The following is a 57671-nucleotide window of genomic DNA, read 5'->3' as shown; positions in this document are numbered from 1 at the left end:
CAACCTGTTTCTCCTCGTTGACGTCGAGAAAGATGCCGCTGAGATGGCGGGCGGCACCGGCGTCGTCCCGGATGAGACCTGCCCGGGCGCGAATCCAGCGCCCCAGGCCTGAGGCATTGGCAACTCTGAAGGATACGTCGAAGCCGCCGCCGTGGTCGACGACATGCTCGATCGCGCTCTCCAGGCGCGCGCGGTCCGCGGGACCGAGGCGCGAGAGAAGGAGTTCATAGCTCGCCGGTTGATTCCGTTCGATGCCGAGCAGCATTCTCGCGGTTTCCGACCACTCCAGCTCGCGCGTCCTGAGATCGAGATCCCAGGTGCCGACGCCAAAGCCTTCGATCCGGACGCCGAAATGCTCGCCGCGAGCGTCCTCTGGCGGATGCGTTACGCGGCTCAGCGACAAGCTATTGCTCCCATTCTCCCGCGGCGGGGTCCCGTGGCGGCAATTTCGCCCAAGGCCGGACCGGAGGCAAGTTCGGATGTCTGATCGGCGGATTTCTCCCAACTGGGCGCCGAAAATTGATCTACCTCATCCTGCCTTGCGTCGGCGCGGCTAGATTTCCACAGCAACGTACTGCCCGGAGGCTCCCGATGACATATGCGACCGTGGTGGTCAGCCTGGCGCTCGATCAGCCCAACGAGGCACGTCTTCAGGTCGCGGGCGAACTCGCCGAGCGGTTCGAGGCGACCATTGTCGGCGTTGCCGCTGCGCAGTTCGCTCCGCCGCTCTATTTCGCAGATGGCGCCGAGGCCCTAGGGCTGATCGATCGGGAGCAGGCTTCCGTCAGAAACGCCTTGCCGAGCTGGAGGCGCAATTCCGCGCCGCGACGAAGGCGCGCGGCGGACACTCGTAATGGCGCAGCGCCCTGGATTTTCCCAGGCGGTTTGTCCTGGCGCAGGTGCGGTGCGCCGACATCGTCGTCAGCGGCGGATATAGCTCGCTTTCTCCGATGCCTTTTCGCTTGCAAGCCCGAAGGATCTGGTAATGCAGGCTGGCCGGCCGCTCCTGATGGTAACCGACGGAGTCAACTGGCTCGATCTGCGTAGCGTGCTCATAGTCTGGAAGGACACGCCCGAGGCACGGCGGGCGGTTGTCGATGCATTGCCGAGGCTGCGCAACGCGAAGGACATAACCATCATCGAGCTTCCGGAAGACGCTGGCGACGGCTCGGCCGCGATGGGGCGCGTCACGGACGTTGCCGCATGGCTCGCTCGCCACGGCCTCGCTGCGATCGCGCGCATCCCGGAAGCCGCGAGAAACCAAACCGCCGCCGCGCAATTAGAGAAGATCGCCTATAACATCGGCGCCGGCTTGATCGTCGCCGGCGCCTACGGTCATTCGCGCTTCCGCGAGCTGATCCTCGGCGGCGCCACGCATCATCTGATGACGCAATCGGCCCGCTGCGTGTTGCTGTCGCACTGACGGCCGGCGAACCCAGACCAATCGAGGAGGACGCGCCGTGTGCAAGTCTCTTGAACAGACCGTCGGCGGCTACATGACACGCAACGTACGGACGGCTCAGTGCGATCTCGACCTGCTCGAACTCAGCGAGATGTTCGAGCGCGACGATTTCAACTCCTATCCAGTCGAGGATGACGGGCAGGTGGTCGGCATCGTCACCAAATTCGACATCCTGAAGTGTTTCGCCTTCACGCCGAGCCAGATGCTGCCGCGCTATCCCGACCTGATGAGCCGCAAGATCGGCGACGTCATGACGCCCGAGTTCATCTATGTCAGCCCCGACACAAGGCTGACGCGCGTGCTCCAGATCATGGTCGAGCATCGCATCAGGAGCATCATCGTGCTCGACGGCGCACAGAAGCTGGTCGGCATCATCGCCCGCGAGGACGTCATCGCGGCGCTCAAGGCCACCGCGCGGGACTGATCCCGCGATTTCAAGCTCCGTGATTTTCCGGAGGCAATGCAAGGAATTGATACTACTCCCTGATCCGCATCGGTCTCACATCAACGGAAATCCAGCTAGCTTGATTTCAATCAATTCCCCGCGAGGGCGGATGTGGTTTCTGGCGGCGTGTTCTTTCAGAGAGAATCCGCATGAGCCAGCCCGCCCTCTCCAAATCCATGACGTCAGGTGAAAGCGGCCTGGCTGTCGTGTTCGCAGTCACCGCCTTCTTCTGCTTAATCGCCTCGGCCAAGGCGCTCGACGCGCCCTTCGCCTTCCACGCTGGGCTCAGCGCGGCCGCGAGCCTGGCCGCGGTGTTCTGCATCATCAACCGGTACTTCGATCGCGCGGCGGCGCTGCCGCCGGCCGAGATCAACGGCCGCCCCAACTACAACATGGGCCCGATCAAGTTTTCCTCCTTCATGGCGATGTTCTGGGGCATCGCGGGCTTCCTCGTCGGCCTGATCATCGCCTCGCAACTGGCCTGGCCGGCGCTGAACTTCGATCTGCCCTGGACCAGCTTCGGCCGTCTGCGTCCTCTGCACACCTCGGCGGTGATCTTCGCCTTTGGCGGCAACGTGCTGATCGCCACGTCCTTCTACGTCGTCCAGAAGAGCTGCCGCGTGCGCCTGGCCGGCGACCTCGCGCCCTGGTTCGTCGTCGTCGGCTACAATTTCTTCATCCTGATCGCCGGCACCGGCTATCTGCTCGGCGTCACCCAGTCGAAGGAATATGCCGAGCCGGAATGGTACGCCGATCTCTGGCTGACGATCGTGTGGGTAGCCTATCTGCTCGTCTTCCTCGCCACCATCATCAAGCGCAAGGAACCGCACATCTTCGTCGCAAACTGGTTCTATCTCGCCTTCATCGTGACGATCGCGGTCCTGCATCTCGGCAACAATCCGGCCCTCCCGGTCTCGGTGTTCGGCTCAAAATCCTACGTCGCCTGGGGCGGCATCCAGGACGCCATGTTCCAGTGGTGGTACGGCCATAACGCGGTCGGCTTCTTCCTGACCGCCGGCTTCCTCGCCATCATGTACTACTTCATCCCCAAGCGTGCCGAGCGGCCGATCTATTCCTATCGGCTGTCGATCATCCATTTCTGGGCGCTGATCTTCCTCTACATCTGGGCCGGTCCCCATCATCTGCACTATACGGCGCTGCCGGACTGGACGCAGACGCTCGGCATGACCTTCTCGATCATGCTGTGGATGCCCTCCTGGGGCGGCATGATCAACGGCCTGATGACGCTGTCGGGCGCCTGGGACAAGCTGCGCACCGATCCCGTGCTGCGCATGCTCGTCGTCTCCGTCGCCTTCTACGGCATGTCGACCTTCGAAGGCCCGATGATGTCGATCAAGGTGGTCAACTCGCTCAGCCACTACACCGACTGGACCATCGGTCACGTGCATTCCGGCGCGCTCGGCTGGGTCGGCTTCGTCTCCTTCGGCGCGCTCTACTGCCTGGTGCCGTGGGTCTGGAATCGCAAGGGGCTCTACAGCCTGAAGCTCGTCAACTGGCACTTCTGGATCGCAACCCTCGGCATCGTTCTCTACATCTCGGCGATGTGGGTGTCCGGCATCCTCCAGGGCCTGATGTGGCGCGCCTACACCTCGCTCGGCTTCCTCGAATATTCCTTCATTGAGACGGTCGAGGCGATGCATCCCTTCTACATCATCCGCGCCGCCGGCGGCGCCCTGTTCCTGATCGGCGCGCTGATCATGGCCTATAATCTCTGGATGACGGTTCGCGTCGGCGAAGCGGAAGTCCAGAGGCCCGTCGCTCTTCAGCCGGCGGAATGAGGAGTTTTCCATGTCGTTCTGGACACGCCATCAAGTCTTCGAAAAGAACTCGATCATCCTGATCGTCGGCATCCTGCTGGTGATCGCGATCGGCGGTCTCGTCGAGATCACGCCGCTGTTCTACCTCAAGAGCACGATCGAGGCGGTCGACGGGGTGCGGCCCTATACGCCACTGGAGCTCGCAGGCCGCAACGTCTACGTCCGCGAAGGCTGTTATCTCTGCCACTCGCAGATGATCCGCCCCCTGCGCGACGAGGTCGAGCGCTACGGCCACTTCTCGCTCGCCGCCGAGAGCATGTTCGACCACCCGTTCCAGTGGGGCTCGAAGCGCACCGGTCCCGATCTTGCCCGCGTCGGCGCCAAATATTCCGACGACTGGCACGTCAACCATCTGACCAACCCGCGCGCCATCGTGCCGCAGTCGGTAATGCCGGGCTATCCGTTCCTCAGTCAGACCGAGGTCGATCCCGACACGATCGCCGACCACATGCGCACGCTGAGGACCGTCGGGGTGCCCTACAGCGACGATCAGATCGCGAGCGCCGGCGCCGATGTGAAGGCCCAGGCCGATCCGGATAATTCCGGCAGCGATGCCTTCAGCAAGCGCTACGTCAAGGCCGTCGTGCGCAATTTCGACGGCAAGACCGGCACGCCGACCGAAATGGACGCGCTGATCGCATATTTGCAGATGCTCGGCACGCTGGTCGACTTCAAGATCTACAACGAGAAAGCCAATCTTCGCTGAGAAGGCATCAACGATGAAAGCCATCCTGACACTCGACAATCTTGCGTCCGGTCTCGTGACCACGATCTGGACGCCGGTCTTCATCGCGATCTTTCTCGCGATCATCGCCTACGCATTTTGGCCTCGCAACAAGGCCGCTTTCGACGAAGCGGCACACCTGCCGTTGCGGGAGGAGTGAGAGATCATGACCGATCATCATAGCGACATCGATTCCGTCACCGGCAGGTCCACGACCGGGCACGAGTGGGACGGCATCAAGGAGCTCAACACGCCGCTGCCGCGCTGGTGGGTAATCACCTTCTACCTCACCATCGTCTGGGCGATCGGCTACTGGCTCGTCTATCCGGCCTGGCCGCTGATCTCCAGCAACACCACGGGCATGTTCGGATATTCGTCCCGCGCCGACGTCGCAGTCGAGCTCGCAAACCTCGAGAAGATCCGCGGCGACAAGATGGTGGCGCTGGGCGCGGCCTCGCTCGCCGACATCGAAAAGGATCCGGCCTTGCTGGCGCTCGCCCGCGCCAAGGGCAAGACCGTGTTCGGCGACAATTGCGCACCGTGTCACGGCAGTGGCGGCGCCGGCGCGAAAGGCTATCCGAACCTGAACGACGACGATTGGCTGTGGGGCGGCACGCTCGACCAGATCATGCAGACCATCCAGTTCGGCGCGCGTTCCGGTCACGCCAAGGCGCATGAGGGCCAGATGCTCGCCTTCGGCAAGGACGGCGTGCTGAAGGGCGACGAGATCGTCACGGTCGCCAATTACGTGCGGTCGCTATCGGGCTTGCCAACCCGCAAGGGCTACGACGCGGCGAAGGGCGAAAAGATCTTCGCCGAGAATTGCGTCGCCTGCCATGGCGATGGCGGTAAGGGCAACCCCGAGATGGGCGCGCCGAACCTCACCGACAAGATCTGGCTCTATGGCTCGGACGAGGCGAGCCTGATCGAGACCATCAGCCTAGGCCGCGCCGGCGTCATGCCGGCCTGGGAGGGGCGGCTCGATCCGGCCACCATCAAGGCCATGGCGGTCTACGTCCACTCGCTGGGCGGTGGAAAATAGCCCATTGACGGAAGACGGGGCGAACAAAACGCCCCCGTTTGCGCTGGATCAACTGACGCCGCGGCGTCGGGTCTAGGTTTAATCGCACCTTTGCGAGAAGCTTTTGGCGATGAACAAGACCGTGAACCCGAACGACCTCACATCGGACGACGATTACGGGCCGCTCTACGCAGCCCGGAAGAAGGTCTATCCCCAGAGCGTCTCCGGCACCTTCCGCCGGATCAAATGGGGCCTGATGGCGTTCTGCCTCGGTATCTACTACTTGCTGCCCTTCGTGCGCTGGAACCGCGGTCTCGGCGCTCCGAGCCAGGCGGTGCTGATCGATCTGCCCAACAGCCGCTTCTACTTCTTTTTCATCGAGCTGTGGCCGCAGGAGGTCTACTACTTCACGGGCCTATTGATCGTCGCCGCGGTGGCGCTGTTCCTGATGAACTCGGTCGGCGGCCGCATCTGGTGCGGCTATCTCTGTCCCCAGACGGTCTGGACCGACCTGTTCTACGCCGTCGAGCGCCTGATCGAAGGCGACCGGCGCGAGCGGATGAAGAAGGACAAATCGTCCGATCCGATGAGGCTCGAGCGCATCTCGGAGATCGTGCTCAAGCATTCGATCTGGCTCCTGATCGCCTGGTGGACGGGCGGCGCCTGGGTGCTCTATTTCAACGACGCGCCGATGCTGGTGAAGCAGCTCGTCACCTTCCAGGCGCCGATGATCGCCTACGCCTGGATCGGCATTCTCACCGCGACGACCTATGTGCTCGCCGGATTCATGCGCGAGCAGGTCTGCGTCTATATGTGCCCGTGGCCGCGGATCCAGGCGGCGCTTACCGACGAATGGGCGCTCAACGTCACCTACCGCTACGATCGCGGCGAGAAGCGTACCTCGGTCAAGAAGGCCGCCGAGCTGCGCGTGCTCGGTGAGCACGCGGGCGACTGCGTCGACTGCTATCAATGCGTCGCGGTCTGTCCGACCGGCATCGATATCCGCAACGGGCCGCAGCTCGAATGCATCCAGTGCGGCCTCTGCATCGACGCCTGCGGCAACGTGATGACCAAAATCGGCCGTCCGAAGCGGCTGATCGGCTACGACAACGACATCAACATCCATCGCCGCCAGGAAGGCAAGGCGCCGGTCTATCGCATCGTCCGGCCCCGCACCGTCGCCTACAGCGCGATCATCGCGGCCGTCGGTGGCATCATGATCTACACCCTCGCGACCCGCAGCCTGCTCGACGTCAACGTGCTGCACGACCGCAATCCGGTCGCGGTCAGGCTCAGCGACGGCTCGATCCGCAACGCCTATACGGTGCGGCTGCTGAACAAGAGCGGCTATGACCGCGTCATCGCGATCGACGCGAACGGTCCGGCCAACGCGACCATTCACGTCATCGGCGTTGATTCCGTGACGCCGGACCGGCCGATGATCGTGATCCCCCGCGACTCCACCAGCGAGTTGCGGCTGCTCGTCACCGCGCCGGCGGACAGCAATCCAGAGAAGTCTATTCCCGTCCGCTTCCACGTCACCGATATCGGGCTCGGCGAGGCCGCGTTCGCCACCGACAATTTCGTCTCACCGTAAGTCCAGGAGACACCCATGGCATCCAAGCCGCTGACCGGGACCAAGGTGTTCCTGATGCTGGTCGCCTTCTTCGGCGTCGTGATCGGCGTCAACGTGACCATGATGAAGCTTGCGATCGCGACTCTGCCCGGCACCGACGTCGACAGCCTCTATGCCGCAGGCCTCACTTATGACTGCGAGATCTCGGCGGCGCAGGACCAAGCCGCGCGCAAATGGCAGGTTAACGCTCATATCGAGCGGCGCGCCGATGGCAATGCCGTGCTCCAGGTCGAAGCGCGCGACGCTGCCGGGCAGCCGGTGAGCGGGTTGAAGTTCGGCGGCCGCCTGGAGCGGCCGACCGACAAGCGCGCTGATCTCGCGGTCGAGCTCTCGGAGGCGGGCATCGGCATCTATCGCGGCAATGCCGCCTCCGTCGCGCCCGGGCAATGGGACATGGTGATCGAGGGCGAATTGCGTGGCGCGCGCGTCTTCCTGTCACGCAACCGCGTCATCCTGAACTGAAGGATTTCGCCATGCAGGTCACGCGGGACTTCTCGCACTACGTCCGGACCGCGGGCGAAGGCGTCCAGCACATCGATCTCGCCGTCGAAGGCGTTCATTGCGCCGGATGCATGGCCAAGATCGAGCGCGGACTGTCGGCGATTCCCGACGTCACGCTGGCGCGGGTGAACCTCACCGACCGGCGCGTCGCGCTGGAATGGAAGCAGGGCACGCTCGACCCAAGCCGTTTCATCGATCGGCTGGCAGAGCTCGGCTACAAGGCCTATCCTTACGAGACCGAGAGCGCGGAGGCGACGGAAGTTGCCGAATCGCGCTTCCTGCTGCGCTGCCTCGGCGTCGCCGCGTTCGCCACCATGAATGTGATGATGCTGTCGATCCCGGTGTGGTCCGGCAACGTCTCCGACATGTTGCCCGAGCAGCGCGACTTTTTCCACTGGCTGTCGGCGCTGATCGCGCTGCCGGCGGCAGCCTATGCGGGGCAGCCGTTCTTCCGCTCGGCCTGGCGCGCGCTATCGAACAAGACCACCAACATGGACGTGCCGATCTCGATCGGCGTGTGCCTTGCGCTCGGCATGTCCGTGGTGGAGACCATCCACCACGCCGAGCACGCCTATTTCGACGCGGCGATCATGCTGCTCACGTTTCTTTTGGTCGGCCGCTTCCTCGACCAGAACATGCGGCGGCGGACGCGCGCGGTCGCGGGCAATCTCGCCGCACTCAAGGCCGAGACCGCGGCCAAGTTCGTCGGGCCTGACGAGATTTCGCAGGTGCCGGTCGCGGCGATCCATCCCGGCGACATCGTGCTGCTCCGGCCAGGCGAGCGCTGCGCGATCGACGGCACCGTGATCGAGGGACGCTCCGAGATCGACCAGAGCCTGATCACCGGCGAGACGCTCTATGTCACGGCGGAGCAGGGCACGCCGGTCTATGCGGGCTCCATGAACATCTCAGGCACGTTGCGGGTGCGGGTCTCGGCGGCGTCAGAGGCGACGCTGCTCGCCGAGATCACGCGGCTGCTCGACAATGCGCTGCAGGGGCGCTCGCGCTACATGCGGCTCGCCGACAGCGCCTCGCGGCTCTACGCGCCGGTGGTGCATGCGACCGCGCTCTTCACCATCCTCGGCTGGATCATCGCCGGCGCGGGCTGGCATGATGCGATCGTGACAGGCGTTGCCGTCTTGATCATCACCTGTCCCTGCGCGCTCGGCCTTGCGATTCCCACGGTGCAGACTGTCGCTTCCGGCGCCATGTTCAAATCCGGCGTGCTGCTCAATTCCGGCGACGCCATCGAGCGGCTGGCCGAATCCGATTATGTCATCTTCGACAAGACCGGCACGCTCACCCTGCCGCATCTAGAGGTGACGAATGCGGCCGACATCCCCGCGGACATGTTCGACCTCGCCGGTCGACTTGCACTGTCGAGCCATCATCCGGTCGCCGCCGCGGTCGCGCAGGCCGCCGTCGCCAAATCGCCGATCGTGGGTGCAATCGAGGAGACCGGGCAGGGCGTGCGGGCAACGGTCGACGACGTCGAGATTCGTCTCGGCCGTCCGTCGTTCTGCGGCGCCGATGCCTTGGTCGGCGACGGTGCCGATCTAGATCCCGAAGCGTCCAGCGCGGCCTTCAGCAAGGGCAGCGAAAAATTCATCCTTTCGGTGCGTCAGGGCCTCCGCCCGGATGCGCAAGCCGTGATCGCGGCGCTGAAGGCGCGCAACATCGGCGTCGAAATTCTCTCCGGCGATCGCGAGCCGGCGGTGAGGGCGGCGGCCCATGCTCTCGGCGTTCCCGAGTGGCGCGCCGGCGTCACGCCCGCCGACAAGATCGCGCGGATCGAGGAGCTGAAGCGGCGCGGCGCAAAAGTGCTGATGGTCGGCGATGGCATGAACGACGCGCCCTCGCTTGCGGCGGCCCATGTCTCGATGTCGCCGATCTCGGCCGCGCATCTCAGCCAGGCGACCGCCGATCTCATCTTCCTCGGCCGGCCGCTGGCGCCGGTCGTCGCGGCCATCGATTCCGCGCGCAAGGCGCTGCACCTGATGCGGCAAAACCTCCGGCTCGCGATCGCTTATAATGTCCTGGCGGTGCCGATCGCGATCAGCGGCGTCGTGACGCCCCTGATCGCAGCAGCCGCGATGAGCGGCTCGTCGATCCTGGTCATGCTGAATTCGCTGCGGGCACGCAGCGCCTCGCGGGAGATCGTGTGATGGAGATCCTGGTCATTCTGGTCCCGCTGGCGCTGATGCTCGGTCTTGCCGGCCTCGCCGGCTTCCTCTGGTCGCTCCGGAGCGGCCAGTACGACGATCTCGACGGCGCAGCGTGGCGGGCGATTGCCGACGACGAGCCGCCGCAAGAGGCGCCGGCTAAGCGGTAAAGCGGTAGCCTTCCACACGAGGTGCGGCGGACTTCCAGTGAATGGGAGAGCATCCCTGTCGTCGTTGATGGAGGGTTGACCAAGTTTGTTATGACGGCAGGTTGTGTCACTGCATGGGGGCGTTGTTCCCAATCGAAGGCGGCGCAACTGAACGGACCGGCGGCGTGGCGGGAGTCCGACCTCCATGTCCGGCAATGCTGGCGATGGCGCAGCACGATCTGGCGCGCTCCGGAGAAGCCGAGAAGGCCTTAGGCGTGAAGCTCTGACAGGGCTCGCGAGACCGTCTCCAGGATGAGGCCGAGATAGTCGCCGATGTCACGGCGGCACTCGGACGGCCATCAGGCCGGCGGCCGCGGTGCGGGATGTCCGTCTCGGGCAGGAAGGTCGCGATCCTCCATGGCGTTCTTGCGGCCGAGCAGCAGCATGTGGTCCTCCGCGTGCTTCAGTTCGCCGGCCGTCAGGGTCCAGAGCTTGCGCGCGACCTGACAGTCTGTATTGGCCGCCTTGTCCGGGCTCGCCCGGTTTACCAGGCGCACCGTGGTCTCGAGGATCGCTTCGGCCGCGATGCGGTGGGCCCTCGCCGAGATCTCCTCGTCCTTGCCGCTCGCGAATTCGCTGGCCACGAGCGCCGTCTGGCCGACCAGCCGCCGAACGCAGCAGACGGCGAGGGCGCGGAGCGCGTCGTGGAAGGCTGGGTGGTGTAGAGTGCGGGCGGAAGCATCGGCGATCTCCTTGCTTATGGCCGGAGGATCCGAGGGACCGCCACACGGTCAAATTCGGTGTCATCTCTTAGCGGGACTTACGCACGGTAGATCTACGGGCGAGATGCCGCTCGTTCAGGACCGGTGGCCCTCCAGGCTGCTGCCGAGCGCTTGCATCGTTGGAGCGTTGAGGCAGTAGTCTTCGTAATCTCTGGTATCCACCCTGATCTCGACATCGTTGTTGCACTCAACCTTGCGGTCGCATTGGGTGCAGACCCGCTCGTCGCGCAGCACTGCCGACTTCGATCGCGAAGACATCCTCGTGGTCGATGCCGAGAACCTTCAGTAACCGGGGCAATTCGTCAGCCGCAAGCGTCCTTGACCACGCATCGAGGTCTGCAGGCGTGACGCGCAGATCGGCGCGATTTCGTGCCGCAGTAGAGTTGATGCAACTCACGGATTTCACGGCGATGCCTCAGCCGGTTACCGAAAACATCCAGGAGGCCTTCAAGGATGGGATAAGTCTTCTCTGTTGTCTTCATGCCCAATACGCTCCCAATTCTGGTGTGATGCTTTCTTATTGAAGCCGGCCGGGGCCGCCATTGCGCCAGCGCAATGTCCTTTGCTCGCGGACGTAGCTGGTCCGCCGCAATTGCAGTATTTCTCCCCCTCGCGTCCGGCCGTAGAGCGCATCCAACCCAAAATCTCGGCCAGCGCCGTTGCCAGACCTTACCTCGATCCCCTACCCGGAGGCCCATCCTTCCTCTTGATCGGCGACGTACGCAAGCTCCTGCCGCAACGGCCCGCTCGCCCGGCCGCCTCTCGAGGAAGCGAAAGCCGGCAGCCCGAGCACGAAAGACCTGGAGGGCCTTGTCGAACGCTTCGTCGTAGGAATCGATCCCACGACCGTGTGCATGAGTTCGTTCAGCACGTAGGCGCGAACGAGACTCCTCAACGTAGTGAGGGCGTTCTCGGCGGCTTCGCCGAACAGCCCGTAATTCGGCTAGGACGCCGATTATCAGCGTATGCAGGTTTTCACGAGCGTCGCGCCACTCGGAACAATCACGGCCGCGCTCCGGAAAGGCGCGGCGGATAGAGCCGGCCTCTCGAGCGCGTAGGAGCGTATCGCGTGAGCGACCAAGTTCAGGGCGTCTTCGACGATTTTTTACGCGAGCCTTCTGCGGCCGGCAGAAATTCCCGGTAGCCCTTGACGGCAAGGAAGCGGCGCATCTCGGCGAACGTTTCGCGCGGTCGCCCGTGCAGATCTCGATTTCCTGGGCAAGATCTTTCGCCAGCTCCCGGTCCCAGGTGCTCGAGAGCATTTCTTTCACGGAATGGTCGCGAGAGTTTTGTGGCAGTCATCGTCCTCAACCTCCGAATGGTTATGCGTCGTGAACAGCACCACCGCGATGCCGACCACAGCACGGTCGCGGATATCGTCGCGACGATGGACAGGACGCTCATTGCCCTGAGAGCTCCGTTAGGCCCTCCTAGACCAATGGATAAACGCCACTGCAAAAAAGGATACTCCAATTCAAAGTAGACCAGCATTCGGGAGGTTCGTACTCCAACTGGTGGATCCAGTCCGGCCCTGAACCGCCGGGCAGAGCTCGCCATACACATAATTCGACTAGGCGTCGGGCCGCGGTTATGCGAGTCTTGCAGCATTTCGAGGCGTGTCGGACCGGAGGGACCCGATGTGCAGATCGTCTCTTTCGGCGTGGTTGGAATTGGGACGGGTAAAGTCCTGGGACACTCAAAGTGGCATGCGCCAGTGAAAGTACGCTCCACGACTGGACCGTAGGTGAGCGTGTAGTCGTTTGCGAAGCGGCTGGACCGCGTCTGAGCGGCAAGCAAGGAGTCGTTCTCGGGTTCGGTGCTACGCGCAGCAGGCTTCGCGTGTTGCTCGACGGTTCCAGAGGGCCGATCACGTTGCATATCACCTTCGTGGACCCGGTCGTGCAGCACGATCGCGCTTGAGAATGGTGCTGCCACAAGGGGAAAGTCCGCGCGGCGTAGCACAATCGCAGCGCGGATGCGGAAATGCGCGCCATTCTGGAGGCCGCCGTGCGTCCCGAGGGCCGGCTGCGGCTCGGCACCGCCCTTTCGGAGATGAGCCGGAAGATCGGCCTCACCAATGCCGATGTCGAGGCACTTGAACATGGCCGCGACGCGCGTCCCGCTGAGCCGATGCGCTTCGAATGATCCTGCTCGATACGAATGTGGTCTCCGAGGCGATGAAGCCCGAACCGCATCCATCGGTTCGTGACTGGCTCGACGCCCAGGCGGCCGAGACGCTGTTTTTCTCCAGCGTCACCATCGCCGAACTGTTGTTCGGCATCCGCGCGCTGCCGCGCGGGTCGGGAGAAAGAAGGCCCTTGGTCAGCACCTCGACCTTGCAGCCGAGAACGGCCTCCCAACGTCCGTTCTGAGGCTGACAGAGGAATGGCGTGCTGCTGCTGCTGCTGCTGCTGCTGCTGCTGCTGCTGCTGCTGCTGGACATCGGCATGCTGATGCCGCCGAGGATGATGATCGGGATCACGCCGATCGGGATCGGTGCTGGTCAGCTTGATCGCTGATCATCATCATGCTGGTCATCCGATCATGATCGCGCGCGCTCCGAGTTAGCCCACGGGCGCCGGTCACGTTGGCATCTCGCCGTGCGATGGCTCGCAACTTGCGCGCGCGATTTGGTGACACTGGGCTTTTTGCCGGGCCCTAGTCCGGCGCGATCCTCAACCGAGGTCCGCCAGTGCTTGGACTTCTCCCGGAAGGCTCTGCCGGGGCGGAGGCGGCTCACGACGACAACAGTCTGCCAGGAATGCGGCGAAGGGACCGACATCACCTTGTACGCTCGCGCTCTCGAGTGCCCGCATGTATTCGTCGCGTCTGCCGACGGGAATGATTGTCCAAGGCAGCCCTCCCGATGCCATCATGACATTCATGAGGAAGCGGCCCGTTCGGCCGTTGCCGTCTGGAAGAGGGTGTATGAAGGTGAATATGAAGTGTCCGAGCACAGCTCTCACGCGCGGATCCTTCTCCTCCTTCAGGCAATCAAGAAAAGCCTCCATGGCCTCAGGTACCGATTCCCAAGCGACCGGTGTGTGTCCCGAGTTCCTGATGAAAACGAAGTGAGTTCGATAACCGGCGAGGTTTTCGGGCTTGATGATGCCGGCTTGAACTGAGGGCTGAAAGAGGGCCCGGTACCAGTCGAGGTGCTCCCGATCGGCGATCTCGGCGGCGTCCTCACCGTTGAGCACGCGGGCCACCGCGCCACGGACCAGTTGGAACGCATCCCAGTAGCCCTTCGCGGCCATTGCATCCGTTTGTTTGCGATCTCCATCGCTGCCGTTGGGATCCCATTTCCCGGTCTTGACCTTCTCGATCAGTTCCTCCGTGACCGAGTAGCCTTCGATAGAAAGCGAGTGGTACGCGTCCGAGGTGTACCGTTCGTCGATCGCGGCCAGATATTCGTCATGATCGTTGATACGCCGCGGCTCAAGCTTCAAATTTGCTAACACATTTTCGCGAATCTCCGCCCACATGAGACGGATTCGCGTCATGATTGGTGGCGTGGCCCGGCTTGGAAGCTGCATCGGTACCGGCGCCTTGAATGGATCGGCATCTTCCCTGACATCGTGCCCGCCCGCCGTCATCGCGGTGACGATATCGTCGGCGGCCCGCGTGTTACCCAGCAGTCGGTACGCCCCGGCGATGCGTCCCGCCGCGGCCGCATGTCCGCCTTCCAGGAGGACTTTTAGGATTGCGCGGGCATTCCTCTGCGTATGCTGGCGTTCTCAATAAAATTCAGTTGCGTAATTACAATAAATTATTGCACATTTAGGCCGAGAAGCCGGAGCTGGACCTGGCTAGAGCGCCTTCCGGTGGAAGGCCGACGTTAAGGTGCTTGTCTGGCTGAGAATGTGGCCGCCGATCGGCAAGGAACCCGGTTATGCCTACGCTTACCGAGTCCTCCTGAACAACATCGAGGCCCATCGGGCCGGATCCTGACGGGCGCGCCGGCGTTCCGAGCCAGGCGCCATGGCCAGGGCGTTGCGGCGGGCCCGCGCAATTGACCCTTCTCCTCAAGGATTCAAAATCGAGCTGCGTCATGGAAGGCGAGAAGCCGCCGCAGGATCTTATCCAGCGGTGGGATAGGGTCATCGGCGAAGCAGGATGGACGCCGCTCGATGAGACGGTGTTCTTGCGCCTGCACCGCATTGTCATCGGTGATGAGCATTTCGTGAAGCTCGGCTTTCGGAAGGAAGGCGGGTTCGTCGGTGAGCATGACCACGAGACGCAGAGATCCATTCCGGACCATATCAGCGCGCATCACGAAGATATCGCCTCCTCGTCCAGGCCTCGTCAATTAAGCTTGACCCCGTCGTGGCTGCCGCCGTGCTGGCCTTCGGGTTCGTCTACATCCATCCATTCGAGGACGGCAATGGCCGCACCTGGCACGACGGATTCAATCCGCCGGCATCCACTTTCCGGTTTCAGCCGCCATCCTAAGACAAAATCGCCGAATACAAGGACGTATTAGAAAGCTATTCGAATAGATTGCTTCCATGCGTCCAATGGCAGCCTACTCCACAGGGCAACGTCAAGGTCCTGAACGATACGGCTGACGTTTGCCGCTTTTTCGATGCAACGCCGCACGCGGAGTTTCTGTACGAATGCGTGCAGAGGACCATCGAACAGGATCTTCCGAAGGAAATCCGGTTCTTGCGGAGCTTCGATACATTCCGGGCGGGCGTCGAAAACATGATCGACATGCCGGAGCGCACCCTCAACAATCTCTTTGGATTCTTGCAACAGAATGAAGGGCGACTCTCAAAGCGCGCCCGTGACAACGAATTCTCCCAATTAACGCCAGACGAAGTCACGAAGATTGAGGAGCTTTATCAAACGGCCTTCTCGAACGACTCCGGAACAGCGAGCTGAGCCTCTGTCATCTTCATTGGATCATAGCCTGGATGTCGAATCAGAATCCTCTTCAGCGGCCGCCACAAAATATGATCCAAAGGCTCGCCGCGTGCGTGAGTGTTGATCCTAGACGAGACCGACGAGATGGTCGATGCCCTCATTATTTTCCGACTACTCGTCGATCGTGCTCCAGAGCGAAAGCGATGAGTTCGAGAAGCTCTGCGCATTGCCGCCCCCTCACGTTCTATCCGATGAGGTGCAGGCTCAGACAGTCGAAGAAATCGACCGCATCAGGCGCATGGCGGCGGATGGTCCGCGCGTCCCGAACAGATGAAGACCCAGATCGCCGAAACGGAAGCAAGCATTGTGGCCTTTGCTGAACAAGCGAAGTCTGGGGAGACATTCGCGGAGCGCGATGAAGGACGGATTGGTCTCTCACAGGCCAAAGAGCGTTGATCAATGAGCGTGCCGCTCTGAACCGCGAGCTTCCAAGTATCGTCGATCGATCTGTGGAGCAGGGCTGCTCCCATGAGACCAGCCGAGCTGGCGACCGGCATTGAACAGGCCGATGCCGGATGCGCGGTTGCGGTCATTGAGGTTGCTGAAGCGATCAGGGTGATCGACAGGAAAACGAAATGACCGATGCCCCGTACGCAGGAGCATCGGTAGGACACGGATATGGTCGGCGCCGGAGGCGATACGGGAGCTGGTGTCGGTGCTGGTGCGGGTGGGGCCTACTGGGGGCCACCCGTATACTTGTCAACCGTCGACATGAGCGGCTTCGGGGTCGACAGATTGAACATCAGCCCGAACCGACCTTCGGGACCAGTCTTGTCCAGCTCGTCGATCAGCTCGTAGAGATCGATCCACTCGATGAACGAATACTGAGAGAACTTCGCCAGCATCGCATCCAGGTTTGAGTTACAGGCCGACATCGAGGCAGACGTCGAGGTGTTGACGAAGGTTGCGTCGTAGATCTCGGCGCCGTTCATCTCATTGATGGCGACTGGAACGCCGTAGCTCGACAGCTTTGTGAACAGGTTGAAGTTGGGACGAACTCCGCCCCAGTAGTTCGTCGGGTCCACGGCGGCATGCTCGTAATAGTGATAGCCGAGCACATCGACCTTGACGCCATTCGCCTTCATGAAGTCGATGTAGCCGAACATCGTCGATGTGGTGCCGACGATGCGCCGAAGATTTCTGCCGATGTCGCGGCGTACCTGCTCGATCGCGTCCGACATTCCCCGCAAGAGATTGGCGAAGTCGGCCATCGACGGATATGCAGCGAACTCGGCAGAGGTCCATCCCTTGCCGAACAACGGAGAGCCGTTGCCATCACGGACGGTCAGATTGATCTCGTTACCAAGTTCCCAGTCGCCGACTGAAGATGCGAACTGGCGAACGAATGCCAGGGTCCGATTGTAGCCCTGGGAGTAGATCGCAGCAGCGTCGCCGGCAGGATACTTGCCAGCATCGGTCTTGTCGCCCCACGTTAGCGGAAGCGCCAGAACAGGTTCAAGAGTGACGCCATAGTTGGCGGCAAGGCCTACGATCGAGGTGAAGCGCGTCGCTACCCATGGATCAGTGTCAGCCGCCAGAGGAATGGTCAGGCGGTATCGCTTGAGTTTATGTGCGGCGAGCGTCTTGAAGACGTCCTCGTCATTGATCTGGCGGTACGCCCCGGAGGCGAACATGGAGTGGCCATTGACGCCGATTTGAACTGTCAAGTCTTGTTCCTTGATTGCGCGAGGAAAGAAGAGGACGCCCGACGTTTTGCAGCAGATCTGATTTCGGGCGCGGCGGGGTAAAGGAGGAGAAACCCCCGCCGCAGTCGGGCGTTAGCAGTCAGTCGGCGCTCTGTGTCGCCGCTCCCTATTCTGTACTGCGACTATGGTTGTATTTTGGCCTACTCTCCCCTGAGGGAGTGGAGATGCTGCAAAGCGCGCATGCAAGGCTGAAGGCGGGCATCGATGTCGTCATCGGCGTGGTCGAAACCCACGGGCGGGCCGAGACCGAAGCGCTGCTGAAGCGCTGGAAGTGCTGCCGCGCAAGCGGCTGAGCTACAAGGACCAGACGCTGGAGGAAATGGACCTCGACGCACTGATCGCGCGCCGTCCGCAGATCGCCCTGTCGACGAACTCGCTCATACCAACGCGCCGGGCAGCCGTCATCCCAAACGCTATCTCGACGTCGAGGAGTTGCTGTCCCGTGGCATCGACGTCTACACGGCGGTCAACATCCAGCACATCGAAAGCCTCAATGACGTGGTCGCGCAGATCACGCATGTACGGGTGCGCGAAACCGTACCGGACAAGATGTTCGACCGCGCCGACGCGATCGAGCTGATCGATCTCACGCCCGACGATCTGATCCAGCGGCTGAAGGAGGGCAAGGTCTATGTCCCCAAACAAGCCGAGCGCGCGCTGGAGCATTATTTCTCGCCGGGCAATCTGACCGCGCTGCGCGAGCTGGCGTTGCGCCGCACCGCCGAGCGGGTCGACGAGCAGTTGCTCACCCACATGCAGGCCAATGCCATTGCCGGTCCCTGGGCCGCGGGCGAGCGCATTTTGATGTGCCTCAGCGAGGATCCGCGCGCCGCGGGCCTGGTGCGCTACACCAAGCGGCTGGCAGACCGGCTGCATGCGCCCTGGACCGCGGTCACCATCGAGACGCGGCGCAGCCTGCAACTGACCGACGGGCCGCGCGACCGATTGGCCGACACGATGCGGTTGGCCGAATCGCTCGGCGGCGAGTCCATCACCATTCCCGGTGTCGGCCGCCGCATCGCCGATGATGTCGTTCAGTTCGCCCATGCCAATAACGTGACGCAGATCATCATCAGCAAGTCGACGCGCCCATGGTGGTTCGAGCTGATGCGCGGTTCGGTGGTGCATGATCTGGTGCGGCACGCCGGCAATATCAGCGTCAATGTCATTGCCGGCGAGGAACTCGCCGCCGAGCCTGTTCCAAAGAAAACGGTACGCAACGCGGAACGATCCAAACCGTTCGATCCAAAACCGTATTTGATGGCGCTGCTGGTCGTGGCCGTCGGCCTTGCGCCAGCGTCGCGGCCTCGCTGTGCTACAATTTCTTCTTCCTGCCGTCGGTCTACACCTTCACGATCACCGAACCGGCCAACGTCGCCGATACGCGTCGTGCTGCTGCTGCCGGAAGACGGCGTGCTCACGGTAAAATCCGGCTATCCGCCCGAGGATGAACTCGACAGGGCCGACCTTGCAGCGGCGAACTGGACCTGGTCCAACGATCGCCCGGCCGGACGCGGCTCGGATACGCTGCCGGGTGCCAAGCGGCTGTTTTTGCCGATGCGGACCGGCCGCGGGCTGATCGGCGTCATCGGCACCCTCGTCGACTGCGTCGAGCGGCCCGACCTGGCGGCGGGCACCGAAGAACTCTCTAACGCGCTACAGACCGTGCGCGCCCTCGACGTGACCAAGCTCGTCGAGTTGACGACAGCTCGCGAGAACCAGTCGCTCGCTGGTATCCTCGGTTGCTGGCTGGAGAGCCGTCGCGAAGACCTCTTCGTCGACGATGAGATGCTGAAGGATTTGAAACGGTCGGTACCGTCGTCGCCGCGCGCGGTGCTAGGCACGACGTCCCAGGCCGGCGAGGCGCATCCGGAATGGAACGTGGTGCTGCCTAGCGAATTCCTCCATCCTTCGTTCGAAGGTGGCTCTCCGGAGATGGCGCCATGATCTCGGTAGAACGCCTGGAGAAGCTTTCCAATGAACTGTCGTTCGAAGCCGCGACAATCGAACGCGTGGTCCGCCTCATAGACGTGCTCGACCGGCTCACCAAGGACAGGGAGATCGGCCATCTCTTCGCTTTGAAAGGAGGTACGGCGCTCAACCTGTTCTATCTCGGTCTCGATCGTCTGTCGGTGGATATCGACTTGAACTACGTCGGTGCCGAAGATCGGAAAAAACAATGCTCGCCGACAAGGCGCTCATCATGAAGCGTCTGCCGCTCCTTATGGGGAACTACGGCTACGAACTCTTCCGAACCCCGTGCGACGAACACGCCGGCGAAAAGTGGCGCTTCAGGTACGTTTCGGCCCATCGGCGGCCCGGCACGATCGAGGTCGACGTCAACTACATGTACCGCACGCCGTTCTTCGGGACGTCGCTAATGAATTCCGTTTCTCTGGGCGGCTACACCGCGACGAAAATCCACGTCGTGGATCTGCGCGAGATCGCCGCCGGAAAAAGCGTCGCGATGGCCGCGCGCTGCGCATCGCGCGATCTCTACGACGCATGGCGCCTGCCGCACGTCCGCGGGCTGGATTGGAAACAGGTCAAGCTCGCTACGCTCGCGATCGGGGCGGCCACACGGGACCTGAACTGGCGGACGGCCTCGCTGGACGGATATAGCTACCACACCAACGAACTCCGCGGAAAATTGCTGACCGTCGTGAAGAGCGACATGTTCGACAAGGACGGCCGCCCGGAAGCCTGGTGCGAGCTCGTGCTGGCCGAATGGCAAGAACGACTGGCCCCCTTGTTCGAACATGATCGCGGCGAGATGTCGTTCCTTGATGCTCTCTACGAAGAGGGACGGATCGACGTCAGCAGTCTCCAAGGCGATGCCGCCGTCAAGCACGCGATAGAGAACTTCCCCGCGCTGCAATGGAAGGCTCTGAACATCAGGAATCACAACGCCGGTCTTCCGCGCTTGTGGGCAGGCTCCGACGTTACGCCAGAGGGAGAGTAGAATTTCTCCTTATTTGTCACACCAGGACGAAACGGGAGGGCGGGAGAACGGCGGCGGATGCCCGTTTCAGCCGTCAGCGGGTTCGTGCACCGTTAAACCGAGACCGCCTCGCGTGATCGAGCAGATGCTCGACCGACGAGGCCGCCCATTGCCAGCCGCCGCGCGGCGTCCGCTCCCGCATTGTCTCGAGCTGTGCCGCGATCGCCCGCAGACTGAGGTCCGGATCGGCAATGGCAATGCCGGCGACGAGTGTCATCAATCGATCCTCCGGCTGTCGTCGCGGCGCGCGCTGGACAAGTTCAGGCTTCGCGAGGCCTTCCCGCACAGCGATGCATCGGTCGAGCAGCCAGGCGTTGAGTTCCTCCAGGTTTTTGAAGCGGAGCCTCGGCGTGAAGAAGCGCTCGCGCACAGCCCGACCTGGTTCTCGACCTGGCCCTTCTCCCAGCCCGACGCCGGCGTGCAGGCCACCGGCTCGACAAGATAGTGGCCGCGCATCTGCTGGAAGCGGCGGTTGTATTGCCTCTCCTTGCCGATGAAGATCGTCTCCATGAACCAGCGAAAGCCGGCGTATCTTTGCAATCGGCTTCACAACCAACATCCAAAACAAATGCCTCCGATGAAACAGGAAGCAGTGTCACGCCCCTGCGTTAAGGGGGTCCCGTTTGGATGAAAACGACCCCTCAAGCAGGGTCCCTATTCCATGAAAAATCACACTGCGGTCCTATTGAGCGGCGAAACGGCAGGTCATGCCGGATGCCGAGCACCGCGCACAGGGGCTTCAACAACAGGGCCGGGAATTCCCATGTGCCGCTGCGAAAGCGGGAGCGGACGATGCAGGGCTTCCGTTCGCCGGGGAAGCCTGCAGCGCTTCGTCTCGATATTCTCAACCTTCCGTAATCTCTTCGTCCCAGCCAGCTCAAGACGCTCCTCAGATAAGGTGACAGCGCCCGATCGCAGGCCCAGGCGGCCTGACCTGCGGCCTTCGCCGGCCGGTGTAGGCCGCAGCCCGATTCATTAACGCTTGAGCCAGGTCTCGGATTTTCTTTATCGATCCGGGAGAACGCCTTCGTCAGCCAATCGTCAGCCAGGCGGTCTATCTAGGCCTGCCGCGCCTCATCAGCCTGAACCCAATGCAAACGCAGGAGTGCGAATCATCATGTATGGTCGAATTGGTGCCTCGTTCGATGTCCACTACAGTGGCGAAGCTGACGAAGCGAATCAGTCGGGAGCCACCGGGCAAACGGATGTAGGAAGCCAAAGATTCGCGAACATGTTTGCCCGGATGCATTTAGCCGGAGTGGTTCTACCGGCAATTCATCTTCGCGCAGGTGGACGAAGAACGGTCCCGGTGAATGGCAGCGCGCAATCAAACCTCCACTCTGTCTCTGAAAAACTGAGGATAGCGAGTGCGGCGTGATGCGATCGCGTGCCAGTCTCGGCCGATCTTGGGCTGCTGGCGTGTACTTTGGCCAGGATGTAGGCCACGCCGTCTTGGGTCCGGGCTGACCATGACGGTTGACGAAAACATGCCGCAGGTTCCTCAGACCTCATGCCATGCGCCATCTGGGCGATTGCAGTTATGGGCCAAAGCCTTGATACACCATGGCTGAGCGACATCAGCCCGCAACATCATAAGCAGTGATTCTCGCCTTTATCAGAGATGGAATATGACGGGCATTGGCCGATCTGGCAGATCGCGCATTGGGGATGCTGGAGCCGGATCGAGCAGTTCACGCTCGCACTCAAGTCTAGCCCCTGGGGAAGGCAGTCAATCGTTCGATTCCGTCGTGGAGCGGATGCGCTCTGGGCCTCAAGATAGAGGGACGCCCTCCGCTAGCATGGCGCGCGGTGCCGACGATGCCCTTGGCGACAGGTCTTCCGGTCCCTCCGTTGGCCCAGATCGAATCCTAGGCGCTGCGCCACGTGCAGCCGCTGCGCCACGTGCAGCCGCTGCGCCACGTGCAGTCACTGCGCGGCGGCGCGGCTTTCCTTCAGTGTCGGAGGGTGGAGACACGGCGCCGGTCACCAGCCAGCCGCCAACTTCGGGTGTGGCAGTCCCCATTTCCTCATCAGAGGAAGAAATCAACGCAACAAAGCGACACATGGATCGCCTGGTTGAGGAACTTGACGCTTGCCGTAATGCGGCCATGCAAGCCCAGAACTCGGAGGAGGCGCAAGAGCTGACCGATCGGTTCGTCAAAGCAGGCTCAGCAGTTCTGGACTACTACGCGAGCCTGCGCCCGGCCGTGGCGCGGAGCATTCTGTCCGACGCTGAGGCCCGTCGATACCGCTATGCCGTGCTCGATGCGGCCCACCAATGCAACGCACTGGCCTCACCGACTATCCCCGCCTTGCAAGAGCGCAGAAAGAATTCGGCAGCCCTGTTCCAGCGGATTTTGGAATCCAACGCTACCCCCGACCAGCTGAGCCGAGTGGCTTCCAGTATGGTGAAGGACCATGTGCCTGTCATCGAGTGGTGGGGAAAGAAGCTGTTGCGCTCGGAACGGATGGTGTCCGTCTGCGAGGCCACCGCCAACTTGCCAAGCACGACGCCCGAGATGCGGAAGCCCGAAGAGGCCGCACTACGCCTGAATACCGGCTTGGTACTTCATGCGGGGTACATGTGTCTGCAATCGCGGATTGCGCTCGCGCAACTTATCATTGAGTCTCAGGCGAGCACGTTTGAACCAGCCGTGAGGGACGCCCTCATGGGTGAGAACGGGGGGGTGCATCTGCTCGGGACCTTTGTCGAGGATGTTTTTCCGGCATTCCTCTCGACGGAGGAAGCCGTTCTGCACAAGGACGGAGCGGCACTCGACGCAGAGCACTGCACCGTTCTGGAACGAGTCATGGAACGGCTTTCGGAATTTGCGTTGGCGTTGCACGACGACATCCTTGCCAAGCTAAGCGATAACCGAACAGGTGCCAGCCTCCCATTGGAACTGTTGGGCCAGATCGTGGACGACGCCCGGATCACTGCGCGCGAGATCATGCACTTCCTGGCACTGCAGCTGAAAACGTCAGCCATCATTGCACCGCCGGCCGACGCTGGCGCTACGATACCGGCCGACACTGCCGGCAAGGCTGCAGTGGCGAAAGGCACTCTGGCACTGCAGCCGAAGACGCCAGCCGCTGGCGCTGCGATACCGGTCGACACTGCCGGCAAGGCAGCGGTGGCCAAAGGCACCGCAGCGCGCAGGGAGGGGAAAGGCAACCGCAAGCCGGCTGCTGACGCCGGGCGGCCCGAGCCGCAAGTCGCCGCGGGCGACAGCGACACGGCGCCAGCGGACAAGGTTCTCGTGCGCTCGGATCTAGGTACGAAGAAGCTTGTGAGCGCCAAGGAGGCGCATGCAAGTGCGTCGTCGGCGGCGGCACACTCGGCGGTCTGGCAGGCCCCGGCGTCGACGGAGGCGTTGGCGCCACTGGTCAAGCGGTTGGACGAACTTTTGCAGTTCGATCTGGCTGGTCAGCAAAGGACCGTCTCGCAAGCGCGCCAGATGAAGCCCGAGGACGCCGATCACGTAGTGGGCATCGTGGTCGAGCGCCTGCAGACGCAGGCCGCCGAGATGCAGGCCTGTCTGGACGCGCTGGAAGAGCCTCGTCGACGCGGCCTGCTCACGCTTGCGCATGTGCACGAAGTGCACGAGAAAACAGTCCGGCTCAAGATGATGTTGTCCGAGGCGCAGGGACTGGCGAAGGCAGCGAACTCGGAATCAAGTCTTGCCCATGGGGAAGGCAGCCAATCGTTCGATTCCGTCCTGGAGCGGATGCACTCTGGGCCTCAAGATAGAAGGACGTCCTTCGCTCGCATTGCGCGCGGTGCCGATGATGCCCTTGGCGACAGATCTTCCGGACCCTCCGTTGGCGCACATCGGATCTTGGGCGCTGCGCCACGTGAAGCCACTGCGCGACGGTGCGGTTTTCCCCCAGTGCCGGAGGGTGGAGCGCCAGGTCGAGAAGAAACCTCTTTAGGTTCTGATGACAAACCCTGGCTCGGCAATCAAGGATCCAGAAGCTCGCAACCAGACACGGTGCCACCCCATAGGCAAACGGAGTCCGACCCGGGTGCAGGACCGGGAAGGCGGCGTTTCGTCCATGTAGCCGAACAGAGCTTCAAGCGTGGATACTCGGAAAACCTACTTAATAACGCTTTACATGACATTTCTTTCGCTGGCGACATCACTAAATTCTCATGCGCTGTGGTGGAGTATAACAGGAAGCTGCAGGGTCGAGCGGACCACGCAACATTCCTGCAAAAGGCCGCTTCCGAGTTCAAACGCGAATTTGTCCCAAGATGGGAACAAGATATCCGCGCCCGGAATACATGGGGGTACGCCACCTCATGCAACACGATGAGCCGGGAGGCTGGAGGTCAGGCAGGCGTGGAAGCTTGCAGGGCCATGGCAGCTCAGGTGTCGAGCCTCGGCAATGCGCTAAACGACGTCGAAAGCAAAACGCTTTCCCTATTCGTATTGTCGTTCAGTCGATATCCCCGGGTGGCGGAATGTCGCAATGGAATGATCCGAATCGCCAGGTTTTTTCGTGAGCAACGCGGAGCGCTTTCGGAGCTCAACGCTCAAAGTCTCGCCCTGCTGGTCAACGGCTTCAGCAAGTGGCCGGAACAGGAGAACTCTCGTGAGGCCACAATAGCAGTTGCCGCTGAGATTCGCCGCCGCGCTCCCGGGCTCTCTGATTTTGGTCCGCAGAGCCTGGCTATCGTGGTGAACGGTTTGAGCAAGTGGCCGGAAGAGGCGGAGTGTCGCGGTGCTATAAGGGCAATCGCCAGCGAGGTCCGTCACCGCGCGGGCCGCCGCGATGTCTGGCTCTCTGACTTTGGTCCGCAGAACCTGGCTACCGTGGTGAACGGTTTGAGCAAGTGGCCGGAAGAGGCGGAGTGTCGCGGTGCGATGAGGGCAATCGCCGTCGAGGTCCGTCGCCGCGCGGGTCGCCGCGATGTCTGCCTCGCTGATTTTGATCCACAGGCGTTGGCGAACCTGGTGAACGGCTTCAGCAAGTGGCCGCAGGACTGCCGAGACGCTATAGTTCAAATCGCCGTCGAGGTGCGTTACCGCGCGGGCCGCCGCGATGTCGGGCTCTCTGATTTTGATCCACAGGCGTTGGCGAACTTGGTAAACGGCTTCAGCAAGTGGCCGCAGGACTGCCGAGACGCTATAGTTCAAATCGCCGACGAGGTCCATCACCGCGGCGACCGGCTCTCCAATTTTACTCCCCAGCACTTGTCGAACCTCGTGAACGGCTTCAGCAGGTGGCCCGAGGGGGCGAAGTGCAACGACGCTATACTTGCAATCGCCGACGAGGTTCGTCGCCGCGCTGGCCGAGCGGACCGGCTCTCCAGTTTTACTCCCCAGCACTTCTCGAGCTTGGTGAACGGCTTCAGCAGGTGGCCGGAAAGGACAGACTGCCGCAGCGCTATAGTTGAAATAGCCGACGAGGTCCGTCGCCGCGCCGACCGGCTGTCTGGGTTTGATCCGCAGGGTCTGGCGAACCTGGTGAACGGTTTCAGCAAGTGGCCTGACGAGACGGGCTGTGGCGACGCCACGCTGGCGATCGCCGGTGAGGTCTGTCGCCGCGCCGACCGGCTTTCTGGGTTTGATCCGCAGGGTCTGGCGAACCTGGTGAACGGTTTCAGCAAGTGGCCTGACGAGACGGGCTGTGGCGACGCCATGCTGGCGATCGCCGATGAGGTCCGTCGCCGCGCCGACCGGCTTTCCGGGTTTGATCCGCAGGGGCTGGCGAACCTGGTGAACGGTTTCAGCAAGTGGCCACAAGAGGAGAACTCACGTCACGCCATCGCTGTGATCGCCGGTGAGGTGCTTCGCCGCGCCGACCGGCTCTCCGATTTTACCTCTCAGCACCTAGCGAATCTGGTGAACGGCTTTAGCAAGTGCCCACAAGAGGAGAACTCACGTCACGCCACCGTTGTAATCGCCGATGAGGTCCTTCGCGCCGACCGGCTGTCTGATTTCACTCCGCAGGGTCTAGCGAACCTGGTGAACGGTTTCAGCAAGTGGCTGCAAGAGCAGGACACTCGCCAAGCCACAGTCGCGATTGCCAACGAGGTCTCTCGCCGTGACAACCGGCTCTTTGAGTTTACTCCGCGGGAACTGGCGATCCTGGTGAACGGCTTTAGCAAGTGGCCGGAAGAGGCGGTGTGCCATGGGGCGATAATCGACATAGCGGGCAAACTCGGCTCGGGAGACCTCCGATTCGGAGCGTTCACCACAACTCAGCTCAGCATGATAGCCAATGCTCTGGGGCGAGGTGTCACGAGGGGAGAGGGCACTGGAGAGATCATAGAGACCGCTCTGCTGAAGAATCGGCTGCACGATCTGGCCCACTACCTGCACTATGCCAGTGATCGCCTGGAGCAGGCCCAGGTTCTGAACATCGGCATGATTTTCAAAGCGCTGGCTAAGGCTCAATTGTTTGACGATCTCGGTTTGCTCGCACGCACGGGGTTAGACCGGCTGACGGAACTGCATCGTGCCCCCGGTTTTGCCGCTGAGAACGACCTCGAAATCATGGGTACTCTCTGCATCGCTCTGCTGCCGCTGGCGCGCAGCCCGCACCTGCGCTGGCACCGGAGGCGGGCTTTAAACTTGCTGAACGACATTCAACCGATCGTCGAGCACAAGATCGAGGGGCATCTCAAAGCAAGCGATGCCGAGCGAGCCCGAGGGCCGTACTCGAGCCGTGGCCCCGCCTTGTCGATCTATCAAACGCTCAAGGCCCGTGCGGTTTTGGCGGCATTGTTCCGCCGGCCCTATGTCGAAGGCAAGAAGTCCGATTTGCGGGTGAGGCAGGAAGAGCTGCAGCGCAAGACTAAGGAGATTTTGGACAAAACGGGCGGCCTCGTCGAAGGCGATCTTTCCAACATGAGCTGGAACCTGATGGCGGAGATCGCGGCGGAGAGTCCGGTCGATGCGCTGGACACGTTCTTGGCGCAGAATGCGGCGACGGTCCAGGCCCAACATCCAGCGTCCGTGTTCGACGTCCATCAAGTGTTGCGAACCATGGCCCACGAGCCCAGACCTCCGCAGGGTGACGCGGGACTTATGCAGTTGTCAGTGGTGGACATGCAGGGCCGGCCAGTGGCCACGGAGCCCGAGACACGCTATTCGATTTTTCATCGCCTGACCTCGGGGGTTTTGCCCGTCGTCGCGGTCCAGCTGCCAGGAAAGCCGAGCGCGTTCATGCTGGCGCGTACGGTCACCGTCGAGGGTGTGCCATACCGCATGGACCTGTTCGGCGGAAGCAAGTTAAAGCCGCCCAAAAAGCCCGTGTCGCAGATCGCCGCCCGCCTTCCAGGTGGGGCGAGGGCAGAGTCTTCCGGGGGAAAGCTGCTGGCGATTCCGTATGCCGAAACGGCGCCGGGCACAGCGTTCGAGCAGCTGTCGCGTGCCTGGGCCCCTTTCAAAGAGGCATACTATTACACTCAGCGCAGGGGTTTTGCCGCGCCGCCGGCAATCAAGGACCTAGGTCCTCGGGACTACGCGCTGGAGGGCGCCTTCAAACTGTCGCTGCTGCCGGACCGTCCTGCCGGCGAGGAGCATCCCTTCAAGCTGGCTGGGCCAGAAGGCCCGATCGCCTTGCGGCCGCATGATGGTTGCGGTTTCATCAAGGCCTCGCTGGCCAACCGTATGCCAGCTGTAAATCGCGCCCGCCGACAGGAAGGTCCTGATCGGGTGCCTGCCTTTGGTGAGGGAAGAAGAATGTCCGTTCCCGCATCGGCGCTGCAACACTATCCCCGAAGCGAGCCGGTGACCGATGAGGCGCGGGAGAAGGCCAAAACCTGGCTCGAGAGCAGACAAGGGCGAGAGTTGACGTCTGAAGAGTTGTTTCGCACCGTGACGGCCGGACACATCGACGGTCCCGGCGCAGTTGCCGTACCGTCCAGCGATGACTGTCTCCATGTGCCGACGCTCAAGAGCGAGACGTTGATGGCGGCGAGCGGCGTGCTGATCGGGCGCTCGCCCTACGACAAGCCCAATCTGCGCCCGTTTGCCGCCGAGCGAGTCAAGTCGGCCGTTAAGGGCGACCCGACCGCTGTGTTCCTCGAAAACTGCACAGCCATCCAATACAGCTTCAATGTCGCCCAGAAGTCGGGGAAGGAACTGGCGGGCGACGATCCGACTTTTTTTGCCAAAGGCATTCTGATGGTTGTGCCGGATAAGATGTGGCCGGCCGGCTACGCCGACCGTGGGCTGGTGATGTCTGCCGAGGACGTCAAATGCCATTCGAGCTGGACCTCGAGCAAGGACCGCGCCAAGGTGGACACGCCGCTCGAGTGCGTCGGCATCCTGCAGGCTACCGAGGTGTTCGCTCCGGGCTCGTTGGTTGCCGTCCCGATCGGTGAACAGAAAAAACTTGACGGGGATTTCGACGGGGACACCGTCGTCATCGTCGGCGACCGGCCGCAGCTTTATGAGCATGTGCGCCAGTTCGATCGCAAGGAGCAAGCTCTCGGACTTCCGTCGCTGAAGCCGCCAAAGTCGCATACCCCGGCGCTTGAGGGCGACAATTACCAGTTCGGTCGCGCCCGCCAGATCCTCGCCGCCACGCAGGATGTCCTGGAAACCTATAGCTGCCTGCAGCGAAACTTTCTGGCTCAATCCCATGAAGCACAACGCTGGTTTGCCGAGCGTGCTGTCTTTGGCACCTATGAGGGCGTTCACCACGAGCTCAGGCGAGAGATCCGTCAGCTGTTGGGCCAGGAAGAGGTGAGTAGCCAGGATATCCAGAACACGTTTGCGAGAGCGAGGAGCGAGATTGAGGTCGCCAAACATCTGGTTGCTCGCGAAATGGCCGAGTTGCTCGTCGACGACCTAGCGGCATGGGCAGTGAAGCCGAATGAGCAACCCCTGCCCGAAACAATCGAAAGCTCGAACGCCGCAAACCCGAGCCTCAGCGCAAGGCTCTGCAATCTTTTCCCGGATCTGGCGGAGACCTATCCGGCAACGCCTCAGCCACGAGACCGCATCCAGCTTTTACTCGACCACTATCCTCCCCGCATCGATCCCCGCCCGGATGGTTACAATGCGGACGACCTCGTAAAAAGCGCAAACAACTTGCTGAGCCTCGGCATCAAGGTCGGCACTGATGCCTATAAATCCGATACTGGCGCCAACCTCTTTTTCCAGAAGAGCAGTCACCTTCAGCGGCTCCTCTACGAGACGCCGGGCTTGAAGTCCGTGCCCTACGTCAAGGGCGTGGCGGCGACCCTCGCCCACGGAAGGTTTGATGTCGATGCGACCTTGGAGGATCTGAGGGACAACCCCACTCTGGCGGCTTCAATCATGGAGACCTCGATCAAACTCGCTGCGGAGCAGGGCATTTTGCGCAAACCCTCCGGCCTCCGGCCCGCCGCCGACGATGCTGACATGATCACGCTGACCCGCGAGGAGGCCTCAGAACGCGCCCAAAATGAGGCTGACCGAGCTATAGCGGAAGAGAGGAAAATCACCGCAGCGGCACGCGAGATTGCCGGAATCCTTGCGGAAGCCGGCATCGAAGTGAAGATGCCCCATCTGGAGCGCCGCTTGAAATCGCATGCCTCCATGACAGATCAGCTCACCGGCATGAGCATCCCGCCCGGCAGCGCCCCACAGCTCTTCAGCAACGCCGTACGCCACGTCTTAGAAATTCCTGACAAGGATTTTACACGTGCCTTCAAGAAAGCCATGCTGGCCTTTGAGGAGCGGGACTACACCGAACGCCAGACAACCAACTGGTTCAGAATGCGCAGTCCGACTTTCGTCGGCATCAAGACAGTCCTCACCACGGCGGAAGCTTATCGCTTCGAAGTGGAGTTCCACACGCCAGGCAGCTATCAAGCCAAGCTTGCCAATCACGACACCTATAAAATTCTCGGCAGGCTGCGGCGGCAATCAAGCGAGGATGCTTTGGAGCAACCTAAGGCCGAGAAACTGGTGCAGCGGACGAGAGAGGTCTGCACACAGATTGCGATCCCCGACGGCGCCCTGGGCATACACCACTGGGGAGCCGAAGGAGATCGTAAGGGCGGCGCCGCTGCGGCATTTGGATTGCGAGCTTTCGAACAATCAAGAATGCCCGAGATCGCCAGGTCAACGGAGGCAAGCGAGATTATCGCGGCCCTCGGCGTGCGGCCGATCGTGCTTGTCGGCATGCCGAGCGCCGGAAAATCCACCATTGGCCCGGCCATCGCCGAGCGACTGCGGCTGCCCTTCATCGATACCGACCAAAAAATCCAAAAAGATGCCGGTAAAGAGATACCGCAGATTTTCGATACCCATGGCGAGGAGTGGTTCAGGGAGCTCGAAGCGAGGGTAATCGCGCGTGTGCTCAATGAAGGGCCCGCGGTGATCGCGACTGGTGGCGGCTCGATCATGCATGAGCCGACCCGGCGTCTCGTCGGGGAGAAAGCCGTCTCGATCTGGCTCAACACCGACTTCGACGTGATCCAACATCGCCTTAGGAAAGGTATCAACCGCCCGCTGCTGCAAGGCCCCGACCGGGATCAGACAATCAGCCGACTGATGCGCGAGCGCACGCCGCTTTATGCACAAGCCGATATCACGTTCGTGCCGCCCCGCAAACAAGACAAAAAGAATGCGGATCCCTGCGTGAAGGCGCTGCACGCCTATCTTCGCGGCGAAGCGGCCGCCACTCAGTCAGCCTCCAATACCAACGAGCTTGTTGGCTGACTCACTTGAGATTCCCACAGCGGAAAAGGTCTAATTCGCTGCCCTGGTAGGTGGTGGTTTGAGCGAGCTCCGGCTTATCCGCAGCAGGTTATGCCAACCAACCTCGCGCTCGGGTACCTCGAGCGCATCCTATGTGCTCGACGAGATCGTCCAACTGCCCGCAAGGCCAAGGCTGCCAAGCGCCTGCCGACCCGGTTGCTGAAGAAGCGGGGCTGCGGGCCCAGGCGCATGACCACCGACAAATTGCGGGCGCGGCAAAGACCCAGATGCCGCAAGTCGAGCATCGCTGGCACAAGGGGCTGACGATCGCGTTGAGCATTCGCATGTGCCGCTGCGAAAACGGGAACGAACCGTGCAGGGCTTCCGATCCACCGGTTTGCAACGGTTCGTGTCGCACTTCCCAGCCTCGCGAATCGAAGCATATCGCGGCCGTCGCCACTGCGCGCAAGCCGAGAAGGCGGAAGCTGCATACACAGCAGCGACTTCCCGATGGCGGACTCGGCCCGGCACCAAGCGGAAGAAATACGGCGCGATGCCTCCCCGAAAAGCGGAACGCCGAAGCCGCCGACTTCGATGACAAAAAAGCCCCAGCTCAGTGAGACCCATTGCTCCTCAAGGCTCGCCGATTCACGCTGCGCGTTTCGGTGCTTGGGTCTGTTTGAGCTAGCCGTCTCGGCAGGCAATGCCGAAGCTGTCGCAGGTTAGCGCGAACGCCGCTTTGGCCTTATCCTCAACAAAACAAAACCGCGTGCCTATCTCGAGGCGATCGCTCCACCAATCAGCACTGCTTTCTTTTGCGACGCGAGAGGCTTCGCCCCGTACAAATCCAATTGTCTTCCGGCAGCAAGAACGATCAGGCAATTTTCCTTTGGCATAATGGCCGTCCTCGTTAGGACGCCGCGATAGGAACGAAGAAAGGGCCGCCTGTCGGCGACCCTGAAGTCTGCACAAGGCGGATAAAAACCAGATGATCAAATTCACCCCCTGTGCCGGCCCGAGGATAGAAGCAGCGGGTTTCAGGAATATTTCGTATAGGTGATGAAAATATCCACTAGCCGCGGTTGTCCGCGCGACCACCATCCGATGTGCCGGTCTGCTTCCGCCGTCCGTTCCTTCACCCGTTAAAGCAGCGGGCAAGCCTCCCTGGCTTTCGAAAGGGAGAAGAAGGTTGAAGCGAAGGCTGAAACGCGGAGCCAGGGAGAAGGCGCGCGAGCGGCGCCAACAGGCAGTCGTGAAGGCGCAAGCAGCACTCGAGAAATCCGAGCGGGAGCATGATCAAGTGGCGAGCACCATCGAAGCCGAACGCGCGATGGTCGAAAATCGCTCTCAAGCCGAAGAGGCTCGTTGAGAGAAGCCGAAGGAGAAGCTGGAGGGGCTGTACGCCGGGCTCGGGAATGGGAACGAGTCTTCAGGTCCGACGGAAACCGGGGCCCCAAATCCGCGGAGGAACGATTCAACAAAGCGTGAGTTCGCTTTCAAACAAGAACGATAGGCGGTTACGGCCATGCCACGATCCGTTGAGGAGTTAAGGCGCGAGTCCGAGCGGAGCCGGGCGCAGCTTGCAGCGACCGTCGATCGGTTGAGGGCGCAGATCACCGACACCACAGAAGACCTCCGCCACAAGGTCTCGCCCCAAGCCATCAAGTCGGAAGCCTCCGAGTTCGTCAGTCGCAAAACCCAGGGCTGGCTCGACACGCTCAAGCAGCTAGCCATGGAAAACCCGATGCAGGCGATCGCGGCTGGGACCGCGGTTGCGGTGCCCGCCCTGCGGCTGGCACGGGGCTTCCCGCTTCCCCTCTTAATGATCGGCGCAGGCCTCGCTCTAACTTCGAAGACCGTGCGGACCCGCACAGCGGAGGCAGCGGCTCCGACGGTCGAAACGGTCAAGGAAATGGCGGCGGATGCTGCCGAGCGTGTCCAGTTCCTTGGCGAGCAGACAGGGCGCAGGCCACCGACATGGCGGACGAGGCTCAAGCCGGAGCGGCCGGAATGGCCGACGACCTGAAGGATCGGGCGGCGCGGACCACGGACAAGTGAAGGCCGGCATAGATGCCGCCGCGGAAACCGCCAAAGACAAGATCGAGCAAATTGGCTCGACCGTTCGCGACAAGGCTACCGCGGCCCCGGAAACCGCCCGGCAGACGATCCGTGACAACGCCGCCCTGATCGCTGGCCTCGGAGTTGCGATCGGCGCAATCATCGCAGCGTCCCTTCCTGACACCAAGGCGGAAGCTGCCGCAGTCGGTAAGGCAAGCGATAGTGCCAAGCGCGCTGCCGGTAAGGCCGCCCAGTCCGGATTCGAGACAGCCAAGGATGCCGCGCTGTCGGCGGCCGATGCTGCCGCAAAGAGCGTGTCCCAGGCGGATCTCGGCAAACACGCCAGTCGCATGACCCAGGATATGTCCGAAACATTGAAGGAAGCGGCCGGCGACATCGTAACGGCGGCGTTCAATCCTTCTCGAACCGAAGAGAAATCCTCATGAGCGAATTTGATACCCAAATCGGGCAAGCCGCTTCTCAGGGACAGGACGAGACTTCCTCGCAAACGCTGTGGGCTCGCGCTCAGGTAGGCGGATCTGGCGTGGACGGTCTTCTGAGCAGCGGGCTCGGAGAGCTCCTCGAACGATTCAAGCAGAACGGCCAAGCGGATGCCGCCCAATCTTGGATCAACGACGGGCCGAACAAGGACATCTCGCCGCCTCAGCTCAAGCAAGCGATTGGGACGGACATCTTTGCTGCGCTGGAGCAGCAGACCGGCCTTCCGCAGGAAGAGCTGCTGGCGAGGCTATCGCGTGAGCTTCCGGCGGCCGTGGACAAGTATACGCCCGGCGGCTGCCTGCCGGACCGGAATGCGTAACCTTTTAAGAATCGCGAGGAGCCCAAGGATGAGTGTGATATGGACGATAATTATCGGCTTTGCCGCGGGGGTCGTTGCCAAGTTCATCATGCCTGGCGACAACGAGCCGTCGGGATTTATCCTCACCACCGTCCTGGGCATCGTCGGGGCATTCGTTGCAACTTTTCTTGGGCAGTCGCTCGAATGGTACCGCCCTGGGGAGGGAGCCGGTCTCGTCGGCGCGATCGTCGGGGCTATCATCGTGTTGCTGATTTACGGGTTCGTCGCCGGAAGGCGTAGGACGATTTGAGCAACTCTGCCGCACGTTTTCGGCATCCAGACGATTGTTCCGCATGCATGGGAAAGTGGACGCGTTGATTGTAGGTGCGGGCCCTGGCGGGCTCATGGCAGCAATCTACCTTGCGAGGTTCAAACGAAAGGTCGTGATCATCGACGCGAACGCCAGCCGCGCAGCCTTGATTCCCGAGAGCCATAACTTGCCTGCATTCACACACGGAATATCGGGTGTCGAACTGCTCGCGCGCATGAAGGAGCAGGTGGCGGCGCTCGGCGTTCAACTGGTCGAGGGCACAGTAGATACCCTCTCGGGAGAGACGGGCGGCTTCGTTGCCTCTGTGCGTGGCACAAACATCCGGGCGTCCAAAGTCGTGCTCGCGACTGGGATCGTCGATCGGCATCCCCCCATGAAGGACTGGGTGAGTGCCGTCGCGCAGAGCCTGCTCCGCTACTGTCCGATATGTGACGGCTTCGAGGCGCGTGGCAAGAGGATAGGAGTTGTCGGGCCGCTGGATCACGCGATCGGCAAGGCGCGGTTTCTTCGCGGCTTCACGGCGGATGTCGTGCTCATTCCAATCGACGACTTACAGGAGGGCTCGATGGTGGCGAAGACGGACGAGGCAGAGGTGCAAACCACCGCAGCCTTGGCGCGCCTTGAAAAGCGTGACCGCCAAATCGTTGCGCGGTTGGTCGACGGTTCTTCGGCTGAGTTTGACGCGATCTACGCCGCGATGGGGAGCGAGGTTCGTTCCGAGCTTTCGCTCGCGTTGGGAGCGGATCATACGGCTGAAGGTTTTTTGAAGGTAGATCAGAAGCAGCAAAGCACGATCAGCGGTCTCTACGGGGTCGGCGACGTCGTCAGCGACTTGCACCAGATATCCGTCGCCTTCGGGCACGCCGCTGTCGCGGCCTGCCACATCCACAATAAGCTGCCGCTGAACTATGCGTAGAGGTGCGCGCACCCCATCCGGTTGCCAGCCGTTCTGCAGCGAAACGGCGCCTACGTGCGGCGCCGTCTAGCCGCAGCCGGCAAATACTATTCCGCCTGTTCGAGTGCGGTCGGCATTCTTGCCACCGACATCAGCGATCGGGAGACCTGGTTGAGTAGCTGATCCGAATTCTCTTCTTCAGCCAGCGACTTCGACAACAGTGCGACGACAGCGCTGTGACGAAGTTGTTGGGCGAGGTTCTTTGCCGTCGTGTAAGCCGAGATCTCATAATGCTCCACACGCTGCGCCGCTCCAATCAGCGCGAGGTCGGCGGCCGCGTCCTCCTTTTTTTCGCCTTCGGCGATGATCTGTTGGCCTTCCTCGACAAGCCCCATCATGCCCTTGCAAGGTTTCGCGCGCGCGGTCTTGCCCCAGCAACTCGAAGCACTGATTGATGCGCTCCACCTGGTGTTCGGTCTCGACGAGATGCTGCTCAAACAGCTCAATCGCCTGCAAGGGCTCTCTAAGGGCTCTCTGGGAATCGGTGTCCTTTGCTCTGATCGCAGCGCCTCAGTTCGGGGCGAGAGCAAGTAGAAGTCGTCGGGCCGTGTGACTACCCGCCAATCGCGAATGATGCCGTCGAACTCGATGCCGACCAGACGGGCTTCCGAGCAGATTTCTGCAAGAATTTGGTCGGGCCGTGTGGCGAGGCGCTTTTCCGGTTCAGACAATATGGTGGAGACGCGCCCGGGACATGCCTGAACGTCGTCCGGGACTGCTCCGAGAAGGTGGTCATCGAGGTACCGGGCGAGAACGTCATGCGGTTGACGGGCGCGCCTCCAGATCCATCTGAAGCGCTGCTGCCGGCATTGTCGGCAGTGTTAGCATCCGCTCGTTCCACTTCTGCGGCCCAAAGGCGTCATTGAGCAGCTTCTTCGCCGGCACCCAATGAGCTGCAAGTATGACATGCGCCGAGCGAATCTCCTCTGAACCAATCCGAACGCCGCATACACCGCCCTCTTGAAGAATCAACGAGGTGACGGCCGCGCCCCGATCGACAACTCCGCCGCGCACGCGAATGCTTTGGGCGACCGGATTAGCCATGACCTCCGTCATTCCGCCCGAGAATGCAGCAAGACCAGAACTTGCGCGTGCACTGTTCGCCGCTGGGCACGTCGAGGTTATGGTCAGGGCTCTTCAAAAGAGGCTCAATCTTGACTAGCGCGAACTGGCTTCGGGAGCACAAAAGGCCCAACTGTCCTCACTGGCGGGCTCCTGCACGCGGTTGTGATGAGCATTGAGGAAGCCGTGTGATGTAGTTCACAAGCGGCAGGTATCACCAGGGATAGCGTGCGCGCCTCAACTGGAGGGAAGCGCCATGCAATTTAATTGGACAACCTCTCGAATGCTCGCTCTGACGGCCGTTGTTTTGGTGGCGGCTGGCACCACTATGGCAATCGGTACTCCTCGCGCACTCTTTGAGCCGACTTTGGGACAAGATTGGCAATGCAGCCGAACCATGCTGCTCGTGACCAGTTGTTCACACAGCGCAAAACCAGGGTGAGCCGGCCGCTCCCCTGTGCCGTTCCTGATCGGAACTGTATCGCCAATGTGCGGAAGCGAACAGAACAGCCGTTTGACCTGTGAGTAAGCTCGCGCTCGCTTGGCCTTCTAAGGTTCAAGCGCCTCCAGCGGCCCCGGCCTCCGCGACCCCAAAAGCCCCATGGCCAGGGCCGTCTTTAAGGCTACCGATGGCCCATGCCGCCGATGGACCCTTCGACATTCAAATGGAAATTTCCGAACCTCGGCGCCGAGCCGGCCACAGACGCCTCAAACGAACCGCGGCTCGATGTCCGACAGCCGCATGTCGTCGGGCCAGCGATCGACCGGAAGCGCCACGCTATGGCTGCACCAGTCCTCTACGGCCGCCTTAAGAAAGCTCTGCAAGCCGTAGGAAGTTTGCGAACAGTACGTCCCCTTGTGGGGTGAGTATCGACTCCGGATGGAACTGCACGCCATATGTTGGTTGATCGCGATGGGCGAGGGCCATGAGTTCCCCATCATCCGAGAGTGCTGTCACCGTCAGGTGACGGGCAGATGACGGATCCAATTCGACGATAAGCGAATGGTAGCGCCCCACGCAAAGTGGAGACGGTAGTTCTTTGAACAGCCCGCCGCCTTCATGTGTGACATACGAGGGCCGACCATGCATAGGATGACGTGCGCGCGTTACGCGTGCGCCGAACACGGTCCCAATGCACTGGTGTCCGAGACAAATGCCGAGAATTGGCACCTGACCCGAAAGTTCACGAACGACGGCTGTCGATATTCCAGCCTCAATTGGAGTGCACGGACCGGGGGAGATGACAACCGCGCGGGGCCTGAGGTCAGCAAGTTCGCTCACATCCATCGCGTCGTTCCGGACGACACGTGTTGCTGCACCAAGCTTCCGAAAATACCGCGCAATGTTGAAGACGAAAGAGTCGTAGTTGTCGATAATGACAATCAAGATGCACCGGAGTCTTCAGCAATGAATGCGCGAAAAATGCGCTCTGCTTTTGCAAGGCTCTCCTCATATTCGGCGGCCGGATCGGACATTGCCGTTATCCCGGCGCCTGCATGGAAGACGGCCTGGCCGTCGTCGATCGTTACGGTGCGAATGGCAATATTTACATCCATATGTCCATTGAATCCTATGTAGCCTATGGCCCCGCAATACACCTCTCGCGCCACACGCTCGATATCCAGGATAATTTCCATCGAGCGTACCTTGGGAGCTCCGGTAACTGAGCCGCCGGGAAAGCAGGCCCTAAGTAGGCCCACGGCATCCTCTCCGTGTGCTAGCTCACCCGTAACGACGGACACGAGATGGTGCACCGAGGCATAGGACTCGAGATTGCATAAGGACGGGACGTGGACTGATTCAGGCGTGCAAACGCGCGAGAGATCATTGCGCAGGAGGTCGACGATCATGGTGTTCTCGGCGCGGTCTTTCTCCGAATCTACCAGCGTCTCAGCGCGACGCCGGTCTTCCTCGCAATCAGCAGAACGCGCCACCGTCCCCTTGATAGGTCGCGTTTCGACCTGTCGCCCGTCAAGCTTTAGGAAACGCTCGGGCGAGCTCGATGCAATGGTGAGCTTGCCATACCGAAGAAGGGCGGCAAAGGGAGCCGGATTCATTTTCCGCAGCTGACAATAGAAGGCTATCGGATCGAACGAGTTCGCCAGGCGAGCGCTGAAGCGCTGCGCAATGTTGACCTGGAAGGCGTCACCCGACAGAATGAGATCAATCACGCGTTGTACCGCCGCGATGTATCCCTGGCGACTGAAGTTTGAATGCCATGAGCCGGCCTGGCCTGGTGTAAAATCAGGAGGGGGGCTGAGACTGTAACCAGCCCAACAAATTCTTCGGCTCTTCGGCGAGCTCTCTCACGCCGGCGAACCGGATCCTGCTCCGGCCACCCGGTAGAAAGGACCCAGCATCTGTCATGGCGGTGATCGAAGCTTATCACGACGTCGTAAAGATGTAGGAGGGCCTGAGGCAAGCGATGCCCCCCGATGCTCGGCACCGGCAATCGCTCCAGCGTCCTGTTCAGCTCGTATCCAAAAAAGCCGGCGGCGCCGCCCTGGAATGCCGGGAGATCGGCGCGATGCATTTGCGGATAGTTGGCTAGCATAGCGCGAAGTGCCGCCCACGGATCGCCCACAATGGACTCTCCGTTGCAAATACCTCTCCCGTCCGCGATTATATAAGTGCTGAAGGGATCGCACGTCACATACGAGTACTGCCCGAGCACCGCGTGTCTCGATGCGCTATCCAGGAACGTGAGGTGCCTCCGATGCGAGAGGCGTCGCATGGCTGTGACGGGCTCAATCCACTGCAGTTCCAATACATGCATTAGTCTGTCGCTCAGCGATACATGGCTGATTGTAATCCCGCCCGGCGAAGGCGAGCCTCACGGGCACCCAAAAACCCCTACGTGCCTGCCAGGTTAATTACGCCCGCGGGTAGGGCCTGCCAAATGGCTCCGCATCTGTTGACATGCTGTAATCGGCCGCAAGACGTAGCTCTCGGAGCGGTCTGACCTGCCGGATCGACTCCTGATAAAGCTCGTGCGCTTTATAGGCTTCGAGTTCGACTTCGTCGTCGAATTCACCGTAGACGATCACGTCAATTTCGTTGCCAAGCCGGTCACTCTTGCGGTTGCGAGCGACCTCAAGCCGGCGTGCATGCGGGATTTTGGCGAGAACGGAAAGGCCGTCGACTATTTTGTCGACATGTGCCTTATCTTTTGCGGTGAAGAATACGATGTGTCGAATCATAGATGACCGTCGGTAATCGCGAACATTGCGGTTTGACTTCGCCCAAAGCGACAGAAGCCTCATCGCAAAGTCTGCAAGGCTCGGGCAGCCGCTCAGATGCCACTGCACGGCAGGCTCCCTGCACGATCGCGCTGGCGGGTGTTTAGCTCGATTCTTCCTCCGCCATTACGCAAGGTAGACAATCTCTGAGACGAATTTCTGCATCGAAGTAAGGAACCGCCTGATCATCAGTCGCTAGGACAACTTTCAGTAGATGCTTCCGTCGACGGTCATTAGCTTCGCGCGGATCTCGTGCATGAAACGGTCTCACTTGCAGGATCGCCGCATAAGAACTGCAGCAAAATGCGCTCTTTCGTTGAATACAGGCTGGGTCATAAAACAGAAGGGGGAATGCCGCCGCCAGCCCCTGAAGCGTTGACATCGACACGTGACTTCAAGGTTGAATCCGCTCTTCGGCTGATCACCGCAGAGAGATCGATCGTGAAACTCTTTCATCGCGGAACGTGGCGATAGTCTCAGCCATACATGGCGCCTGGGAGGAGCTTATCGTTTCGGCGCTGCTCGTCGCGAAGCAACGAAGAAAGGTAGTACCTGGTGCACATGCTTGCCTGGAGGCGCTTTCAGCGCGCAGCTGCATCGCACCGGAAGCTGCGCTCCCTTCCGGAAAGTCGCTGAAATGCTGCTCCGCCTTCGCCGAAGTTTTGGCAAAATGGCCGCCCCAGGTGCCGCGGTTCTGATCGAGCACTCTTAGACTGCCTTCACTTGAACCGCGTCGCTTGCGCGCGCGTGAAAGCCCAACGCGCTAGTACTTCGGTGGATGCGATCGCCCAGGGAAGCGCGGCTGCCATTTGCTTGATCAACATCAATAGATGTAATTCGATGGTCTATCCTTAAGCAAAGCCTAGCGGAGGCAAGTCATGCGCAATCTGCTGTTTGTCGCTGCTAGCACTTCCCATGCTAGTTGGCTTTGTCTCGCCTTCGAGTGTACGTCCTACGACCCGCTTGGCAGGACGCTCATTGTCTGCAAAGATCGTATCTGGGGTATCCTGGCAACTGCCAGTTCTCGTCATTTTGTCAGTGCATGGCCACTGCATCGGGCACGGACGCCTATTGCGGTATCGACCTGACCTACGCATTAGCGCGGCGGTAGAACGATCGCGCTGACAACCAGTACAAGACGCCACGAAAAGACGCACAAGGGGAATGCGGGGGTGTTGTTACGAAAAATCGTGTCTTCGACGAATAGTAGTAGTGGTCTTTGAACGTGTGCAGCAGAAGCTGCTGACCCCGCAATGGCGGCCGCCGTTAGGTTGCGACCGCACTACTGCGTCTTAACCCTGCTTAGCCCTTTTTGCATCGCATGACTTGGCTGGCCGTGTCAAACCGTCGACTCTTCGATGGCCTGACGCTTGGGCTGCCATGGCTGCTGCGAATTGAGCAGCAAGCGGAGGCAAGCGCACCGGCGCCTCAGGTCAGCGACGCCTCTAAGCGGCTCGCCTGACAAGTCTGTACGCCCGGGTTATCCACACGCCATCGAATTAGCGGCGGCAGACGCGCGTCTGCATAGCTTTCACGGTCTGCTGCGCTGGAAAGCACTCCCATGCTTGCATTTGACGAAGGCGGGGGCGGTCACTCCGAGCTCGTTTGAAGGATTTCATCGCGGAATTACGCCCAAACGCAATTTCGGCCGACAGGCAGGGGTTCATCGAACCAATCGATCGCGATATGCCGCTACAACAGAGGGTGAGCGCGAGGCCTGTTTCGGGAGCTGGAAAATGCCAAGTATCCTGGAGAAGGGATTGGAGCAGGGCATGGTACGCAATTTCTATCAGCTCCGTATGGGGAAGTATGCCGGAGCGTTGATTCAGCGCAGCAGGTGTGAGCGGCAACAAATCCTCTGGCTGCAGTTGAACTTGATGAGGCTCGGAAACGAACTCGCTCGGGTAGAGTATTGCCTCCGGGGCAGAGCCAGCCAGTCCGACATGCAGGAGATGCGGTTAAGACAACGCCGCACGCAAATTGCGTCAGAATGATCGCATCGGCGCGCCCTGAGGCCCAGCGTGACGCAAGGCGCTTCCAAATGACAATTTGAATGGGGGAGTTCTTGCTTGATGGTCGGGCGACCATTGGATTTTTTATGCACGCGTCTGCTACTTTGGAGACGTATGTTTCCCTTTCATGGTTGACAGTTTTCACTCGTCCGCCATAGAAAAAGGGTGGTCCCCCGGGGATGCGCGCAATACTCAACGGCTTCGGTCGCAAGAATCGGATTACCGTTCGCCTAGCTTATTCGGTGACGCGGGAACCTCGGAGGGCCGTGGCTTCAAAATCGTAGGCGACCAGGTGAGATCAAATCAGTATCGCTTCGAGCTGCGAAATCGACCTGAGGCCATCTGACGGAACGGATCGAAAATGAGCCACGCTTCGGAAGTGTCAGTTGAGCGGATCACGATTCCAATCCTGCAGCGGTGGAAGCAGGAGCGGCGGCGTGTCGCCATGACCACCGCCTACGATGCGGTTACGGCAGGCATCGCTGACCCCATCGTCGACATCATTCTTGTCGGCGACAGTGTTGGCAATGTCTGCCTCGGATTCGACAACACGTTGCCAGTCAGCATGGCGATGATGAATCATCATCTCGAAGCTGTTGCGCGCACAAGGCCCCGTGCCCTGCTCGTGGCCGATATGCCGTTTCTTAGCTTTCACCTTAGTCCGGAGGAGACGATACGCAACGCCGGAGGGTTCCTGCAGCGAGGCGCAGATGCAGTGAAACTCGAGGGCGGAGCCAAGCGCGTGGAGATGGTGCGTGCCCTGGTCGATTGCGAAATTCCCGTCATGGGCCATCTCGGCCTCACCCCGCAGAGCGTCAATATCATGGGCGGATTCAAGGTGCAGGGCCGGAAAGCCGATGACGCTTTGCGGCTGCTTGATGACGCTCACCGTCTGCAGGAGGCCGGATGCTTCGCGTTGGTGCTTGAAGGCATTCCGGCCGAGCTAGCCCAGCGAGCGACCGAATCGCTGTCGATACCAACTATTGGAATCGGCGCGGGTCCCGGGTGCTCGGGCCAAGTGCTCGTATTCCATGACGTGCTGGGGCTGACCGAAGGTCATCGGCCCAAATTCGTTCGCGCCTATGCTGATGGTTTTCAGCTGTTGCAGGAGGCGCTGTCGCGCTGGGCTACCGATGTCCGCAGTGGAGCGTTCCCGGCGCCGCAAGAGTCCTATCGGCTTCCTGAAAGCCTGGGTAACATCATCGCAAACTGGGCTCCTCCCAACCCAACCTGATGTAAGGTGCTACGATGCAGACGATTACGACGGTCGCTGAGCTTCGTCGTGAGCTCGCGAAGGCTTGCAGCGCGGGCAAACGCGTCGGGCTCGTGCCGACAATGGGCTATTTGCACGATGGCCATCTGGCCCTGGTCAAGGCGAGCCGAGCGCAATGCGACGTCACCGTCGTTAGCATCTTCGTCAATCCGACTCAGTTCGGACCAAACGAGGATCTCAGCAGCTATCCTCGCGATTTCCTGCGCGATGAAAAATTGTGCCGCGATGCCGGTGTTGCGATTGTCTTCGCGCCGGGTGCACAGGAAGTCTACCCGGCTCAATTCGAGACCTTCGTCGAACCGGGCGAATTGGCGAAGCCACTATGCGGGGCTTTCAGGCGTGGGCATTTTCGCGGCGTCGCAACCGTCGTATGCAAGCTGTTCAACATGGTGCATCCGGACGTCGTGTTTTTCGGGCAAAAGGATTTTCAGCAATGCGCGGTCGTGCGTCGCATGGCAACTGATCTCAATCTTCCCATCGAGATCGTCACCGTGCCAACCGTTCGGGAACCGGACGGGCTCGCGATGAGCAGTCGCAATCGGTATCTCAGCGAGGAAGAACGTCGGCGAGCCGTTGCCATCAGTCGTGGGCTGTTCGCCGCGGCGGATGAGTTCCGCTCAGGAGTGCGGGAGGTGGACAAGCTGATTGCGATCGCCGAGCGACATCTTGAGACAGTTGATCGGCTGCAATACCTTGAACTTTGTCGATGGTGATACGCTCAAGCGCGCCGCGAGTCCGCTGCGGCTTCCGGCGGCGCTCTGTGCCGCAGCCTACGTCGGTTCGACCCGGCTGATCGACAACGTACTGCTCGCGTTGCCAACTCTGTAGCGCAATTCAGAACCAAATCGATAAACTGTTTTCTTTTTATCCGTTTCGCCGGCGTCGTCGGTGTAACCCTGGGAGTTCCGACGCAGCCGCCCCTCGCGCTTCGCCGCGGCAAGATTTATCGCCGGGGTAGGGCGAAGTGGTCGAAACTAATGCGCACGTAGCCCGCGTCGACCAGGGCTTCCGCGATTCCGACTGAAAATGACGCACGACTTCTGGGGCAGGGCGTATTCGCCGATCTTGCACTGCTGCTTCTTGAAGGAGGGAATATGCGCGTAACCGAACACCGGACAAGCGATCCGGACGGAGTTCGATGCATTTGGCCACCGTGTCTAGCACTACAGTTGCAATTTTCGGGGTGGTTCTGACTCTATGGGCGACCATGATTCGGGATTTGATGATTGGTGGAGCGTCGGTCGAAGATACGCAACGCTGTGGGCTTCTTTGTTGCGACAGGCCAAGCAACGGATTCGTCCGCTGTTTACGGAGGAGCGGGTCGCGATCTCGGCGGGGCAGTTTCTCGATGGACGTTGGGGCAACGAGCCGCGCATCCCTCCCGCACACGGAGAAGCATCAATGCCGGTCCATGTGCACGGCCAATTCGATGAAGAAGTCGTCAATCGCGAGCCGTGGCGGGGGCGTTGACAAAGACCATGAGTCTAGCAGGCACATAAGCCTCTGCGTGCCTTCCATGATCAAAGTGTTTATGTCGGCGTCTACACCGCGATGTCGGTTGCCACAAGCTTTGGCAGGCTACGCAAGCCTAGAGTAACCGGGTTGCAAGCCCATCGCCTCGCATTGAGACCGATTGCGATCGGCAGATGGAATTTCATCTCGTTGTCAGCTTTGCGACTGAGCCATATTGATTTGTCGCGGATATGACTACAGAAGGCGAGGCCGCGTTGGCGCGCTGAAGGGCGCCACGGAATCGTAATACGCGGTCTCGAGGCGCACTCGGGTGCTTCGTGCTCCTTCAGTGCGCGACCGCGCTCATCAATCAGCAAGTAACAAGCTTGTTGAGAGCCCCCAACGCTCCATGCCTAGCCGGCACACTTGCCCGATCGTATCGAGTTCGGATCGAGACGTCACGTGCGTTTTCGCGGTGGCATCGTATTTGCAATCAAAGATGTCGTCGCGGATCGAACTAGAAGAGTGACGATCGACGCGATCCGATATCACGCGCTGAACCGTCCGGCATGGCGGATTGCGCCAACAAACGATGTCCTCTCGACCGCCGAACCTGCGCACTCTCTGTCGCTCGGGAGTCCGTCGCTGGTACAGCGCCCGCGAGTCGTCTATCAATAAGGTCCCTGTCATGGCGTCTGCTGGTCAACCATCCTCTCGGTTAGCAACGCGTCTTGCATTCTTCGTTCCCGGGTTTGGCTTCGGGGCCTGGGCCCCGCTCGTACCATTTGCGAAAGACCGGCTGGCGGCCGATGACGGCGTGCTTGGCCTACTACTGCTCTGCCTGGGTGCTGGATCCATCATCGCGATGCTTCTGACAAGTGTTTTGAGCGCCCGCTACGGCGTCAGGCTGATCATTCTTGTGGGTGGGCTTAGTCTCGCGATCATCCTGCCGTGCCTCACGACAGCTAGCAAGTTGGCGCTCGGCGTCGCGCTATTCGCCTTAGGCGCCTCGATAGGCTCGATTAGCGTGGCCGCGAACATTCATGCGATCGAGGTGGAGCGCACGGCGGAGTGCCCGCTGATGTCCAGCTTCCACGCTCAATTCAGCATCGGGGGACTTGTGGGGTCTGCAGCCATGACCGCTTTTCTCTCGCTGCAGATTGACGCATTTGTTTCGACTGTGGTCTGCTCGGGATTGATAGTGATCGCGATCATGCTGGCGTGGCCGCGATTGGTACCAACGGCGCAGGCGGACCAGGGACCGTCGTTCGTTCTGCCGCGTTCCATCGTGCTCCTTCTAGCCGCGATTGCGGCGATCGCCTTCCTTATCGAAGGCGCGATGCTCGATTGGGCTGCCTTGTTGGTCGTCGGCGCTGGTCTTGCTCCAAAGACGCAGGGCGGCTTAGCGTATGTACTGTTCTCCATAGCCATGACGGTGGGACGCCTTGCTGGCGACGCCGTCGTCGAACGCGCGGGGGACCGCGCGACACTTATGTTCGGAAGTCTACTGGCCATGGCAGGTTTCGGAGCTCTGCTGGCCGCACCGGTAGCCGTCATCGCCATGGCCGGCTTGCTGCTCATTGGTCTTGGCCTATCGAATGTCGCCCCGATTCTGTTCCGGCGCGCCGGCACGCAGGAGGCGATGCCCGTTGGTCCGGCGATTGCCGCGATCATGACGGTTGGTTATGCGGGAATTCTCATTGGACCGGCTGGTATCGGGTTACTGGCCAAGTACGTGGGACTGCCGGCCGCATTTGGGGTCCTAGCCGGGCTCATGTGCCTCGTCGTGCTCTTGGCGCCCATCGTGACGGCGAACACACGGTGAATGCGTTTGAAACGTGACAGAGCGGCACCTCGCGCGCAAGAGAAGCTTCGATCGTGGCTTGTCTCTGATCGAGCAGACGGCAATGAGTTGGCTAGCTGATATCTGCCTGGCGCCGATGATCGGCTACTTTTTGCTGGCCCCAAAGCGGTGCGCTTCTCCGGAAGTGCTTCAGGCCCGGCGATTGGTGGTCCGCGCGCTTCCAGAGATCTGCCTTCATGCCTACATGGGTCGCTTGATGCGCTTGCTGTTCGCCCAATCATTGCTTCATCCCAGGCTTCTATACCTGAGTGAATCCGCGCTTTCGGCTGTTCGCAAGCTCGAGTTTTCAACCCGATTGCGCAAAGCGGACGTTCGCCGAGCAGGCGTTGATACCTAACGGACTTGGAAATACCGGCATCTGGTATCTCGCAGCCCATGGACAGGTTTGTGCGGTGGCCTTAACCAATCGAATTCTGCAAGCCTAATCGATTTGATATCCATTCTTTCTCGGGACTAGCCCGACGTTCGAAGCCGAGACAACGTCGCGGGTGCGGGCGGTGCTCGATAAGTTCTGCGAGAGTGAGAAGGACCACGAGATCGGCCTTAGTACGGATATCGCTTGGAAGAGTTTCGAAGTCGGCACCAGAAGAGAAAGCTCGGGTGACGCGTACACGATGTGGAGATGTTGCAGTTCTTAGTCCGCACGCTTTCTCATGGGCATGGTTGGGTCACTTCGTTCCCTTAGGATGGTGCCGCGCTTATCGCAGACCCTGCAGATGAACCGCTCCTTACAAGGCGGACGTGTGTCTGGCCACTAGTCGAGCCTAGACCGTGACGAGGTACTGCCGGACATTGGCGGCGACGATTGTCGGGTTTGAGATCAATTTCGACCACCGACGCTCCCCGCATTATCACGAAGCGCCTGCACCCTTTGGTTTTCAGAGTTGGTATGCGGCCTGGTCCGTTCGGGGCAACATTATGGCGCGAGAATCAGGATGAGAGCGCGTATTGCCTCATGAAGGGAGTGTTCCCGAAGACGTGATCGTTGCCTCATCTATTTTGCTCCCGCGAAGACGGACGGTCGGTACGGGGGAGGCTGGTCGTGGAGCTGGCCGGGGTTGCGCAACGACAGGCTTCCCCTGTACCGGAAGCGGGCGCTGTCACGGCACAACCGGTGCCTCGTCGAACCGCTCCGCATGATCTGCCGATCCATCAGTAGCGCGCTTGCCTGCTCGCTGCGTCACGATTTGATGCGGCGCTGCAGCTTTTGCAGCAGCTTATCCGGCCAAAGTGACGATGTTTACGTTGGCATAGGCCATGCGCTTGAACACGCTAGCGATCTCTTCCTGATCACGTGAGAGACGATCCATCGCCTCCGCCAGCACCACTTGAAACCGCCCGCGCAAGGCGTCGGTAATAAGCGCTCTGGCTGCCGAGGCTCTCGAAGAGGGCAGGGATGAACCCAATGATGAGATCCTCGACATGTTCGAGACCCTGCATGAACGGCTCGTGCGCGCCGCGAGCGCAGTCGCTGACGAGATCGCGCGGCAGGCGATGAAACGTCAGCGGTGAGTGAAAGAGGGGCGTGGTCACCATTGATAGCCAGCAGAGCGAAGCATGTAGGCGCAGCGTCTAGATGTGCTCACCTGTAGCCCGTTTCGCCCACCGACAACAGACGATCCTCTTCCGATCGGTGGTGCGAGTCTAGAATCGCTATTACATTCGAATCGCACTCTCTCTTCGCGTCTATGCAGAATTTCTGCCAGATGACGGTTTGTGGACACGCGGTCTACTGATCCGTCGTCGCATCGCCGATAATGACTTCGCCTTCTTCACCACCTGGTGCCCAGCGGGAACAGCCATTGACGCTTGTCTGTCAATTGGCCCTTTAATTGCGGATTGATGTCAATTCTCTTTTTGAAGCCATTCGGCAAGACGGTAGCGCTCGACCCGTCGGAGCGGGTCGGGTTGCGGAGACGGGGCGAGCGCGGCTGGTAGATCGATAGCCAGCTCGGTAGTCGTGGGCCGATTAGCCGTTACCTAAATCTCAATGCGATCAGCTGCCCGTCGCTGGGGTCATGGTCCTTTCCGAGGTCGCAAGCGCCTCATGATGATGTCCGGATCGGGTGCCTCATCGTTTGCAACGGTGTGCGGGCGAGCCCGCCACCAGCCGATTGACCGAGGTCACCACGACCACCGTCCCAGCGGGACATCGCCGGGCCCGGCGGACCGGGCCAGGAACTTGCAAAATAAGGTCAGGCCGGCGCGTGGCCCCAGTCGAACGACGTACCATCGACCCAAATGCAGTGGAGGATCACAGCGATCTTGCGCGCAATGGCGACCTTTGCCTTTTTCGTGCCGACCCGCTTCGCGAGCTTTGTTCCCCAGGCCTTGAGGGAAGACCATTTTTTGGTCCGATAGAGAAGGACGGTCGCTGCCTCGGACAGGTAGGTTCGGAGAAGCCTGTCGCCCCATCGGGATATCTTGCCACTAGTGTTAGTTTCACCAGATTGGTTGCGCCGAGGTGTGAGGCCGAGATACGCGCCGACTGTCGAGGCCGATCGGAAGCGGGACGGGTCATCGATCGTATGGCGGAACGTCAAGGCGGTCAGCACTCCGACACCAGGAACCGCATCAGGCGACCCGTCGTCTCGTCAGACTTCGCCAATCGGCGGACCTCGTCGTCGAATTTACTCTGCTGCTGGCAGATATGCTCATGAATCGACAGGAGCGGCGCAATCACGCTGAGAAGCTGATGATCCTTGCCCAATAGCTCGCTTATCTGATTGCGGAACAGTTGGGCAATGGCGCGAGGGAATAGCAACCCACATTCCTTGATCAAACTGCGGACCTGGTTCTCGATTTCCCGGCGCATGGATACGAGCCGGGATCGCGCGACGAGTATCGCGCGGATTCTCCTCGCTTTTAACTTTGACTTCTCGATACCACCCGACCCGCATCAGTTCGGCGAGGCCCCGAGCATCATTCCGATCGCTCTTGTTCATGCGGACCGATAGTGCTGCGAGTGCATGCCTAGCATCGATGCAAACCACGGGGAGCTCAACTCTACGAAGCTCGTGCCAAAGCCAGCTTGCCATCCGCCCGTCTCAAAGCCTATACGCCAATGGCGCATGTTTACGAAGCAGCTTAGATAGATCGCCGGGATCAGCCTTGGCCTTTCCTTCAAGAATCGCTTGACCAGTCTCGTTGACCACGCAAACCGAAGTCTCTCTTCGCGAGACATCCAGGCCGACGTATTGCCTCATGACAGCTCCTCCGAATCGCTTGATTGCGAGAGCTCGATGATAACGGAGCTTTCGTGCGCCGGGCGCTGACCGCAATTACGTCGTCGTTTGCAAATTTCACCCCGCGTAGTGCCTCATCTGCAAACGTTACCCTGATGGCGACCTTGCAGCAGTCGACCCGATGTTGAGTGATTGGCCGCGCCAGGTGCCTTTCCAAGTTGGCTCGGTAGGAGGGGCTGTGGGCGGGTCGGGCCCTACATAGCCGAGCCGTCCACAACCCCGGGCGATGGGGCACCTGTCATCGCGTCGTCGAGCGGCTCCTGAGCGACCAGCTGTTCGGCAGCCTTCGGTCTGAGCGGCCCTCAGCAGACGCTGCACGATCGAATACTGTCTCGTCCCAAACTCGTCGGGATATTTCTCGCTCAGCCGGCAGGCAGTTGCGACCGCATTTAATTGCGGCTCCTCGATGAGCCAGCCCTCGATCGTAGCAAAATGCGGGTCGAGCTTGGACGGCGTGCGAACCCTGGTCTTATAAGGCCGACGGCGGCGGCGGCGGCGGTGCGTGGCACGCGGCTCGCCGGCCGTCACCGTCTTGCCCAGGGCCTTCGCGAACTTCGCTGCGGCTGCCGGCGCGGTGCTCGTGCAAGCGGGTTGCAGGCCGCGCGCCTGTCCGACACGACGATCGGCGCGATTGCCAAGTTCCTCCTGGATTGCGCGAATCTCGGCCAAGAGCGCGACCGGATTGAGCGAGCGATACTGATCGTGCAGCCGCCGCTTTACAGCCGCGGTCAGCTTGGATGCGCCCGCGCGCGCTGATAGGGTGTCAACGGAGCATGATAACGCTTGATCACCTTGGCCCCTTCTCGGCGCTTCTCCTTGAGCTTGAACGACGGCTGAAAGAAGTTGACGTAGAGTTGCCGCCGCATAGAGGCGGCCCATCACGTGCGCCGTGTCGAGGCCATCGAAGCGGCCGTAGCCCATCAAGCGACGCACAACGGCACCATTCTTCTGCTCGACGAACGCCTGACCGTTCTTCTTGTAGGCACGCGAGCGCGTCACCCCGAGCTTCGGCTGGCGCACCGCGGCGCGACGACCTCGTTCATGAACGTGCTGTCGTTGTCGAAGTCCACACCGCGTAGAAGCCAGCGGAACCGGCTCTGTGCGTGTTTCATAGCCTCGACAACCAGCGAGCCATCCCGCCTCACCAACGGCAGGCACTCCGTCCAGCCCGTCGCGATATCTGCCATCGTCATGGTCTGGATGAACGATCCCGCCACCGACGTGCCGCCAGGGGCGACCATGTCGACCTCGCAGAAGCCCGGCGGCGGGCTGTCCCAATCATTAAACGTCCGGATCGGAACTTCCCGCCGGATGACGCTCATCATGACGGCGCGTCTCAACAACATCGATCCGAAAGCGTGGCTCGCCGACGCCTTCGCGCGCATCGCGGACATGCCACAGAGCTGCCTACACGAGTTGCTGCCGTGGAATTGGACGTCTCTCACGTCGACGTCCTCCGCTCAGGCGGCGTAGCCATGCACGTCAACAAAGTTCATTCCGTCTTCACCATCGGTCGCGTCGCAAAGGACCTCGGCGAGGACGAGGACTGGCTCTGGGATGTGGCCAACGGAGTGGACCCGGAGGGTGGCGTCATCTAGGTTTACAGCATAGGTGACGACGGCGTCATGGCGTTCACCGACTCGGCAAACCTGATGGAGCTCATCAGGATGCACAGGGAAGACCCCGAACGCCTCAGGCGGTGGAATCGGTGATCCCCTGTCCGCGGCTTATCTCGGATGGATACACTTCAACCAGCTGCACGCGCTATTCAGTTGAAGCCGACATCACCCACTTAGCCGGTTTCGCAGTGCCTGCCGATCGACGACGAGGTAGAGGAGGCTCAGGTCTGCCTGCCGTCTTCCCGCGAGCCGTCTGACCAGCGCCCGGGTACCGTCGACCACAAAGACACCGCAATCATAGTCGTTCCTCTGCCTGCGTATGTCGGCATCTTCCAAATGGGCTCCCACCCGCGCTGCGAGCGTTTCTGCAGGTCCGGCATTGTATGGCTCTAAGGAGTCGTAGTGATAGGCAACCGGCCTGTCGCGATCGCGGCGATCTACCAGCAGAAACGACCAATGGGAGCCGCGGTCAAGGAGGTCCGTAGCGCTCGCATCACTCACCGGCAAGAACAGGAAGTCGGCCGTATCGTTGCCATTCAGATCGTTGACAATGCGATGGAATGCGTTCAGGGCGTCGCCGTCCGTACCATGGCCCACCTGAAAGGCGATGAGAGGATCGACGAACCGGGTCCGGGCGGCGAGGTTTGGATTGCTTTGCCGCAACTCCTGCGACAGGAGCTCGTAGTCCCGCTGGATATGCGCGTCACCCAGCCATTCCCTGGCTCCGAGCACCCGTCCGCTGCGGTCGCCGCCAGAGGCACTCGCCGTCGAAGCGCCGATCCGGGCATCAGGAACCGAGGATGGGCCAGGGTGATGGATCAGTTGGGCGTCGCGGCGTCCTCGCGGCCCCAATGCGATGGAGTAGGTCTCACCGTTGATAGAGACCGGCTGGGGAGCCATTCGCGAACTCGGCAACAGCATTCTATTGTCCAGTACATCGAGCAGGAAGTCCGGCACCGCCTGTGAGCCATGCTGCCAATCCTCGCCGACGAGATATCCGATATCCTCGAGCTCTTGCGGCTTGCCTGATGGACCGATGAAGAACGGCGGTCTGCCGGTCGGGCTGAGCACCGGCCTTGACTGGGCGTCGTCACGCATTTCCTGGGGTGTGGACGGCAGATCAGCGAAAGAAGTCAAATCGCGGTAGATGTCTGAGGACCGAGCTGGCGCGCCCTCCGGAGTTGGCCACTCGAAGCCGGACGGCACTCGTGGAGACCAGGTTAAGCTCGAGCCGGCCGGGTCCTGCCAACCGGCCGGTCCAACCGGGCCTTGCGGCGCCGGCCACTCACTTGGATCGAAGTCGGACGGCACGCGCGGGGACCAGGTCGAGCTCGACCTAGCCGGTTCCTGCAAGCCGGCCTGCCCAAACGGACCTAGCAGCGGCGGCCACTCACTTTCGGACGGCGGAGTCGGCAAATCTCGCGCCCAGGTTGAGGTTGAGTTCGAGCTAGCCCTCTGCTGAGGGACGGTCACACCCAGCGCTCGGTTTGCCTCAACGAGTTGCAGATATTGCCTGAGCTTCTTGAGACTCAGGCCAAGTTTTCCTTTGGCTTCCGTGAAAGCCCGGTGGTCTGCGTCCAGCGAGCGTCGCTGCTCACTATTGCCGTTGATTCGGCTCGCGATGCTCTCCCTACCCTCTGTGCGGAGCCAATCACTGAACTTGCGTTGGGCCGAAGCAGTATTACGAATTGTTTTTCTTCTCTGTTCGGAAGCTGGGTCGAGGTTTCTCAGCTCTTCCTTGGCCAGGCTCTCGATCAGGCTGGCGTCATCGTCATAAGGACGAAGTCCTTGTTGGGGCTCGAGACCCAGGTATTGTCGAAGGAGATCGAGTGGGGCTGTCCGCTTTGTGGCTATGCTGAACGCCGCATAATCTGCGCTCAATGACGACTGCTGCTCAGCATTGCCCTTGATACGGTCCATGATGCTCGGCCTGCCCTCTCTTTGAAGCCAATCACTAAAGGAGCGTAGCCTGGAAACCATCGCCGAAGCGCCGCCTTTCTCCTTGCGAGTCGCGTCGGAGCCAAGCTTGGATAGAGCGTCCGTCAAAAAGTCATTGATGATGGAGACGTCCCCCGGATGAGCCGACAATGTTTCGCGCCCCATCAGGCGGGGCCCGGCACCGACAGCTTGGAGCCCGTCAGCCCCGATCCTGCGGAGATGAGACAATGCCGCGCTGAGGCGGTCACGATCATCGCCGCCAGCTACGAAGTACTGGTCGATGTCGTCGGCGAGCGACCTTGGCTCGTTGAATGCCCGAGGAGCCAGGGGCTCCTTGCTCTGCGCTCGGAGCCAACGAGCAAACGCGTTGAGCGCCTGCACATTTCCCTTGATCGTAGCAAGCGGGACCTTACCAGTCCCGCGGCCTCTGGTACCATCGGGAGCAACTCTGTAGTCTTTGACGTTTTCCACGAACTGGCGGATCATCCGCTCGTCTTGGGGGTGCATCGGTTGCTCTCGCGTACCCACCCCAGCTGGAGCGGATATGGGATTTCCAGCCTGGAAATTCTGGAGTGTATCCAAGGCTCCACCCACATAGTTCCTGCTATTGGCGCTCGCCACCTTCTTAAATTCATCTTTATAGGCTGTCAGCAGATCAGCATTGCCAAGCAGGTCGTTCAGAGTGACGCCTTTGGGTTGGAGGAATTCGCTGAACATTCGAAGAGCCATCACATAATTCTCGATCGTCTTCGTCTTACGGTTCGCGCTGCCCAATGCCGTCTTGAACTCTTCAATCAGCTCCAGGTCTGCTTCGGACGGGCGACTGCGCTTTGCAAAGTCGATGCGAAGCTCCGAGTAGACGTCATCAGACGCTGGGCCGCCGGACCACTTCTCACGGTGGTTTCCTCCAAAGACTTTGCTTAACCCTGATTTGACCCGAGAGAACAGTCCACGCGGCTTGTTGTCCTTCGTCCGCGCCGTAGGTTGTTCCTCCGAAGGCGCTGCGTAACGCATGCTGCTGAATGGCCTGTCCCGCAAGTCAGACCGGTAATTATTTGCAGCCGAGCCAAGATGAGCGTGCGGAACATCGACACTGTGACGCGTGCTGCTGAACGAATTGTCCCGCAGGTTGGACTTTGGCCGCATTCGCATCGAACCACCAACGTCCGTACGCTGCATGTTTTCATGCGGCCGTGCGGCTGGAGTGTCGGGGGAACTAACCCCGGAACTCTCCTCAGGAGAGCGGAGTTGCAGCTCGCCCAATTGCTGCTCGAAGCCAGCTTGATCCGCAGGGTCAACGTCGGTCTCTTGCCGCGCATGCTGCAGCTCGGCGTACCAGCGCATCCAATCGTCCGGATTGTTATAGATGGGTTCCACACGACTCTCCCTAGATGAGGTGACTCTTCATAGCTGCCCCGCAGCCACACTCCGGTGCACTGACCACAGAGACTCCGGATTCAAAAAGCCGGACGTCAAGATTCGCCAAATTGAACAAAAAGGGACCGTTAGCGCCGCTCCGAGCTCGTGCATTACTCACGCCTGCCCAGCCTTGGCTGCTGCAGAAAAGCGCCCCGGCTCCTGGGCAACAGGTGACCGCTCGCCAAACCTCAAAACAATCCAGGAGAAACGAAACCCAAATACTCGCACGATCCAAAAAGCCACGGTGTTGCCGCCCTCCTTCCGGGCAAGATCGCATGCGGCACATCGCGATCGAAATTGGGCCGCCCCATTGCTGTTGGAAGGCGTCCGGGTTTCGATACTTGCACTGCAAGCTCTGCTTCCTCATCAGTTCTTCAGTTCAACGGCCTCACATTCGCTACAACCAACCGAGCCTCTCCTAGTGATCATGAAGCTTCAGAGCGAAGGCCGCATGTATGATTCAGACTGTACAACCTGACGCTACGTAGACTTCAAGCCCCCATCGCTGTCGCGTCGAGCCTGGTTGGCTTTCATACCCGTTTCAGGATGCGGCAAATCCTCGCAGCTTGGTGATCTACCCCCGCTTTCAAGCACCTTAATTGCGCGAGGCGCCGCGGCCGATGAATACCAAAGACGTGTTGGCAGCGGCGTAAGCGCGAAGCTTTGGCCATTCAGGCTTGGAAGTTCCAGGGCATGAGAGTATCGATCTGAGAGATCGGCCAGCGCCGCGCGATCCGTTCGAGAGTTTGCGTGAGCCAGGAGTGCGGGTCGACGTCGTTCATCTTCGTTGGTCTGCAGCAGCGTGGCGATGGTGGCCCAGGTCCGGCCACCATGGCTGCCCGGAAGAGCGCGTTTTTTCTCGTGATGGTTGGTGGCCGGATTGCGCGCTCGACGGTGTTGGAGTCGAGCTTGATGCGACCGTCGCTTAGGAAGCGCTCGAGAGCGGTGCGCCTGGATGTGGCACACGGATCGGCCTCAAGCGTGCAGGGCATCATGGCGGATCGTCCCGGTCGGAAGCCATACGAGGATGGCAAGAAGTCCGTTGAAATGTTCCTGAATGCTGTGCTGTGCCTGCCTCACGTAATTTGCTCCCCAGTGGGATGGGACTGCGGGCGCGATAATGAGTGAGGCAACTGAGCATGGCGATTCGGAGAGAGCTGACGGCCGCTGTGGGGCAGCGCTACAGAGAGGCGAGCCGCGCGGAGAAGGCGCGAATTCTGGACCAGTTTGTGCTTGGGACGGGCTTGCATCGAAAGCATGCGATGCGCCTGCTCCGAGGCGAGATGAGGCAATCCTCGGTTCGGCGCACCGGTCGCCGGATTTACGAGGAAGCTGAACGAAATGCGCTGGTAGTTCTTTGTGAGGCGTCCGATCGGATCTGCGGCAAGAGGCTGAAAGCGCTGCTGCCGCTCCTGATCGAGTCGATGGAACGGAACGGTCACATGGGCCTGGCGCCTGAAATCCGTGCGAAGCTGCTGGCGGGGAGCGCGTCAACGATCGATGGGGCGCTGGGCAAGATCCGAGAGGAAGGTGGACGCCAGCGGCGCCGCCCGGTGGCGAGCACATTGCGACGGAATCCCGGTACGGACGTCCGCCGGCTGGAAGGATCCGGCGCCGGGCTTAGTCGAAGCCGATCTGGTCACTCACAGTGGGCCCTCGGCGCGCGCCAGTTTTATGCAGACGCTGGTGCTCACGGATATTGCGACCTGTTGGACGGAGTGTGCGCCGTTGCTGGTGCGCGAGCAAACGCTCCTGAGCACCGTGATGACAGAACTTCGCCGACAGCTGCCGCTCTCACTGCAGGGCATGTGAGCAGACGAACATCGAGTTCACGCGTTGCAACCCTACCGCAAGAACGACCAGGCGTTTATCGAACAGAAGAACGGAGCCGTGGTCCGACGCATCGTCGGTTATCGGCGGTTTGAAGGACTTGAGGCGGCTGCGTTGCTCGCAGAACTCTATCGCTCAGTGCGCCTGTTCGTGAACTTCTTGCAGCCGTCGTTATAGCGCGATGGCGCACGCGTCCGTAAATCTTATAGTGCACCGACGACGCCGCATCAGCGACTGGCAGCTGACCCACATACCTCCGATGCGGTTCTGGCCCGACCGCAGGAAATCTGCTTCAGCTTGGACCCGGTCGCGTTGCTGCGTAACATTCGGTCTGCGCAGCAACATCTGGCCGACCTTGCCGACGTGAAGTCGTCGGGCGATTCGATTACTGCGGCCCTTCTTCCTCGCCAGCTTGCGAACGGCTTGGAAAGAGGGCGCATCTCGACGGACGGACCGTCCGATCCTCAAAGCGAAGCGAGGTCGTCGTCCTCCTGATCCGCTCGTTCAGGCGACCCCACAGCTGCAGGAGTGGTTCAAGGCCGAGCCGTGGCGAAACGGCGCCGAGCTCCTGACAAGGCTACAGGCGGAATATCCGGGCGCGTATCCGGATAAGTTGCTGCGAACGCTTCAGCGCCGCCTCAAATCCTGGCGCAGCGAGCGGGCAAGCGCGCTGCTGTTTGGATCGGCAGATCATGCAGAGCGGTTCGACGAGGCACCCGTTGCACGGAGACAGCACCCGCTTCCGACACGGGGGAGGCCGGTCGTTGCGCAGGCCTCCCAGGTACCGACCGTCCGTCTTCTCGGGAGCAAAATAAATGAGGCAACGATCGCGTCTCCGGGAACATTCCTCCATGAGGCATACGGCAGTACCGCTTGATTGTCGCGCAGCGTCAATCAGCGCTTGCCAAGCCGGCGGCCAGCGTCAATTATCTCCTAACTCGGCCGCCTTGTCTCACGTTGATTGACGCGCCATAAAGTCCGGACATCGGGCCTGGAGCGTTGTTAACGCCGGTGCTCCGCGCGGGCTTTTCCATGTGGACACCAACGGGATCTCTCAGGTTTCCTGGTGACCCATCCCGCACCTTTCCCCTGATCCGAGACCCCGGCCGAAGTCGATGAGCCTGGCCATAGCGGCTTTCCCGGTGCTGCCCCCAGACCCAACACGGCGAAGGCTTCAGCACGACCATTGATTTCGAGGCGTCCGGTCGAAAGCCAGACCGTGGATCGCATGGCGGCCGAGCTGCAGATGGAGGCGTTCCGTTGAGCCGCACCGGGCCAGGCTTCGGCCTCGCCCGATTTTTCGTTTCGCCATTCAGGGCCCATCCCTCCGAGGACCGGTTTTTCGCGGTCGCGGCGAGCATCGTGTCGATCACAGGCGGAGCATGGCCGCTAGTGTTCTGACTCATTCATTCGCATCCCGCTTTTGTGATTGCGAGCGCTTTTTTGGCTCGGCGGTGCTTTGCGAGGATGGACTTTGCGCTGGCGGTCCACTTGAAGGGCTTTGGGTTTTGGTTTCGATGCTCGATCCACTCGTCAATCGCGGTTTTGAGTTCGCTGACGTCGTTGAAGGTTCCT

Annotated in this window: 39 protein-coding genes and 16 pseudogenes (1 of these 55 running past the window's edge); 38 read left to right on the top strand and 17 right to left on the bottom strand. The window is 60.9% G+C overall.

The genetic code is table 11. The features are described 5' to 3' along the window. Positions 1–403, bottom strand: the 5' end (the start) of a protein-coding gene (gene fixL / locus IVA80_RS32625) for a sensor protein FixL (RefSeq protein ID WP_247439053.1). Its footprint begins 1115 nt before the window's first position; the window shows 403 of its 1518 coding nt (coding positions 1–403); it begins with the start codon at positions 401–403; its stop codon lies off the left edge, out of view. A 188-nt stretch (positions 404–591) separates the two neighbouring features. On the opposite strand from fixL, the pseudogene IVA80_RS32620 reads away from it, so the two are divergent. From IVA80_RS32620 to ccoS, 10 genes and pseudogenes are all read left to right on the top strand, one after another. After that, a pseudogene (locus IVA80_RS32620) lies at positions 592–1423 on the top strand (universal stress protein). Positions 1424–1460: 37 nt separating this feature from the next. Next, a complete protein-coding gene (locus IVA80_RS32615) occupies positions 1461–1886 on the top strand; it encodes a CBS domain-containing protein (protein ID WP_247439051.1) in 426 nt (141 codons plus the stop codon). A gap of 170 nt (positions 1887–2056) precedes the next feature. Then, complete coding sequence (gene ccoN, locus IVA80_RS32610) at positions 2057–3706, top strand: cytochrome-c oxidase, cbb3-type subunit I (RefSeq protein WP_247439049.1); 1650 nt, start codon at positions 2057–2059, stop codon at positions 3704–3706. Positions 3707–3716: 10 nt separating this feature from the next. Beyond that, complete coding sequence (gene ccoO / locus IVA80_RS32605) at positions 3717–4451, top strand: cytochrome-c oxidase, cbb3-type subunit II (RefSeq protein ID WP_247439047.1); 735 nt, start codon at positions 3717–3719, stop codon at positions 4449–4451. Between the two features lie 13 nt (positions 4452–4464). Beyond that, the gene (locus IVA80_RS32600) at positions 4465–4629 is read left to right on the top strand and encodes a cbb3-type cytochrome c oxidase subunit 3 (protein WP_247363281.1); all 165 of its coding nucleotides are present in this window, start codon (positions 4465–4467) and stop codon (positions 4627–4629) included. A 6-nt stretch (positions 4630–4635) separates the two neighbouring features. Then, positions 4636–5511, top strand: coding sequence for a cytochrome-c oxidase, cbb3-type subunit III (gene ccoP / locus IVA80_RS32595; protein ID WP_247439044.1), 876 nt, complete (start codon positions 4636–4638; stop codon positions 5509–5511). A 109-nt stretch (positions 5512–5620) separates the two neighbouring features. Then, complete coding sequence (gene ccoG / locus IVA80_RS32590) at positions 5621–7087, top strand: cytochrome c oxidase accessory protein CcoG (protein ID WP_247439042.1); 1467 nt, start codon at positions 5621–5623, stop codon at positions 7085–7087. 15 nt (positions 7088–7102) lie between these two features. Beyond that, entirely contained in the window at positions 7103–7588 is a 486-nt protein-coding gene (locus IVA80_RS32585) for a FixH family protein (protein WP_247439040.1), read from the top strand. An 11-nt stretch (positions 7589–7599) separates the two neighbouring features. Next, positions 7600–9792, top strand: a complete 2193-nt coding sequence (locus tag IVA80_RS32580) for a cation-translocating P-type ATPase (protein ID WP_247439038.1) — start codon at positions 7600–7602, stop codon at positions 9790–9792. Further along, a complete protein-coding gene (gene ccoS / locus IVA80_RS32575) occupies positions 9792–9959 on the top strand; it encodes a cbb3-type cytochrome oxidase assembly protein CcoS (RefSeq protein ID WP_129271966.1) in 168 nt (55 codons plus the stop codon). Before IVA80_RS32580 ends, ccoS begins: the two co-directional genes overlap by 1 nt. 251 nt (positions 9960–10210) lie before the next feature. Here the strand turns inward: ccoS and fixK are convergent. Continuing rightward, a pseudogene (fixK, locus tag IVA80_RS32570) lies at positions 10211–10531 on the bottom strand (nitrogen fixation protein FixK); the annotation flags it as partial. Positions 10532–12661: 2130 nt separating this feature from the next. Between fixK and IVA80_RS32565 the strand changes: the two are divergent. From IVA80_RS32565 to IVA80_RS38460, 3 genes and pseudogenes are all read left to right on the top strand, one after another. After that, positions 12662–12865, top strand: a pseudogene (locus tag IVA80_RS32565) (plasmid stabilization protein); the annotation flags it as partial. Beyond that, positions 12862–13040, top strand: a pseudogene (locus IVA80_RS32560) (PIN domain-containing protein); the annotation flags it as partial. The pseudogenes IVA80_RS32565 and IVA80_RS32560, both read left to right, overlap by 4 nt. 70 nt (positions 13041–13110) lie before the next feature. After that, positions 13111–13239 carry a hypothetical protein gene (locus IVA80_RS38460; protein ID WP_256467556.1) on the top strand — a complete coding sequence of 43 codons (129 nt, stop codon included), beginning with the start codon at positions 13111–13113 and terminating at the stop codon, positions 13237–13239. A 156-nt stretch (positions 13240–13395) separates the two neighbouring features. On the opposite strand, the gene IVA80_RS32555 is transcribed toward IVA80_RS38460, so the two are convergent. Beyond that, positions 13396–14316 (bottom strand): Fic family protein, encoded by a 921-nt coding sequence (locus IVA80_RS32555; RefSeq protein ID WP_247439037.1) that lies wholly within the window; start codon positions 14314–14316, stop codon positions 13396–13398. 437 nt (positions 14317–14753) lie between these two features. Continuing rightward, on the bottom strand, positions 14754–14954 hold the full coding sequence (locus IVA80_RS32550; protein WP_247439035.1) for a hypothetical protein: 201 nt from the start codon (positions 14952–14954) through the stop codon (positions 14754–14756). A gap of 386 nt (positions 14955–15340) precedes the next feature. On the opposite strand from IVA80_RS32550, the gene IVA80_RS32540 reads away from it, so the two are divergent. The 3 genes from IVA80_RS32540 to IVA80_RS38455 all read left to right on the top strand — a co-directional run bounded on the left by IVA80_RS32540 (position 15341) and on the right by IVA80_RS38455 (position 16042). Beyond that, positions 15341–15604, top strand: a complete 264-nt coding sequence (locus IVA80_RS32540) for a hypothetical protein (RefSeq protein ID WP_247439033.1) — start codon at positions 15341–15343, stop codon at positions 15602–15604. A gap of 133 nt (positions 15605–15737) precedes the next feature. Further along, on the top strand, positions 15738–15920 hold the full coding sequence (locus IVA80_RS32535; protein ID WP_247439031.1) for a hypothetical protein: 183 nt from the start codon (positions 15738–15740) through the stop codon (positions 15918–15920). Then, the gene (locus IVA80_RS38455) at positions 15917–16042 is read left to right on the top strand and encodes a hypothetical protein (protein WP_256467552.1); all 126 of its coding nucleotides are present in this window, start codon (positions 15917–15919) and stop codon (positions 16040–16042) included. The genes IVA80_RS32535 and IVA80_RS38455 overlap by 4 nt, the downstream gene beginning before the upstream one ends. A gap of 278 nt (positions 16043–16320) precedes the next feature. Here the strand turns inward: IVA80_RS38455 and IVA80_RS32530 are convergent, their stop codons facing one another. Then, a complete protein-coding gene (locus tag IVA80_RS32530) occupies positions 16321–17313 on the bottom strand; it encodes a hypothetical protein (RefSeq protein ID WP_247439029.1) in 993 nt (330 codons plus the stop codon). A 200-nt stretch (positions 17314–17513) separates the two neighbouring features. Between IVA80_RS32530 and IVA80_RS38265 the strand changes: the two are divergent. From IVA80_RS38265 to IVA80_RS32515, 3 genes and pseudogenes are all read left to right on the top strand, one after another. Then, positions 17514–18945: pseudogene (locus IVA80_RS38265) on the top strand (universal stress protein); the annotation flags it as partial. A gap of 419 nt (positions 18946–19364) precedes the next feature. Continuing rightward, a pseudogene (locus tag IVA80_RS38790) lies at positions 19365–19508 on the top strand (nucleotidyl transferase AbiEii/AbiGii toxin family protein); the annotation flags it as partial. A 23-nt stretch (positions 19509–19531) separates the two neighbouring features. Further along, positions 19532–20314, top strand: coding sequence for a nucleotidyl transferase AbiEii/AbiGii toxin family protein (locus tag IVA80_RS32515; protein ID WP_253075743.1), 783 nt, complete (start codon positions 19532–19534; stop codon positions 20312–20314). A 73-nt stretch (positions 20315–20387) separates the two neighbouring features. Here the strand turns inward: IVA80_RS32515 and IVA80_RS32510 are convergent. Both IVA80_RS32510 and IVA80_RS32505 read right to left on the bottom strand, forming a co-directional pair. Further along, positions 20388–20639, bottom strand: a pseudogene (locus IVA80_RS32510) (hypothetical protein); the annotation flags it as partial. 12 nt (positions 20640–20651) lie between these two features. Next, a pseudogene (locus IVA80_RS32505) lies at positions 20652–20863 on the bottom strand (IS21 family transposase); the annotation flags it as partial. 164 nt (positions 20864–21027) lie between these two features. Between IVA80_RS32505 and IVA80_RS32500 the strand changes: the two are divergent. From IVA80_RS32500 to IVA80_RS32465, 9 genes and pseudogenes are all read left to right on the top strand, one after another. Beyond that, positions 21028–21224 (top strand): annotated as a pseudogene (locus IVA80_RS32500) (DDE-type integrase/transposase/recombinase); the annotation flags it as partial. A gap of 757 nt (positions 21225–21981) precedes the next feature. Then, positions 21982–31020, top strand: coding sequence for a shikimate kinase (locus tag IVA80_RS32495; protein WP_346348052.1), 9039 nt, complete (start codon positions 21982–21984; stop codon positions 31018–31020). A gap of 111 nt (positions 31021–31131) precedes the next feature. Next, a pseudogene (locus tag IVA80_RS32490) lies at positions 31132–31420 on the top strand (DDE-type integrase/transposase/recombinase); the annotation flags it as partial. A 768-nt stretch (positions 31421–32188) separates the two neighbouring features. Continuing rightward, positions 32189–32368 carry a hypothetical protein gene (locus IVA80_RS32485; RefSeq protein ID WP_247439025.1) on the top strand — a complete coding sequence of 60 codons (180 nt, stop codon included), beginning with the start codon at positions 32189–32191 and terminating at the stop codon, positions 32366–32368. Positions 32369–32524: 156 nt separating this feature from the next. Continuing rightward, positions 32525–33025 (top strand): DUF3618 domain-containing protein, encoded by a 501-nt coding sequence (locus IVA80_RS38785; protein WP_346348051.1) that lies wholly within the window; start codon positions 32525–32527, stop codon positions 33023–33025. Continuing rightward, on the top strand, positions 32922–33503 hold the full coding sequence (locus IVA80_RS38780; RefSeq protein WP_346348050.1) for a hypothetical protein: 582 nt from the start codon (positions 32922–32924) through the stop codon (positions 33501–33503). Before IVA80_RS38785 ends, IVA80_RS38780 begins: the two co-directional genes overlap by 104 nt. Further along, on the top strand, positions 33500–33877 hold the full coding sequence (locus IVA80_RS32475; RefSeq protein WP_247439023.1) for a YidB family protein: 378 nt from the start codon (positions 33500–33502) through the stop codon (positions 33875–33877). The genes IVA80_RS38780 and IVA80_RS32475 overlap by 4 nt, the downstream gene beginning before the upstream one ends. A gap of 28 nt (positions 33878–33905) precedes the next feature. Further along, positions 33906–34166, top strand: coding sequence for a GlsB/YeaQ/YmgE family stress response membrane protein (locus tag IVA80_RS32470; RefSeq protein WP_247439022.1), 261 nt, complete (start codon positions 33906–33908; stop codon positions 34164–34166). A 43-nt stretch (positions 34167–34209) separates the two neighbouring features. Then, positions 34210–35103 carry an NAD(P)/FAD-dependent oxidoreductase gene (locus IVA80_RS32465; RefSeq protein ID WP_256467551.1) on the top strand — a complete coding sequence of 298 codons (894 nt, stop codon included), beginning with the start codon at positions 34210–34212 and terminating at the stop codon, positions 35101–35103. Between the two features lie 86 nt (positions 35104–35189). On the opposite strand, the pseudogene IVA80_RS32460 reads toward IVA80_RS32465, so the two are convergent. From IVA80_RS32460 to IVA80_RS32435, 6 genes and pseudogenes are all read right to left on the bottom strand, one after another. Further along, positions 35190–35586 (bottom strand): annotated as a pseudogene (locus IVA80_RS32460) (ferritin-like domain-containing protein); the annotation flags it as partial. Positions 35587–35898: 312 nt separating this feature from the next. Beyond that, a complete protein-coding gene (locus tag IVA80_RS32455; protein WP_247439018.1) occupies positions 35899–36186 on the bottom strand; it encodes a hypothetical protein in 288 nt (95 codons plus the stop codon). 826 nt (positions 36187–37012) lie between these two features. Next, the gene (locus IVA80_RS32450) at positions 37013–37591 is read right to left on the bottom strand and encodes an aminodeoxychorismate/anthranilate synthase component II (RefSeq protein ID WP_247439017.1); all 579 of its coding nucleotides are present in this window, start codon (positions 37589–37591) and stop codon (positions 37013–37015) included. Further along, positions 37588–38376, bottom strand: a complete 789-nt coding sequence (gene pabB, locus IVA80_RS32445; RefSeq protein ID WP_247439015.1) for an aminodeoxychorismate synthase component I — start codon at positions 38374–38376, stop codon at positions 37588–37590. Before pabB ends, IVA80_RS32450 begins: the two co-directional genes overlap by 4 nt. Next, complete coding sequence (locus tag IVA80_RS32440) at positions 38373–38939, bottom strand: hypothetical protein (RefSeq protein ID WP_247439095.1); 567 nt, start codon at positions 38937–38939, stop codon at positions 38373–38375. The genes pabB and IVA80_RS32440 overlap by 4 nt, the downstream gene beginning before the upstream one ends. 139 nt (positions 38940–39078) lie before the next feature. Then, positions 39079–39405 (bottom strand): Dabb family protein, encoded by a 327-nt coding sequence (locus IVA80_RS32435; protein ID WP_247302589.1) that lies wholly within the window; start codon positions 39403–39405, stop codon positions 39079–39081. Between the two features lie 982 nt (positions 39406–40387). On the opposite strand from IVA80_RS32435, the gene IVA80_RS32430 reads away from it, so the two are divergent. The 6 genes and pseudogenes from IVA80_RS32430 (at position 40388) to IVA80_RS32405 (ending at position 46382) form a co-directional block, all read left to right on the top strand. Then, positions 40388–40555, top strand: coding sequence for a DUF3551 domain-containing protein (locus tag IVA80_RS32430; protein WP_346348049.1), 168 nt, complete (start codon positions 40388–40390; stop codon positions 40553–40555). A gap of 1262 nt (positions 40556–41817) precedes the next feature. Beyond that, positions 41818–42690 carry a 3-methyl-2-oxobutanoate hydroxymethyltransferase gene (gene panB, locus IVA80_RS32425; RefSeq protein WP_247389316.1) on the top strand — a complete coding sequence of 291 codons (873 nt, stop codon included), beginning with the start codon at positions 41818–41820 and terminating at the stop codon, positions 42688–42690. A gap of 14 nt (positions 42691–42704) precedes the next feature. After that, positions 42705–43557 (top strand): annotated as a pseudogene (gene panC / locus IVA80_RS32420) (pantoate--beta-alanine ligase). A gap of 369 nt (positions 43558–43926) precedes the next feature. Continuing rightward, positions 43927–44199 (top strand): hypothetical protein, encoded by a 273-nt coding sequence (locus tag IVA80_RS32415; protein WP_247439101.1) that lies wholly within the window; start codon positions 43927–43929, stop codon positions 44197–44199. Between the two features lie 670 nt (positions 44200–44869). Continuing rightward, positions 44870–46006, top strand: coding sequence for an MFS transporter (locus tag IVA80_RS32410; protein WP_247439011.1), 1137 nt, complete (start codon positions 44870–44872; stop codon positions 46004–46006). 58 nt (positions 46007–46064) lie between these two features. Further along, entirely contained in the window at positions 46065–46382 is a 318-nt protein-coding gene (locus IVA80_RS32405; protein ID WP_247439010.1) for a hypothetical protein, read from the top strand. Between the two features lie 880 nt (positions 46383–47262). Here the strand turns inward: IVA80_RS32405 and IVA80_RS32400 are convergent. Together IVA80_RS32400 and IVA80_RS32395 are read right to left on the bottom strand one after the other, a co-directional pair. Then, on the bottom strand, positions 47263–47451 hold the full coding sequence (locus IVA80_RS32400) for a recombinase family protein (protein ID WP_247439008.1): 189 nt from the start codon (positions 47449–47451) through the stop codon (positions 47263–47265). 789 nt (positions 47452–48240) lie between these two features. Then, positions 48241–49251: pseudogene (locus IVA80_RS32395) on the bottom strand (IS110 family transposase). A gap of 471 nt (positions 49252–49722) precedes the next feature. On the opposite strand from IVA80_RS32395, the gene IVA80_RS32390 reads away from it, so the two are divergent. The 3 genes and pseudogenes from IVA80_RS32390 (at position 49723) to IVA80_RS38775 (ending at position 50888) form a co-directional block, all read left to right on the top strand. Next, complete coding sequence (locus tag IVA80_RS32390; protein ID WP_247439006.1) at positions 49723–50046, top strand: hypothetical protein; 324 nt, start codon at positions 49723–49725, stop codon at positions 50044–50046. A 558-nt stretch (positions 50047–50604) separates the two neighbouring features. Continuing rightward, a pseudogene (locus IVA80_RS32385) lies at positions 50605–50763 on the top strand (transposase domain-containing protein); the annotation flags it as partial. Between the two features lie 2 nt (positions 50764–50765). After that, positions 50766–50888, top strand: a complete 123-nt coding sequence (locus IVA80_RS38775) for a hypothetical protein (RefSeq protein ID WP_346348048.1) — start codon at positions 50766–50768, stop codon at positions 50886–50888. A 186-nt stretch (positions 50889–51074) separates the two neighbouring features. Here the strand turns inward: IVA80_RS38775 and IVA80_RS32375 are convergent, their stop codons facing one another. Beyond that, entirely contained in the window at positions 51075–54224 is a 3150-nt protein-coding gene (locus IVA80_RS32375; protein WP_247439004.1) for a hypothetical protein, read from the bottom strand. Between the two features lie 713 nt (positions 54225–54937). After that, positions 54938–55228, bottom strand: a pseudogene (locus IVA80_RS32370) (transposase domain-containing protein); the annotation flags it as partial. Positions 55229–55390: 162 nt separating this feature from the next. Here IVA80_RS32370 and IVA80_RS32365 point away from each other — a divergent pair. Continuing rightward, positions 55391–56775, top strand: a pseudogene (locus tag IVA80_RS32365) (ISNCY family transposase); the annotation flags it as partial. Between the last annotated feature and the right edge of the window lie 896 nt (positions 56776–57671).

The sequence above is a fragment of the Bradyrhizobium sp. 139 genome (assembly GCF_023074175.1).
Taxonomy (GTDB): Bacteria; Pseudomonadota; Alphaproteobacteria; order Rhizobiales; family Xanthobacteraceae; genus Bradyrhizobium.
The sequence above is the reverse complement of the archived record's forward strand: the minus strand, read 5'-3'. Positions and strand labels throughout refer to the sequence as shown.

Excerpts from the sequence above, each read along its gene's own strand:
- IVA80_RS32580 (WP_247439038.1), top strand. The coding sequence starts at position 7,600 with ATGCAGGTCACGCGGGACTTCTCGCACTACGTCCGGACCGCGGGCGAA.
- IVA80_RS32495 (WP_346348052.1), top strand. The coding sequence starts at position 21,982 with ATGACGGGCATTGGCCGATCTGGCAGATCGCGCATTGGGGATGCTGGA.
- IVA80_RS32600 (WP_247363281.1), top strand. The coding sequence starts at position 4,465 with ATGAAAGCCATCCTGACACTCGACAATCTTGCGTCCGGTCTCGTGACC.
- IVA80_RS38785 (WP_346348051.1), top strand. The coding sequence starts at position 32,525 with ATGCCACGATCCGTTGAGGAGTTAAGGCGCGAGTCCGAGCGGAGCCGG.
- IVA80_RS32555 (WP_247439037.1), bottom strand. The coding sequence starts at position 14,316 with ATGACGGCGGGCGGGCACGATGTCAGGGAAGATGCCGATCCATTCAAG.
- IVA80_RS32535 (WP_247439031.1), top strand. The coding sequence starts at position 15,738 with ATGCCCTCATTATTTTCCGACTACTCGTCGATCGTGCTCCAGAGCGAA.
- IVA80_RS32455 (WP_247439018.1), bottom strand. The coding sequence starts at position 36,186 with ATGGCTAATCCGGTCGCCCAAAGCATTCGCGTGCGCGGCGGAGTTGTC.
- IVA80_RS32390 (WP_247439006.1), top strand. The coding sequence starts at position 49,723 with ATGCGGGTCGAGCTTGGACGGCGTGCGAACCCTGGTCTTATAAGGCCG.
- ccoS (WP_129271966.1), top strand. The coding sequence starts at position 9,792 with ATGGAGATCCTGGTCATTCTGGTCCCGCTGGCGCTGATGCTCGGTCTT.
- IVA80_RS32440 (WP_247439095.1), bottom strand. The coding sequence starts at position 38,939 with ATGCGACGCCTCTCGCATCGGAGGCACCTCACGTTCCTGGATAGCGCA.
- ccoN (WP_247439049.1), top strand. The coding sequence starts at position 2,057 with ATGAGCCAGCCCGCCCTCTCCAAATCCATGACGTCAGGTGAAAGCGGC.
- ccoG (WP_247439042.1), top strand. The coding sequence starts at position 5,621 with ATGAACAAGACCGTGAACCCGAACGACCTCACATCGGACGACGATTAC.
- IVA80_RS32465 (WP_256467551.1), top strand. The coding sequence starts at position 34,210 with ATGCATGGGAAAGTGGACGCGTTGATTGTAGGTGCGGGCCCTGGCGGG.
- IVA80_RS32585 (WP_247439040.1), top strand. The coding sequence starts at position 7,103 with ATGGCATCCAAGCCGCTGACCGGGACCAAGGTGTTCCTGATGCTGGTC.
- IVA80_RS38455 (WP_256467552.1), top strand. The coding sequence starts at position 15,917 with ATGAAGACCCAGATCGCCGAAACGGAAGCAAGCATTGTGGCCTTTGCT.
- IVA80_RS32435 (WP_247302589.1), bottom strand. The coding sequence starts at position 39,405 with ATGATTCGACACATCGTATTCTTCACCGCAAAAGATAAGGCACATGTC.
- panB (WP_247389316.1), top strand. The coding sequence starts at position 41,818 with ATGAGCCACGCTTCGGAAGTGTCAGTTGAGCGGATCACGATTCCAATC.
- IVA80_RS32415 (WP_247439101.1), top strand. The coding sequence starts at position 43,927 with ATGGGCGACCATGATTCGGGATTTGATGATTGGTGGAGCGTCGGTCGA.
- IVA80_RS32475 (WP_247439023.1), top strand. The coding sequence starts at position 33,500 with ATGAGCGAATTTGATACCCAAATCGGGCAAGCCGCTTCTCAGGGACAG.
- IVA80_RS32515 (WP_253075743.1), top strand. The coding sequence starts at position 19,532 with ATGCTCGCCGACAAGGCGCTCATCATGAAGCGTCTGCCGCTCCTTATG.
- IVA80_RS38775 (WP_346348048.1), top strand. The coding sequence starts at position 50,766 with ATGCACGTCAACAAAGTTCATTCCGTCTTCACCATCGGTCGCGTCGCA.
- IVA80_RS32410 (WP_247439011.1), top strand. The coding sequence starts at position 44,870 with ATGGCGTCTGCTGGTCAACCATCCTCTCGGTTAGCAACGCGTCTTGCA.
- ccoP (WP_247439044.1), top strand. The coding sequence starts at position 4,636 with ATGACCGATCATCATAGCGACATCGATTCCGTCACCGGCAGGTCCACG.
- IVA80_RS32470 (WP_247439022.1), top strand. The coding sequence starts at position 33,906 with ATGAGTGTGATATGGACGATAATTATCGGCTTTGCCGCGGGGGTCGTT.
- ccoO (WP_247439047.1), top strand. The coding sequence starts at position 3,717 with ATGTCGTTCTGGACACGCCATCAAGTCTTCGAAAAGAACTCGATCATC.
- IVA80_RS38780 (WP_346348050.1), top strand. The coding sequence starts at position 32,922 with ATGCTGCCGAGCGTGTCCAGTTCCTTGGCGAGCAGACAGGGCGCAGGC.